The sequence below is a fragment of the Fibrella rubiginis genome (assembly GCF_017353185.1).
Classification (GTDB): domain Bacteria; phylum Bacteroidota; class Bacteroidia; order Cytophagales; family Spirosomataceae; genus Fibrella; species Fibrella rubiginis.
This window is the reverse complement of the sequence record NZ_JAFMYV010000014.1, coordinates 1-57,671: the sequence shown is the minus strand read 5'-3', so window position 1 is coordinate 57,671 and position 57,671 is coordinate 1. Positions and strand designations below refer to the sequence as shown.

The window sequence follows — 57,671 nt, the reverse complement described above, 5'->3', positions numbered from 1 at the left end:
AGTTCATCGCGCGAGTAGACGACAAGGCGTTTGATGTTCGGGTGGCGGGCAAGCACCATCTCAACGAACTTCTTGCCAAACGAGCCGGTCCCGCCGGTAATGAGGATGGATTTATTGGTTAAATCAAGCATGCTATGGTAATGTACAATGAACCGCAGCGGCGGACCGCAATGTATAATGTACAGTGATCCCTGCTAATGGCAAGTGCTCAACCTACATCAGGCGTCATTGTACATTATACATTGCGGTCCGCCGCTGCGGTTCATTGTACATTAAATTTTTATTCGTGTAAACGCATCAACGTAGCTTTTGGCACTGGCGTTCAGGACGCGGACGTTCATATACTGGGCGTAATCGCGGAGGATTTCGTAGCTATAAAAGGCTTTTGACAGCGACGCAAACTGCGCTGACATCCGCGACGTTTCCTTTTTTACAACGTCGTAGATCGGAATGTGCGTAGCATCGCCGGGTTTGTCGTAGAAATGTTCCTGCTTCATCAGCAGTTCATTAGCATCCGAAACACGGATTTCTTCATGCCACGAATGATCAGCACCGAAGAGGTAGATATCGGTAAACCGGCGCGTAATGGCAAGGTAGAGCGAGGCTGCCAGAATATTCTGCGACTGTGGCATACCCCACCCTTTTCGGAATACGAAATGTCGGAACCAGGCGTAACCGCGCACTACGGTATAGTTGTAAAAAACGGTCTTAACCTGGTGGCTTATGCCATTGGGGTGTTTCCCAGTCAGTTGCTGCACCAAATAGCACCCCCGGGCCGACTGCGGCACAAACAAGTTCATGGGCCAGGTGGTCATGTTGACTAAGCACCGGATAGTCTTCTCTACGTCTTTCCGGTCGTTATTCTGTTCGCTATAGAGGAAAAACGCCGGGTCGAGCAGGGCGTAGTTCATGGGTTGCAGCAGGGCATATTCAGGCGAAGAAGCGAAGTTATTGACGCAATAAAGCTCTGCTTCGCGGATAAAGGCCAGGTCGTTTTCCAGCGACTGTCGCAATGACGGGCCATTGCCCAAAATAGCGCAGACCGGCCGCTGTGGAGCCGGTATATCAACCGAAAAGCGCGATTTAATGAGAATTTTCAGCAAAGAAGCCAGTGTACTGATGAACGTAGTTATTTGTCCACTAACCGCATTGACAAGATTTTCTAACATGAATGGAATATAATACTGCACCGAATGCGCAGTGGTGAACCGTTGGCTCGGCAGGCGAAATTACTTCATCGCTTTGGCAGCTTCAGCAGCAATTACCTCTGCAAGCGAGAGATAAGGTCCCTTATGGTCAGCCCACCGATCACCCGATTCTGCCAGTTCAGCCGCTGTATGGTTATTCTGGATCACCCGAACTTTCCGGGGTTGGGTTTTCGATTCCTTTTTGTTCGCAGATCTGAGCATAACGATCTTGTTCTTTTCGGCTGGCTGGTCGGCAACTGAATGGTCGAATTTGGCCATTCCTAATCGAAAAAGCAACATACAGCAACCTGTTTTGGTTGCTTCGGCCTACGGCATGGTACTGCTGTTCACCCCGATTGTCTACCCGGTCCGGTAATGCACTAAAGGCAGGATCAGTAAATAGGCTCTCTAGTTCATCAATCGTATTTCCTCTTTCTGGATAGTCACTGATAATATGGCGGGTATTGCCATTGTCCCATTGAAACTGCATAGGCGTGCTGGTTTACCTATACTGCTGCTCTAACCGCCAGGTGAGCCGCGATGCTCACCTGGCTACAAAGTCAGAATTGGAAATAGATAAATTGATTCGACGTAAACACGCCGAATAGGTAGGTTAGGAAGGCGATAACTCCAAACAGGGCAAAAAACCGGGGCGTACTATGCGTGGGGATCACTAGGTAACGCCATTCTTTGACCAACAGCAACCCAATCAACGCCAGGCTAAACCACATTTCGGTGGTATTTAAGGGCGATTTGATCGGATCGAATAGCGACAACGTACCAATTTTTTTCAGAATCAATAATGCCGACCGTACGCTGGTAGCCCGGAAAAAGACCCACGTCAACATCACCAACACAAACGTTATCAGCACGTTGCCGATGCGCCATACATGGCCTGTGCTATTTACCGATGCCACATTCGTTCTTCCGTCCCTGCGGCCCCCCTTTCCTTCCCCCAACCATTTATCCCGCAAGCCTGCTGCCACCTGATACACGCCGTGCAGGCCGCCCCAGATCACATAGGTCCAGTTGGCACCGTGCCAGAGTCCGCTGGCCAGAAACACCAAAATCTGGTTGACATTACGCCGCGCTTCGCCCTTGCGGTTGCCACCCAGGGGTATGTAGAGGTAATCGCGGAACCAGGTCGAAAGCGAAATGTGCCACCGCCGCCAGAACTCCGTGATGGACCAGGCCATATAGGGCGCTCGGAAGTTTTCCATCAGGTTGAAGCCCATCACCCGCGCCGCGCCAATGGCAATGTCGGAGTAGCCCGAAAAGTCGCAGTAGATCTGGAACGTGAAAAAGAACGTGGCCACCAGTAGGCTCAGGCCGTTGTGGGCGGCGGGGTCGCCATAGGCTTGCCCTACCACCACAGCCAGCCGGTCGGCAATGACACATTTCTTAAAAAAGCCGAATGCCATGCGCATCAGGCCTGCCTTAATGTTCTCGAAATCGTAGGCAAAATGGGCATGAAACTGGTGCAATACGTTCTGCGGACGTTCGATGGGGCCGGCTACGAGTTGTGGGTAGAACATAACATAGAGCGCGTAGATGCCAAAATGCCGTTCGGCCTTCTGATTCCCCCGATACACCTCAATGGTGTAGCTCATGGCCTGGAATGTGTGGAAGGACAGACCAATGGGCAGGATGTTCATGTTGTCTTTAAAGCCAGCAATACCACTCTGCCCGAAAACAGCAATCACCTTCAAAAACAGCCGGTTAGCCAGTGATGTTACCTGCTCAGCCAGATGAGGCTGGTCTACTAATCGGAATAGTCCGGCGATGTTTTCGGTGAAAAAGCCGAGATATTTAAAGAACGCAAGAATACCGACATTAGAGAGTAATGATATGATTAACAACCACTTACGCCGTGGCCCTATTGGTGTTTTTTCTAACCAGATGCCCGCGATATAGTCGATCACGATGGTCAGAAAGAGAATGAATATGTAGGTAGGCTGAAAAACGGCGTAGAAGTAGCACGAGGCAATCAGTAACAGAGACCACCGCCCATTGCCCTTTGGCAGGCTGTAGTAGGTGAGGGTAACGGCCGTGAAGAAAAGTAAAAACTGGAGCGAATTAAACAGCATAAGTGGCGGGCAGGAACCAGGGGGCGGGCAAACTAAGCAATTGGCGCAACGCTGTTGACAGCGTAGATGACATCAACGCGTTCGACAAAATCACGGTATTGCTTGGCTGGCAAAAAGAACTGTTGCGTCCGATAATTCAGTACGATAAAAATCAGCAGCAGTGATATCAGAAAAGCTTGCGCAAGGACAATGAAGAAGGAGAAAATAAGGTAACTCGCCCAGGTTGCCACTACCAGTTGAGTGAATATGCGCAGGTATGCCACCACGCCAATACCCACAAATGAGATGCCTATAGACAGGACACTGAACAGAGCCAGACGCACGGCCGTGGTATCCATGAGTACCGAAACCGTACTAAGCCCATGCAACACCAGTGAGACAAAATTCATTTTTGACGTACCCGCCAGTCGGCTTCCTCGTTCAATGGGAATAGCGGTGTAGGGTAGCCGCGACCGGATTATACCACCTGGGTAATTGTTCCAGATTTCGGAGACATGCGCGAGTTTTCGCACAAGCTGGGCCGGAACCAGACTGAAATTACCGAAAGTAATGACCTTACCCGTGAGCAGCCGAAAAATAGCTTTATAGAACAGATAAAAGAATCGAAAAGCAGGCCCTTCATGGCGTTTGGACCGGTGCGCAAACACGATTTTATCGGGCTGTTCTACAGATGCATTAACCAGCTGAATAATATCAACGGGCAGGTCTTCACCATCACCATCCATCACCACGGTGGCGTACTGTTCTGGCTGGTCGGCCAGATAAGCAAGCCCCAACGCAATGGCTTTCTGATGCCCAACATTGCGGTACAGACGAAGAATAGACAGCGACGATCCTGATGGTTTTGGGCAGCTGAATTCATCACTGGCTGAGCAGTCGTCGATTATCAAAAAAGCAAAACGAGACAACAAAGCGGGAGGTACAGTCTGATCAAATTTTTGCAATAATAGCGTGAGTGCTTCCCAATCATTGAAAAGCGGAATGACGATATTGATAGACAACGGCAGTTTCGGCGAATGGATCGACACGGCATGCAGGTTAAACTGACGTAAAAATAGGCGATTATGCGACGCAACACAGGCTGGCACCGTTTTGCCTTGAAGAACATTCTGTATGTTCCCCTGTTATCTTTGCGCGCGTTTAATCAAACTGACGAGGGTCGTTTGATAGCCATTTTATGGAAGACAAAAAACATATAGATACCGTGTCGGCAGCTGGTTTGCTGGTAGCCCTCGGTATTATCTACGGCGACATCGGTACGTCACCGCTCTACACACTTCGGGCAATCGTTGGCCCAACAAATGTTATCAATGCTGACGTGGTGAAAGGTGCTCTTTCCTGCATCTTCTGGACCCTCACGCTACAAACAACCGTTAAATATGTAATTCTCATTCTGCGTGCAGACAACCGGGGTGAAGGCGGCATTTTTGCCCTGTATGCGCTTGTACGTCGTCACGCCCGCTGGCTTACATTGCCCGCCATCATTGGCGGTTCAGCCCTGCTTGCCGATGGCATTATCACACCACCCATTTCCGTTACGTCGGCAGTAGAAGGGCTTCGGCAACTTTACCCCATGATCACCGAATGGGAGATCATCACAATCGTGATTGCGATCCTGTCGATGCTGTTTCTGATTCAGGCGTTTGGTACCAGCGTGGTGGGTACGGCTTTTGGTCCAATCATGATCGTCTGGTTTGGCATGTTGGCTGTACTAGGCATTGGTAGTGTGGTAACAGACCCTACCATTCTGACGGCACTGAACCCCTACTATGCGTATGAATTGCTGGTAGAATATCCGGGCGGTTTCTGGTTGTTGGGCTCGGTTTTCCTTTGTACTACCGGCGCAGAGGCACTCTACTCTGACATGGGCCACTGTGGTCGGGCCAACATTCGGGTAAGCTGGGTATTTGTCAAAATTTGTCTGATCCTCAACTATTTCGGGCAAGGCGTATGGTTGCTGAAGCACGCTGGCGAGAATTTGAACGAGCGCATACCGTTCTATCAACTCATGCCATCGTGGTTTCTAACCGTCGGTATCGTCATTGCCACCTCAGCCACGGTAATTGCATCGCAGGCGTTGATTAGTGGTTCGTTTACGCTGATTAGCGAAGCCATCCGGCTCAATTTCTGGCCTAAGGTGCGGTTGCGCTACCCGTCAGTACAAAAAGGGCAAATCTATGTACCCAGCGTAAACGGCCTGCTCTGGATGGGGTGCGTAGGCATTGTGTTGTGGTTTCGCGAGTCGAGCAATATGGAAGCAGCCTATGGGTTAGCCATCACCCTGACGATGCTGATGACCACTATGCTTATGGCTTATTACCTCTACAGCAAAAAATATCAGGCCTGGGGAGTAGTGCTGTTTCTATCCGTTTACCTGGCTATTGAAGGGTCGTTTCTGGTAGCGAATATGATCAAGTTCACGCATGGCGGTTATGTGTCGTTGCTGTTGGGAGCTACCATTGCGGGCGTGATGTACATCTGGCTACAGGCATTCCAGATCAAGCTACGCCTCACCGAATACGTCCGCATCGACCACTATCTGCAGTCTTTGAAAGAGTTGAGCCGCGACATTAGTATTCCTAAATACGCGACTCATATTGTATTTATGAGCAACGCAGCGCGGCAGTCGGAGATCGAGTCGAAGATTATTTATTCCATTTTCCAGAAACGCCCCAAACGAGCAGACATCTACTGGTTCGTTCATGTCGATACCACCGACGATCCCTACACGATGGAATATAAAGTGAACACCATCGCCCCGGATGATGCCTACAAGATCACGTTTAAGCTTGGTTTCCGGGTCGAACAGCGGATCAATCTGTTTCTGCGAAAGGTGATTGAAGATATGGTGCGCAACAAAGAAGTAGACATTACAAGCCGCTATGAGTCGCTGAACCGGCAGAATGTGATTGGCGATTTCCGATTTGTAGTACTCGAGAAGTTTCTTTCGTTCGAAAACGACCTGCCTACGTTCGAGCGCATTATTATGAACGCGTACTTTTCAATCAAAAATTTTACTACGCCCGAAGACCGCTGGTTTGGCCTCGACAGCAGTTCAGTCAAAGTCGAAAAAGTACCTCTTGTTATTCGCCCCGTCGAAAACATTTCTCTTAAACGTATACCATCTTGAGTTTGCTGTTTTCAGTTACGCTGATATTGAGCAGGGTTACTTTGATAAGCAACGCAACTGAAAACGGTAAACTGAAAACTGTAAACTATGAAACTCCTGATTACCGGCGGTGCCGGATTTGTTGGTTCTGCGCTGGCTATGTCGCTCAAGCGCAACTACCCCGATTACACGATTTATGCCCTCGATAACCTGAAACGGCGTGGTTCTGAACTAAATATCACCCGTTTACGGCAGGCAGGCGTCGAATTCGTCCACGGCGATATCCGCAGTAAAGAAGATTTCGATGTCATTCCCGCCGTTGATGCTGTAATCGAGGCCTCAGCCGAGCCTTCTGTATTAGCTGGTTTAGATGGTACACCCGACTACCTCATTAATACCAACCTCTTCGGTACGGTTAATTGCCTCAACTTCGCGCTGAAGCACAAAGCCGCGTTTATCTTTCTGTCTACCAGCCGGATTTACCCCATTAAGGCACTTGAAAACCTGAACTTCAGGGAAGGAGCAACCCGCTTTGAACTGACGGATGACCAACCCGTTCCAGGCGTTTCGAGCAAAGGCATCGCTGAGAATTTCCCCCTAGACGGAGCACGGTCGCTGTATGGCACTACCAAACTGGCGTCGGAGCTGCTGATTCAGGAATACAATGAGTTCTACGGCCTGAAAACTGTTATCAACCGTTGTGGCGTGATTACCGGCCCCTGGCAGATGGGCAAGATCGATCAGGGCGTGATGGTGCTTTGGGTGGCTAAACACTATTTCGAGCAGCAATTAGCCTACATTGGCTACGGCGGTACTGGCAAGCAAACCCGCGACATGCTTCATGTAGACGACCTTTATCGGCTTATCGACTGGCAACTGCACAACCTCGACAAGGTGAACGGCGAGATCCTGAATGCGGGTGGTGGCGTAGACAGCAGCGCATCGTTGCAGGAGCTAACTAAAATTTGTCAGGAGGTAACGGGCAAAACTATTCCGATCCGTGAGGTACCCGAAAACCGCACCGCCGACATTCGCCTCTACATTACCGACAACACCAAGGTGACAGCCCTCACTGGCTGGAAACCCGAAAAAGGGATGCGCGAAATTGTGGCCGACATCCACGCCTGGCTCGACGAAAACCGCGCTGCTCTGGAGCCAATTTTGAAGTAAAAACTAACCTTTATGTTTAATAAAAAGGTCAATCCATTCCGGATTGACCTTTTTGTATAACTGATATAGTAAAGAGCAATCATGGGTTCGCACTAATGCCCGTCACTCTACCAGACTTTTTGTCAACATAGACACTCATATTATCTGGAACAAGCCAATATGATTGACGATACAGATATATGGAATCATCTCGACCATCTGGAGAATTTAGGGAAGGAGGCATAGCCAATCGCTGCCTTGGTAAGCCCATTATATGTATCACTGTTTCTTTACTCATACCAACTTGCACACGCTTTATACGCTCTTCGGGTGTCTCTGAACTACAACCCAAAACACAGAAGACGAAAACAAGTGCCAAATAAGTTTGCGTAGATATCCTTTGGTTGACCCTCATCAGTACTGCTTCTAAATTTTACCAAAAAGTGCAAAATTCAACTAATGGTAGTGTGCTAAGACTTTACCTGAAACTCTTTGTCTGGTTAGGCTGTCAAACGGCGCAATAATGGCAACAATTACTTATTTTAGGGTATTGCCATGTCGTTAATGGCTCTTCTTTTAACCGGAAAACAGGATAAAACATGAAAATAATCTCACTACTCGTTTACGAAGATGCGGTACTATCGTCAGTTTCGGGGGCTGTTGACTTGCTGACTGCTGCCAATGCTTACCTGCAACAAATGGGCGAACCCGCTGCATTCTCTATAGAATTGGTAAGTGAGAAAGAGCGAAACATTCAGCTAAATGTACCTGCGCAGTTTGTCTGCACCAAAACGCTCGATGAAGTCACAGCCACTTCACTAGTCTTGGTACCTGCCTTTTATACTAGCCCCGACGATACGCTAGCCAAAAACGGGGCCATTATTGACTGGATTAGGCGTAGGCATGCAGAAGGCATTGAGATAGCCAGCCTATGCAAAGGCAGTTATTTCTTGGCCGAAGCCGGCATTTTGTCGGGTAAAACCTGTACGTCACACTGGATGTCGCTCGACGATATGCAACGCCGTTACGCCGATGTACAAGTATTAAAAGACAGCGTCATGACCGACCATGACGGGATTTATACCAGTGGTGGTGCCCTTCTTTCGTGGAATTTAATTCTCTACATTATTGAAAAATTTTGCGGTCGTGACGTTAGCATTGGCGTCAGCCGAATGTTCAATATTGACCTGGACAGGGCTAGTCAGGCGCATTTCGTTGTTTTTCAGGGCCAACGGCAACATGACGACGGCGACATTCTAAAGGCGCAAACATTCATCGAGCAGAATTTTCACCTGCCCATTTCTGTCGAGCAGATTGCCGAGCGGAGCAATATGAGCAAACGCAATTTCATCCGGCGGTTTAAGAGTGCTACGCAAAATACACCCCTTGAGTACCTGCAACGGGTAAAAGTAGAATCGGCCAAAAAAGCGCTCGAAAGAAACACGGACGATGTAGCTTCTGTCATGTATAACGCGGGCTATAATGATACCAAGACCTTCCGTAAGGTGTTTAAACAAGTCACAGGACTGACACCTCAGGCATACAGAAAAAAATATAGTCGCGACGGTATCCCGTCGCGATAATGGACTAACAGCTTACAGCAAAAAAGGCCAACCCAGTTCTGGGTTGGCCTTTTTTACACTATCGACTGCCCTAACGGACTATCTATGTTACGTTAAACGGTTGCCCGTTTTTTGCTCTTGGCTGTAGTGAACTGCTCTTTCGATTCAGTGATCACGTCAAGCTCTTCCTGTGATCCAACAATGGTTTGCAGGTACCTGCGTGTACCCGTACCAGCCGGAATCAGGTGACCCACAATCACGTTCTCTTTCAGGCCCTCCAGATGATCCTGCTTACCCCGAATCGAGGCTTCGCTAAGCACCTTAGTGGTTTCCTGGAACGAGGCAGCCGAGATGAAGCTGTCTGTGCCGAGCGACGCCTGCGTAATACCCTGCAACACCGGCTGCGAAACCGCCGTCATAGCATCACGTACCGTTACCGTTTTCAGGTCGCGGCGTTTCAGACTTGAGTTCTCATCGCGCAGACGACGAGCCGACACGATCTGACCAGGCTTCAGGTTTTCCGAATCACCGGCCTCCATGACCACTTTGGCGTCCATCATCTTGTCGTTCTCCTGGCGGAACAACCACTTATCAACTACCTGCCCCTCCAGGAAGTTAGTGTCGCCAGAGTCGGTGATTTCAACCTTCTGCATCATCTGCCGAACAATCGACTCGATGTGCTTATCATTGATTTTCACCCCTTGCAGGCGGTACACTTCCTGAATCTCATTCACCAGGTACTCCTGAACGGCCGTCGGGCCCTTAATGGCCAGAATGTCGCTCGGTGTGATGGCCCCATCCGACAGCGGTGCACCCGCCCGAACAAAGTCATTGTCCTGTACCAGAATGAACTTGGCCAGTGGTACAAAGTATTTCTTCTTCGTACCGTCTTTCGACTCGATAAAGATTTCGCGGTTACCACGCTTGATCGTGCCATACGTAACAACGCCGTCGATTTCCGAAACGACCGCCGGGTTCGACGGGTTACGGGCTTCAAACAGTTCTGTTACCCGTGGCAGACCGCCCGTAATGTCGCGGGTCTTACCTACGTTACGTGGAATCTTCGCCAGTGGCTGACCAGCCATAATCTTTTGACCGCTCTTCACTACCAGACGAGCCCCTACAGGCAGGTTATACCCTTTTTCGGTCACATCATCCAGCAACGTTGTCGTACCATTAACAACAATCGATGGGTTCTTGGCTTTGTCACGGGTTTCAATGATCACCATCTCCTGGAAGCCCGTCTGTTCGTCGAACTCTTCCCGGTAGGTAATACCGTCTTCAATGGCATCAAATGAAACCGAACCGGTCAACTCCGATAGGATCACGGCGTTATAAGGATCCCAAACGCAAAGCTCGTCGCCCTTTTTCACCATGTCACCCTCTTTCACCCGCAGGAAGGCACCATAAGGCACGTTATTGCTGATAAAGACCAGGTTAGGATCGGTTGGCGAGACGATTTTTACTTCGCCCGAACGGCCCATAACAACCGTTTGTGCATTGCCTTCGCTGTCCTGAGAGGCCACCGTCCGCATTTCCTCGAACTGCACCACCCCATCAAACTTGGCTTTTATAGAGGCATCAACCGCAATGTTCGACGCCGTACCACCTACGTGGAAAGTACGAAGCGTTAGCTGTGTACCTGGCTCACCAATTGACTGCGAAGCAATTACGCCCACAGCCTCACCGATGTCGACCATGCGGCCCGTAGCGAGGTTACGGCCATAACATTTGGCGCATACACCCACCTTAGCTTCGCAGGTAAGTACCGAACGGATTTCCACCATTTCAATGCTGGTTTCGTCGATCTGAGCGGCAATTTCTTCCGAGATCAATTCACCGGCACCAATAATGAGCAACGGCTCACCGTTCTCATCTTTATTCAGCGGATCGTAGATATTGTGCACCGACGTACGGCCCAGAATACGCTCCGACAGTGGCTCAACAATATCTTCATTGTCTTTCAGCGCTAATGTCTGAATACCCCGCAGCGTACCACAGTCGTTTTCGCTCACGATCACATCCTGCGCTACGTCGTGCAGACGACGGGTCAGGTAACCAGCATCAGCCGTTTTCAAGGCGGTGTCGGCAAGACCTTTCCGGGCACCGTGCGTTGAGATAAAGTACTCCAACACGTCGAGACCTTCTTTGAAGTTCGACAAAATCGGGTTTTCAATAATCTCACCCACAGAGCCTTGCAGGTTCTTTTGTGGTTTGGCCATCAGACCCCGCATACCACCCAACTGACGAATCTGCTCGCGCGAACCACGTGCGCCAGAGTGCATCATCATGTAGATTGAGTTGAACCCTTGCTGGTCTGCCTCAAGCTGCTTCATTAGCGTCTCCGTTACCCGTGAGTTCACACGTGTCCAGATGTCAATCACCTGGTTGTAGCGTTCGTTCTCAGTAATGAGACCCATCAGGTAGTTATCCCAAACGCCCTGTACGTCGTTCTTTGCTTCGTCGACCAACCCCTGCTTTGCTTCAGGGATCTTCACATCACTCAGACCAATTGACAGACCACCTTTGAAGGCCTGCTGAAAACCGAGTTCTTTAATATCGTCAAGGAACGCCGCCGTTTTGGCCACACCCGCAATCTTAAAGATCAGGGCAATGATTTGTTGCAGCTTTTTCTTGGTCAACAGTTCGTTGATGAAGCCAACTTCGGCAGGCACCCGCTGATTGAACAGCAGACGACCAGCTACGGTCTCAATAATCTTCGACTCCAACTCGCCCTGCTCGTTCCGCACGTTCACGCGGCACTTAATGTTGGCGTGCTTCGAAACTTTGCCTTCATTAATGGCGATCACCACCTCCTCTGCACCATAGAAAGTCATGCCCTCACCAGCAATGGGATATTCCGGTGTTGACTTCCGACCCTTGGTCACATAGTATAGACCTAACACCATGTCCTGCGACGGTACCGTAATTGGGGCGCCGTTGGCAGGGTTCAGGATGTTGTGCGAAGCCAGCATCAATAACGACGCTTCCAGAACGGCTTCCTGGCCCAGTGGCACGTGAACGGCCATCTGGTCACCATCAAAGTCAGCGTTGAAGGCCGTCGTTACCAACGGATGTAGCTGAATCGCTTTACCTTCGATCAACTTCGGCTGGAACGCCTGAATACCCAATCGGTGCAGGGTTGGCGCCCGGTTCAGAAGTACAGGATGTCCTTTCAGCACGTTCTCCAGAATGTCCCAGATAACAGGGTCCTTCCGATCAACGATCTTCTTCGCCGACTTCACCGTTTTCACAATACCCCGCTCAATGAGCTTACGAATGATAAACGGCTTGAACAACTCAGCGGCCATGTCTTTTGGCAGACCGCATTCGTGCATTTTCAGTTCAGGACCTACCACAATAACCGAACGACCAGAGTAGTCGACACGCTTACCAAGCAGGTTTTGCCGGAAACGCCCCTGCTTGCCTTTCAGCATGTCAGACAGCGATTTCAGGGCACGGTTACCTTCCGAACGCACGGCGTTTACTTTCCGCGAGTTGTCGAAGAGCGAGTCAACGGCTTCCTGAAGCATTCGCTTCTCGTTGCGCAGAATTACTTCGGGTGCCTTGATCTCGATCAGGCGCTTCAACCGGTTATTCCGGATAATTACCCGACGATACAAATCGTTCAAATCGGACGTGGCAAAACGGCCACCATCCAGGGGCACGAGCGGACGCAGTTCGGGTGGAATAACCGGCACCATACGGATCACCATCCACTCAGGGCGGTTCTCCACACGGGTATTGGCTTCACGGAACGCTTCAACTACCTTTAACCGCTTCAGGGCCTCGGCCTTACGCTGTTGCGACGTGTCGGTGGCGGCAGCATGACGCAGGTTATACGACAGTTCGTCGAGTTGTACACGCGACAACAGCATCTCCAGCGCATCAGCCCCCATCTTGGCAATAAACTTATTGGGGTCTTTGTCGTCGAGGTGTTGATTGGTAGCCGGCAGTTTGTCGATGATATCGAGGTACTCATCTTCCGTCAGGAAATCGAGTTCATTGATGCCATCAGCGGCTTTAACACCTGCCTGAACTACCACATAGCGTTCGTAGTAAATAATTTGGTCAAGCTTCTTGGTCGACATGCCAAGCAGATAACCGATTTTATTGGGTAGGCTACGGAAGTACCAGATATGCGCAACGGGCACCACCAGTTCGATGTGACCCATACGCTCACGGCGTACCTTCTTCTCGGTTACTTCCACCCCGCAGCGATCACAGATAATGCCTTTATAGCGAATACGCTTGTATTTACCACAGTGGCACTCCCAGTCTTTCACCGGCCCGAAAATCCGTTCGCAGAACAGCCCGCCCATTTCAGGCTTGTATGTCCGGTAGTTGATAGTTTCGGGCTGGGTAACTTCGCCGTATGAACTCTCCAGAATTGACTCGGGCGATGCCAGGCTAATGATAACGCTGGAGAAATCGCTGTTGAGTTTCTTGTTCTTCTTAAAAGACATCTGTTGGAGATTATATAGTTGAAAAGTGTCCAAAGCCTAACCGCACCGGCTGACCGGTCCAATGTCTAAAGTTGCGTTACACACGGGCAACGCAACTTTAGACTTTAGGCATTGGCCATTGAACTTTACTCTAGAGTAATTTCAAGTGCCAGACCACGCAACTCGTGAACGAGTACGTTGAACGACTCAGGAATGTTTGGTTTCGGCATATTCTCGCCTTTCACAATGGCTTCGTATGCCTTGGCACGGCCCACCACGTCATCTGATTTTACGGTTAGGATTTCCTGCAGAATGTTGGCTGCACCAAAAGCTTCCAACGCCCACACCTCCATCTCGCCAAACCGCTGACCACCAAACTGCGCTTTACCACCCAGCGGCTGCTGTGTAATGAGCGAGTAGGGTCCAATTGACCGGGCGTGCATTTTATCGTCCACCAGGTGGCCAAGCTTCAGCATGTAGATGATACCTACCGTTACCTTCTGGTCGAAACGCTCACCCGACAAACCGTCGTAGAGGTACGTCCGGCCAAACTCGGGCAGACCAGCAGCCGTCAACTCATCAGATACCTGTTGCTCAGTAGCGCCGTCGAAAATCGGCGTGGCATACTTGCGACCCAGTTTCTGACCAGCCCAGGCTAATACAGTCTCGTAAATCTGGCCAAGGTTCATCCGGGAAGGTACACCCAGTGGGTTCAATACGATATCAACCGGCGTACCGTCTTCCAGGAAGGGCATATCTTCATCACGAACGATCCGGGCAACAACGCCCTTGTTACCGTGGCGACCAGCCATCTTATCACCTACTTTCAGCTTACGCTTCTTGGCGATATATACTTTAGCCAGCTTCACAATACCCGCAGGTAATTCGTCGCCCACTTCAAGCGTGAACCGTTCCCGCTTAAAGCGACCCGTAATCTCGTTGCGACGTGTGTTGTAGTTTTTCACCAACTTCACCAGCAACTGATTCGTGTGCTCGTCTTCAGTCCAGTTGTCCAGAATCAAATCCGACAGTAGGTTCACCTCTTCGGGCACCGCATAGCCACTTTCGTCGCGGTATGGGTTCTTGTCGGGAAACAAATTCTCGGTAATGTTTTTCCGCGTGAACTTGGTACCCTTGCTGAAGATTTCGTCGCCGAAACGATGCTTGACACTGTTACTAGTTTTGCCGTCCAGCAATTCCACCAGTTTGTCAATACCCCGCGTACGGAATGCATTCAGATCACGACCGTACTTCTTCATCAACGTCTTCAACTCCTCCTTGTGCTTACCGCGATCTTCTTTCGACGGGCGGGCAAACAGTTTGGTATCGATAACAACGCCTTTCAACGATGGTGGTGCTTTTTTAGAAGCATCCTTCACATCACCAGCCTTGTCGCCGAAGATGGCACGGAGCAGTTTCTCTTCCGGCGTCGGATCGCTTTCTCCTTTTGGTGTAATCTTACCAATCAGGATATCGCCTTCCTTCACCTCCGTACCTACACGCACAATACCGTTCTCGTCGAGGTTACGAACCGTCTCTTCCGATACGTTCGGGATTTCTGAGGTCAGCTCCTCTTCGCCTCGCTTCGTGTCGCGCACTTCCAGCTCGAACTCTTCGATGTGAATCGACGTGAAAATATCTTCGCGCACTACCCGCTCCGAGATCACAATGGCATCTTCGAAGTTATACCCCTGCCAGGGCATGAAGGCCACTTTCATGTTCCGACCCAGGGCCAGTTCACCCGTTTGCGTAGCATAGCCTTCGCAAAGCACATCACCTTTTTTCACCTTCTGGCCTTTCAGCACAATCGGTTTCAGGTTAATGCAGGTATCCTGGTTGGTACGGCGGAACTTGATGAGGTTGTAGGTCTTCACATCTTCATCAAACGTGACCGAGTCGGTGTCTTTGTCCAGAATGTAGCGAACCACAATCTTGGTCGAATCCACAAAGTCAATTGATCCGTCGTTTTCAGCAATTACCAGCGCACGTGAGTCAGTAGCCACCCGACCTTCCAGACCAGTACCCACAATGGGTGCTTCCGGACGCAGCAGCGGAACTGCCTGACGTTGCATGTTCGAACCCATCAGGGCACGGTTGGCATCATCGTGCTCCAGGAACGGGATCATAGACGCGGCCACCGACACAATCTGGTTCGGGGCAATGTCCATAAACGTTACACTGGCTGGCTCCGATATAGGGAAGTCACCCTCAAAGCGAGCCTTCAGTTTGTCGACTTTAAAGTTGCCTTTTGGGTCAAGGGCCGAGCTGGCCTGCGCAATGTAGTGTGTGTCTTCTTCTTCAGCCGTCAAATACATCACCGGCTTGTCGGGTACTTTACCATTTTCAACAACCCGGTAGGGCGTTTCGATAAAGCCCATGCTGTTTACTTTCGCAAACACACACAATGATGAAATCAGACCAATGTTTGGTCCCTCAGGCGTCTCAATAGTACACAACCGACCGTAGTGCGTATAGTGTACGTCACGTACCTCGAAGCCCGCCCGCTCACGCGAAAGACCACCTGGTCCGAGCGCCGACATCCGACGCTTGTGCGTCACTTCGGCCAGCGGATTCGTTTGGTCCATGAACTGCGAAAGCTGATTGGTACCGAAGAACGAGTTGATTACTGACGACAGCGTCCGGGCATTGATCAGGTCAACCGGCTTGAAATCTTCGTTGTCCCGCACGTTCATCCGCTCTTTGATCGTCCGGGCCATACGAGCCAGACCAACACCAAATTGCGCATACAACTGCTCACCCACCGTGCGGACACGACGGTTGCTCAAATGGTCAATATCATCAACAACCGCCTTCGCGTTAATCAGCCCGATCAGGTACTTTACAATCGAGACGATGTCACGGGTAGTCAGCACTTTGGTATCTGACGCCACGTCCAGACCCAGCTTTTTGTTGATCCGGTACCGGCCAACATCACCTAGGTCATAGCGTTTGTCTGAGAAAAACAGGCTCTGAATCACCTCCCGTGCCGCCTGCTCATCAGGCGCTTCGGTGTTGCGCAGTTGCCGGTAAATCTGCTCAACAGCCTCCTTCTCCGAGTTTGAACTGTCTTTCTGGAGGGTGTTGTATATAATGTTGTAATCGGCCATGTTCATATCTTCCTTGTGCAGGATGATCGACTTCTGACCTGATTCTGTAATCGTATCAATGTCGCTGGCAGCAACCACCGAGTCGCGCTCCAGGAGCACTTCATTCCGACTGATCGATACCACCTCGCCCGTATCTTCATCAACGAAGTCTTCCGTCCACGTACGCAATACCCGTGCTGCCAACCGACGACCAATAGCTTTTTTCAATGTAGCTGGCGTAGCGGCTATCTCTTCCGAAAGGCCAAACAGATCCAGAATATCTTTGTCTGAACCAAAGCCGATGGCCCGCAACAGTGTCGTTACCGGGAATTTCTTTTTCCGATCGATGTAGGCATACATGACGTTGTTCACGTCAGTAGAAAACTCAATCCAAGATCCCTTAAATGGAATAATCCGGGCTGAGTAAAGCTTTGTACCATTGGTATGTTTGCTCATCGAGAAAAACACACCAGGTGAGCGGTGCAACTGCGAAACAATGACCCGTTCGGCTCCGTTTATGACAAACGACGCCTTTCCAGTCATGTAGGGAATGTTGCCGAGGAACACTTCCTGCTCAATAGTTTCAAAGTCTTCGTTATCCTGATCATTATTGATCAGACGTAGCTTTGCTTTGAGAGGAACTGAATAAGTGAGGCCCCGGTCAATACACTCGTCGACCGAGTACTTTGGTGGATCTACTGAGTAATCGATAAACTCCAGAACGAAGTTTTCGCGTGAATCAGAGATGGGGAAGTTCTCCTGAAACACCTTGTACAGACCTTCCTGCGAACGGCTGTCTGAAGGGGTATCAAGTTGAAAGAAGTCACGGAATGACTTAAGCTGAATATCCAGGAAATCAGGATAGTCAACTACAGGCTGAATCGTCGCAAAGTTTTTGCGAGTGTTGTTGTTTTTAGCGTTTGTAGCCAAGGCTCGTCTGCGTTTAGTTGAGCGACTGATTCCTAATCAAATAGGCCCTATCCAAAAAATAACCGAACGAATAGTGAAAAGGGCGTAAAAAAGCAACACTGTCGCCAAAAAATAAGTTTTTCGGGACGACGTATATAGATAAAAAAGTCTCCAAGCAGAAAAAGACCTGACGTTTGCCAGGCCCTTCTCTGCTTGGAGTACCAGGGTAAGTGCTATTCCTTACTTAACCTCTACTTCAGCACCAGCTTCTTCCAATTGCTTGCGCAGGGCTTCAGCTTCGTCTTTAGCAACACCTTCTTTCACTGGCTTAGGAGCCGTGTCAACTAGTTCTTTTGCTTCTTTCAAGCCCAGACCAGTCAGGTCTTTCACCAGTTTCACAACTGCCAGTTTGCTGGCACCTGCAGCCTTCAGGATCACATCGAATGAAGTTTTCTCAGCAGCGGCTGGAGCAGCTTCGCCGCCGCCACCACCACCGGCCATCATCACAGGTGCCGCAGCAGCTGGCTCGATGCCATACTCATCTTTCAGGATAGCAGCCAGCTCGTTTACTTCTTTAACGGTAAGGTTGACAAGCTGCTCAGCGAATGCTTTCAAATCTGCCATTTCAGTATTGAAAATTAGTTGTTACAAGATTGATTGAAAATTGAACGTCGGGCTTAGTTTTCTTCGCGCTCCGACAGCGTTTTCAGGATACCAGCCAGTTTGCCACCGCCGCTCGTCAACGCAGATACCACGTTTTTCGCAGGTGATTGCAGCAAGCCAATGATTTCGCCGATCAGCTCGTTTTTGCTCTTCAGATTGATGAGCGTATCGAGTTGGTCTGCCCCAATAAACAGGCTGTAGTTAACCGAAGCACCCTTCAGTTTCAGCTTGTCATTGGTTCTACGGAATTCTTTGATCAACTGAGCAGCAGCTTTACCGTTCTCAGGATGAAACATCACCCCTGAAAAACCGGTCAGTACTGTATCGTCGAATGAAGAATAATCCGTATCGTTTACTGTCTCAAGAGCCTTTCTGATGAGGGTGTTCTTTACTACCACATACTCGATACCCCGCTCGAAGCACAAACGACGGAGCTGATTAGTTTCAGCAACCGACATGCCGTTGGCATCGGTGATGTAGAAGTATGGAATGGTTTGGAACTTCTGGCTCAGTTCGTCGATAATCGCGCCTTTCTCTTCCCTTGTCATAATTACAGGCCCGCAACGGTGGCTTTATCGATGTTCACACTTGGACTCATCGTGCTTGACAAATAGATCGTCTGCACGTAAGTTCCTTTAGATGAAGAAGGCTTCAGCCGAACCAGCGTAGCAATCACCTCCTGGGCGTTCTCGGCTAGTTTTTCCGGAGTGAAAGACACTTTACCAATACTGGTGTGAATAATGCCGGTCTTATCAACTTTAAAATCGATTTTACCAGCCTTCACCTCCGTCACGGCTTTGCCAACTTCTGGCGTTACTGTACCCGATTTCGGGTTTGGCATCAAACCACGGGGACCAAGCACCCGACCCAAACGACCAACTTTGGCCATTACACTGGGCATGGTAATGATCACGTCTACATCCGTCCAACCCTGTTCGATTTTCTGGATGTAATCGTCGAGGCCAACATAGTCAGCACCCGCTTCTTTTGCCTCGTTCTCTTTGTCGGGGGTGCAAAGCACCAACACCCGAACATTCTTGCCCGTACCGTGGGGTAGAGTAGCCACGCCGCGAACCATTTGGTCTGCTTTGCGAGGATCAACACCTAACCGCACGTCGATGTCTACAGAAGCGTCAAACTTGGTGTACGAAATTTCTTTCAAAACTTCGGCCGCCTGCTGCAACGAGTATACTTTCGTCGCGTCAAACTTTGACTGCGCTTCTTTTTGTTTTTTTGTCAACTTTGCCATGATTCGTTAAGATGCCTTCGGCAAGTTTACTAATTGTCCCAGGGGGCTGCGCCTGATACGGTGATACCCATGCTACGAGCCGTACCCGCAATCATCTTCATGGCTGACTCAACCGTGAAGCAATTCAAATCGGGCATTTTCGTTTCAGCAATAACACGTACCTGATCCCAGTCAACCGAACCTACTTTGTTCCGGTTTGGCTGAGCCGATCCACCTTTCAGTTTAGCAGCTTCCATTAACATGATTGGAGCAGGCGGCGTTTTGATAACAAAATCAAACGACTTATCCTTGTAGTACGTGATCAGTACCGGCAAGACCATGCCCATTTTATCCTGCGTACGGCCATTAAACTGCTTGCAGAATTCCATGATATTCAAACCCTTGGAACCCAGCGCAGGACCGATTGGAGGAGAGGGATTGGCTTGACCGCCCTTTACCTGCAACTTAACGTAGCCAGCTACTTCTTTTGCCATTGTTCGTACTTGTTTTACGACTCTTGCCTGGTATCTTACTCGGTTATGCGTGTCATACCAACACAACCGCCGATTACCTAACTAAAGTCACTTTGTGTGTCGGCCACGTCTGTAGGAAGCATCGGTGGCCAACGTGAGCACTAACGATATGTTAGTCCTCTTTATCAACTTGTGCGTAACTCAATTCAACTGGGGTACTACGCCCGAAGATTTTAACGACCACGTTCAATTTTTTGCGATCATCAAACACTTCTTCAACCGTGCCAATGAAGCCGCTAAACGGCCCGTCTACAACCTTCACTGACTCGCCCCGCAGATAACCAACCACAGGGGCAGCTGCCTCCTGGGTTTCCTCATCTACTTTACCCAAAATTCGTTTTACTTCTGCCTCGCGCAGGGGCACTGGAATTTTAGAATTGCCTGACCCCGTATTGCCCAGAAACCCAATAACACCAGGCATGTTGGTAATCAGAGCCAAAGCACGCGCATTACTTAGATCAGCAGAGATTAATATATACCCGGGAAAGAATGACTTTTCACGAACACGCTTCTTGCCATTACGCATCTCATATACCTTCTCTGATGGAATGAGCACCTGGGGGATGACCTCAGACAGTTGTTGCCGATGAATTTCGTTATCCAGGTAAGACTTCACCTTCTTTTCCTGACCCGAAACAGCCCGAATAACATACCAATTGATGCCTGTTGTCATCTGCGTAGAGCGATTTTATGCCTCACAAATCGTTTCTTAACACTAATCAGTGTTTCAAAACAATTTGTCGGGCAACGTGTTAGAATGACCGGTAGAAGAAGTTCAACGCGTTTTCAAACACGTAGTCAATCATTCCAACCAGCAAAGCAAAAATCAGCGATGCTATCAAGACCAGCGATGAACTAGCTTGTAGATCACTGAACTTTGGCCAGGTCACGTTATGCTGAACCTCTTCCCAAGAGTGTTTCAGGAAGGTAGTAACTTTCTCCATGTCTGTAAGGATTGGCACGGGTGGAGAGATTCGAACTCCCATCAACGGTTTTGGAGACCGCTATTCTACCCTTGAACTACACCCGTGTATATTCTTTAGAAACAAGCAATAGGAAACGAAAACCAAGATTCACTGAACTGAACTACCTGGGTTCTTATCTCTTCTGCCTTTTTCCTATTGTTGATCTATTTCCGATTTCGGACTGCAAAGATCCGAAAATATTGACAAAAAACAAGTGCACCCCTTTTCAGAAATGCACTTGCCTTAATAATCAGACTAATTAGTCGAGGATTTCAGTTACCTGACCAGCACCTACGGTACGACCACCTTCACGAATAGCGAAGCGAAGACCTTTCTCCATAGCAATTTTGTTGATCAGTGTCACCTCAATAGTGATGTTATCACCAGGCATGACCATTTCAACGCCAGCTGGCAATACAATCTCACCCGTTACGTCTGTGGTACGGAAATAAAACTGTGGGCGGTACTTGTTAAAGAATGGTGTGTGACGACCACCTTCTTCTTTCGACAGTACATACACCTCAGCCTTGAATTTAGCGTGTGGAGTTACCGAACCTGGCTTACAAATAACCATACCACGACGGATATCGGTTTTTTCAATACCACGGAGCAGCAAACCTACGTTGTCACCGGCTTCGCCACGGTCCAGAATTTTCCGGAACATTTCAACGCCTGTTACAACTGATTTCAGGTTTTCAGCACCCATACCCAGGATCTCAACAGGCTCACCTGAGTTGATCACGCCGCGCTCAATACGACCAGTGGCAACTGTACCACGACCAGTGATTGAGAACACGTCTTCTACCGGCATCAGGAACGGAAGGTCCGTCTGACGAGGAGGCAGGGGAATGAATGAGTCAACTGAATCCATCAGCTCTTCGATGGTAGTAACCCACTTGGCTTCGCCATTCAGGCCACCCAGAGCAGAACCCTGGATAACGGGGATATTGTCGCCGTCAAATTTGTAGAAGCTCAACAACTCACGGATTTCCATCTCAACGAGTTCGAGCAATTCTGGATCGTCTACCATATCCACCTTGTTCATAAACACAACAAGTTGGGGTACACCTACCTGGCGGGCGAGCAGGATGTGCTCACGTGTTTGGGGCATAGGACCGTCGGTGGCAGCAACTACCAGGATGGCACCGTCCATTTGGGCAGCACCTGTTACCATGTTTTTCACATAGTCGGCGTGACCTGGGCAGTCAACGTGTGCATAGTGACGGTTCTCCGTAGCGTATTCCACGTGTGAGGTGTTGATCGTGATACCACGCTCTTTTTCCTCAGGGGCATTGTCAATCGACGAGAAGTCCCGCATTGCAGCAAGGCCCTTGCCGGCGAGTACTTTCGTAATGGCTGCCGTCAGCGTCGTCTTGCCGTGGTCAACGTGACCAATCGTACCGATGTTGACGTGCGGTTTCGAGCGGTCAAAATTCTCTTTTGCCATGTCTTAAAAACGCTTTAGTTAACTATAGTTAGTGTTAGTTGATTTGCCCTTACACAAAAGGTGCCCAAACAGAGCACCTCCTAAAAAGCCACCTCAACAGAGCAACATTTGGCAGCTTAGAGCCTTCTATCGGATTTGAACCGACGACCTCTTCCTTACCAAGGAAGTGCTCTACCACTGAGCTAAGAAGGCAGGTAACGAGTAATAATCAATTAGTGGAGCGGGAGACGAGGTTCGAACTCGCGACCTATAGCTTGGAAGGCTATCGCTCTACCAACTGAGCTACTCCCGCAAAATAAGCCAGCAGTGAGGCTTAACAAACTGCAACGTTTTCATTACAAATTGTTACTGCTCCACTGCAAACTTTGGTGGGGAGTGGAGGATTCGAACCTCCGAAGGCGTACGCCAGCAGATTTACAGTCTGATCCATTTGGCCACTCTGGAAACTCCCCAAGAACACATGCAAAGAACACTTTCCGCCCCGTATCTCAGTTTGGAGTTGCAAAATTACGCTGTTTTTGTCCGTTGTCAACAGCAGAGCTAAAAAATTCTTGCCTTTTAACCAAAAGAGGCCCTTGCCAATGTAGCAAGGGCCTCTTTTGGTTAAAAGATTAGCTGATTCGCTCGTCCAGCCTTAGATGGTGATACCAAAACTAAGAGGCCTTATGGCAGGACCTCTGCCTTCTTGGAAACTGTTATTCAGGTTGTATTTAACAAAGAAATTCAGATTGGCTATACCTACATTACCCTGTAAACCGTATTGGAGGTTGTTCAGATAAAAACTGCCGTGGTCGTGAAACTTGTCACCATTGTCCTGCTTAATCTTGGTATAACTGTCGAGACGGTAACCTACAAATCCACCCAAGCCGATGTTAAAAGCCCGTTTGCGGCTGTTATTATAAATTGAAAATTGAGGAACCACGGGCAGTTCGAGGTTACAGACAGTGAGTTTGCTCTTGGTTAGATGGGTGGGGTACGTGGAGAACGTCACAGCGTCGGGGCCACGCTCAGCTTTGACATTTTCCTGAAACATGAAATTGTTCCATGCCACCTGCAAGCCATAGCGGATGCTTACTTTCAATTTGTTGTTACGTATGATGGCGGGGTTTTGTGTGAAGCTAAACGCAGCGTAACGCGACCCAAGTGGGTCAAGCTCATACGAAGCTCCGTTGTATTTTGGCGTAGTTGGGCCGCCAACCCATGTATTTAAGCCGAAGTGAAAGTCAGTACTTACCCGCCAATTGCTGCTCGACATACTTCTGTTTCTGTTTCTGCGGGACTTGTAAATGCGCCGTTCATTGCTGTAGCTATTTGTCGAATCTGATGGTTCGTTATTTTTTACGGTGACGGTCACGCTGCCGCCCGACTTCTCCACCACGATCAGGGTATCGCGGAGATAACGTTTGCCGTTTTGTTCATTGACTGCATACACCTGTCCTTCGGGTACCGAATCAAGCTTCGAGACCATATCGTTGACAATGCGGTTTAGATCATACTTGGCAATCTCTTTAAGCCGGTCTTTCGTTGGTGCATAGATAGCAACACGTGAGGCTTTTCCGAAGCGAATGATAAGTGAATCAGCAGGAGTACTCGTGGCCTTTGCCACTTGGGCACTCAGTAGACAGATGAGGATAGTCAGCGTTTTCATTACTCAAGGGTGGTTTCGTTTTTAAGACTTTCTTTCATGCCTTCAAACACGCGGCTAATACGGCTCCGCGAATCGACAGGGCGTTTTGCAGGGGTGACGCGGGCCAAGGCATCACCATTTTTCAACTGCTTTACTTTAGCCAACAAGCCTGCCAGACTTCCTGATTGTACCTGTGAGGTAGATTCCACCTGGGCAGGCTGTAGCGCCACAATTGGTGCGGCAGCTTTTGGCTCTTCAATAGTCATCACAACTACGCGTTGCTGATCTGATTGGTGGGCTGCTGTGGGGGATGTCTGTATTCCCTCAATAGGTTTTGACAAATTGGTCGACGAAGGGATAGACCCGTTTTTTGCTAATTCAACTTGAGGAACGGGTGAGACAGGAACAGGACTTATGACTTCATGGGTATTATTTCCAGGATAAGGCATACTTGACCTTATCTCATTTTTGCCAGCTTCCAGCTTTGCAGCCATAGCTATTATGGGCTTACTCTGCTCATGTGCTGCTTCGGTGACTGGTTTAGTCGTACTGATTCTGGATGGATTTGCGTGCTTTCCGGCATTAGTTACAAGTGGTGCTGATTGAGCATCATTGGCTGGCACGGCGGCTTGGCTTGCTTTTATTTGTGCTAGCGGTTGCTTTTTCGCTACAGGATCAGGCAGTAGACTATTTCGGTAATAAAACAGCGTAACCAGCAGTAAGCTTGCCACGGCGGCACCATACCACCAGATGGCAACCCGCCGTCTGGTAACGGGCAATGGGGCAGTACTCATCCGGCTCTGCAATCGGCTGAATGCGTCCGGACTGGGAGGCAGTTCGGCTTCGCGCAATTTCCGGGCAAAAAGGTCATCTATTGGCTGCTTTTCCATAGTGGCTAGCTGTCTTATATCCTGTTTCCATGTTGCGGACCTTTTGCTGAAGCAAGGCCCTGGCACGTGATAATTGTGATTTTGAGGTGCCTTCACTGATGCCAGTCAACTCGGCAATTTCGGCGTGATTATATCCCTCAATAGCGTAGAGATTAAATACGGTGCGGTAGCCGTCGGGGAGCTGCGCTACCAACCTGATCAGATCTTCGCTTTGCAGATTAGCGTCGGCCCATTCATAATCGGGTTCAACGGTGATGGTGTCAAGCGGTTGTTCCTGTCGCCAGGCTTTGTTTTTCCTTAAGTACATCAGCGATTCGGTTACCATTACCCGCCGCATCCAGCCTTCAAAACTACCGTCACCCCTGAACTGACCGATCCGGTTGTAGACGCGCATAAATCCGTCAATAAGCACTTCTTCTGCGTCGTCATGATTGCCTACATACCGCATGCAAACGGCCAGCATCCGACTCCCATACCGTTCATATACCACACGCTGTGCACGGGCCTCCTGCTGTTGCAGGGCGGCAACCAATCGGCTTTCCGTCAGATAATGTGGTATAGTGAGTGCCATTCAGCGAAGCATTTGGTATGAAGATGCGGCTACTTTGCTTCTAGGTTGCACAGCACAAAAAAAATCCTGACGTAACCGTCAGGATTTTCATAACTGTAAGGCAGCCTTCAGATCGCTGGATCGTAGGGAATACCCGCCACATAGTGCAGCCAAATAACCCGCGACAATCTAAAATTGATGGTTGAAATGACTATCACACCAATGGATACAACCAACGCATATACCCAACCCGGCGGATTGTTAAACAGGTAAAAAAGAGCGAAGCCTAATATAAGCGCCAGCCCACCTGAAAACGCATAGCTGACATACATTGCACCAATGAAATAACCCGGTTCTATCTCGAACCGTAGTCCACAGTGTGGACAGAATTCGTTCATCTCACCAAACCCAACAGGATTGTAGAGCGCCGTTTTAAATATTTTGCCCTGCCGACATCTAGGACATAGCCCCGCGGACACGGCTTGCAATTTTGAGACGTTGGCCATGTTCTTTTTTGCTGGTACGATACCACAGATAACTAACCGTAGCCACGATCAGATACGGTGCGGCCAAAAGGTACAGAATACCAAAATTTAAGTTTGAAGCAACTACACTACGGCCATTGCTGACGGTGCTTTCTACTACACCACGGCACATAGCGCATTGTGCGAAAACATCAGGGCCTGCCAACAGAAGTAGTCCTACTACTGCGGCCCAAGTCCACTTTTTCATAGCCTGTTGTGATTTATTAATGATTGTAATATGGTCTGATCATCAGATAAACGATCACGCCGGTTGTGCTGACATATAGCCAAATCGGTAAGGCCCAGCGTGTCATTTTCTTATGCAACACGAATTGCTTCGTCAGCGCGAAGTACACGGCCCTCAATACAAACCAGAGCACCACTACCGACAACGTAATGTGGGAAATAAGCAGGAAGTAGTACACTGGCCGAATCCATCCCTGACCACCAAACGACGTAGACGGATTTGAGATGTGGTACAAAACATAACCAATGAGAAAGAAGGCCCCTAGTGTAAACGCAGCCAGCATCGTAGCACGGTGAGCAGCTACGTTCTTTTGCCGAATAAAGTAATAACCAACAACGAGCAGTACGGAAGTGATAGAATTGATTACCCCGTTGATGTGGGGCAGATACGTAGTCCAACTACCCAGATCGAACTTCTGCCGGATACCAAGCATTAACGCAACAACTACCGGCACAGCAATGGAAACGATGTTGATGAATCGATTAGCATTGCGGTCACTTTTTACTAACTCGGCAGTTTCCATACGTTAAGCCTGCTTGTTATAGCCGTCAATCAATACCCTGATTTCCAACGTCAGACGTTCAATGTCTTTCTTGTCAGTACCGTCGTAGAAGCCACGGATAATACCTTCCTTGTCTACTAAAACTAACTTTTCGCTGTGGATAAAAGTTTCGTCGGGTGAGCCGTAGCTGACCCCATGATCAACTACGGGCAGGAAATACCCGTGTTGTCCTAAGTTATAAATCTGAGCTTTATCGCCGGTCAAAAAATACCATTTACCGGGCAGCGCATGCATTCGTTTAGCGTAGGCGGTCAATTCGGCGGGTTTGTCATTGATGGGATCTACGCTGAATGACAAGAACACCAGATCGTTTCGGTCTTTAAAGATATCCTGCACCCGCGAGAGGTTAGTGTTCATCTTAGGACAGATAGTGCCGCAACGGGTAAAGAAGAAATTGGCAACATGGATCTTGCCTTTTCTTAAAGCCTCTGTAGCGGGTTTGCCGTCCTGGTCGGTCAGCTTAAAGCCCGGCACTTTCCGAAACAAGGTGTCAGTTCGTTCACCAAATTGATCTGTCACCTTATGCATGACAGGTTCATTTGTAGTCGAATCGATGACTGGAATAAAGCGAGGCAGTGTGTAGTAATTGGTCGTACCAAACCGGTAGATTATGTACGACAAAGCCGGGACCATCAACACGAAGAAGAGGATCCCGGCCTTTCGAAATGAAGCCATATTTATCTGCTCATGAAAATGGAGCCACCTTCATACATTAACGCTAGTAACAACCACATAACAAAGATGACTGGCAAAAGGATAAACCATATCAGGCTTTTCACTTCGTGCTTCAGGTGCATAAACTCACCAACAATGTAGAATGCCTTGATAATGGTCATTCCCACAAAGATGGACACCCGGAGGTAGCCAGCCTTCATCGTAAAGGCAATCAGGAACTCAAACGCGGTTATTATGCACAGGATGATAAATGTGCGCCAGATTATTTTGGTATTGGCAGGTGGTGGAGCAACGTCTGTTCCGCCGTGATTATCAGTGTATGGGGTATTGGCCATGACGACAAATGAATTAAACCAGATAGAAGAAGGTAAACACAAAGACCCAGACTAGGTCAACAAAGTGCCAGTATAACCCAACCTTCTCAACCATTTCGTAGCTACCCCGACGGTCATACATGCCCGTCGACGTTCGGTAGAAGATCAGAATATTCAGCAGCACACCGGAGAAAACGTGTGTACCGTGGAAACCAGTTATAAAAAAGAACAGGTCGGCAAATGCAGGCGGGCCATACTGATTCTCGGCCAGGTTAGCACCGAAAATAGTGTGCTGTACCCATTGGCCAGCCACCAGCTCGCGAATAGTGCTACCTTCCTCCGTTCCATGAATAAAGTGTGACCATTCCCAAGCTTGGCTACTCAGGAAAGCAAACCCGCCAAGAATAGTCCAAAGCATGTATTTTTCCACATCCCGCCGGTCACGCCGGTGTCCAGCCTCAACGGCAAGTACCATTGTAACAGATGAGAAAATCAGGATGAACGTCATCAGGCCCACAAAAATCAGTGGCGCGTTGAGGCCATGCAGGAACGGAAGCGCATTAAACACATGATCAGGTACAGGCCAGTATGTGTTCGAGAAATGAAAAGGAACCCCGTTGATTTCTGGCGAATAGGCCGGATAGCTATACCGAATAAGGCCATAAGTCACCAATAAGGCAGAAAAAGTGAACGTATCTGAGATTAGGAAGAACCACATCATCAGCTTACCATAGCTGGCGTTCATCGGTTCAACGCCGCCCATCCACGCTTTCTTGTCAAATACTACTGACTCGTCAGTTGTTGCTGCTGTAGCCGCCATGCGATTTTAAACGTATTAATGGAAATAGAGTAAAAAGAAAAACAAGTAAAGCCAGAGCACGTCCAAAAAATGCCAGTAAACGGTTGCAATGTGTATCTGGTCGAGTGACTTAGCGTGTATTCGTAAACGAAACGCGGCCACCAAAGCAAAGACAAGCACAATCAGTCCGGATATAAGGTGGAACGCGTGCATACCCGTAAACACATAGATGAATGAACCGGCCGGGTTACCAACGAAATAAACGTCGTTCCTTACTAATTCAACCCATCCCTGGAACTGCATGTACAGGAATATCATTCCAAGCACAAAAGTAATGGTAATCGCTATCCTGAGCGCATTGAAATTGTCTTTTTTGGCAGCCAGATAGGCCCAGTGCATTGTAATGCTGCTGACAATCAAAACACCTGTACTGTAGGCAAACACGGATGGCATAACAAAGTCGAGCCAGTTTCCCTCTGCTCTACGCACCAGATAGGCACTGGTAAAGGAAGCAAACAGCATCAGTATGCTCACAATAAACAACCACAGTATAAACCGCTTGGGGTTTACTGAAAGTGTTTCTTCCGGCTCTTCTTCGAGCCATTTTATTTCTTCTGTTTCCTCTTTCATGTCAGACGCGATCTATAACAAACGCGATTTGAACAATCGGTAAATAGGCAAATGCTGAAAACATAAGTCGCTTAGCGGTGGCAACTGTTGGGTTTCGTACCAAGGCTATGTTGAATACTACTAAAACAACGGCCATCACAGTTGCAATGATACTAGACACAACCCCTGTATAACCCATTTCATAGGGTACTAAAGCTAGTGGTAATAGCCATATTGTAAACAATAGAATCACCCATGCCGTGCGACTAGATGGAGGTCTTTTTAGAGGTAAAAGCTTGAAACCAGCTTTCGCGTAATCATTATCCAACACCCAGGCAACAGCCCAGAAGTGGGTAAACTGCCAGACGAATTGCAAAGCGAAAAGCCACCATGCTTCACCATTGACGGTACCCGTCGCTGCAATCCAGCCAATCAGTGGAGGCAGTCCACCAGGTATTGCCCCTACATAGACTGCAATTGAACCAACGCGCTTGAGCGGCGTGTATACAAACCCATACAGCAAAAAGGAAACGAACGAAACACCTGCTGTAAGCGGGTTGAAGCTGTTCGTTTGAATAAACAGTCCAATAAACAAGGTTACAGCAACAAAGATCAGGGCTTTCTGTTTGCTTAGCCGTCCAGATGGCAAAGGACGGTCTCCTGTACGTTGCATGAGCCGGTCGAATTCTACTTCAAGCACTTGATTCACAGCATTAGCGGCGCCTGTTACTAGTAGCCCGCTGATACTAAATAACGCCATTAACCAAAGTGAGTAAGGTCGTTCTGCACCCATCATGTAGCCTAACACGCCAGAGAACGCAACCAGAAACGATAGCCTGAATTTGAGCAACTCAAAGTACGTATACCACCAGGGCCTAAGCACAGGTTTAGGGCGCTGCTCAGTAGCTACTTCCAGGGGTGTGCTCATAACGTAGGTGTGTTTGCACGTAGCATCTCGCTCGTGTCTTTATATGAATCAGGCAAAAGCCGATTCGCATAAAGCAACAGAATGACTAAAAACTGGAATCCAAGTACAGTTACCGCTAGTGTAAGGTGTACAGGCTGTGCCCAGGCTGGAATAGCGAAATAGCCCATGATTGCTCCCGTTGCTATTTCTATTAAGATGAGACCAACAACAAAGGATGCTAGTGTTGTCGCGGCCCCTTTTGCAGTATTATTTCGCAAAAACGGGAGAATCCAGGCTAGTTGACTAGCCAAAACCACCAGCGAGAAAGTTCGGTGAACATAGAATCTTATCCCGAGCTCACTCACCCACATGTATCGCTGTTGCTGACCCAACTGGCTGGCCACTTCATCAACCATTTCTCTGACCTGGGTACCGAGTAGTATCTGAAACAGTAATAGACCACTACTAATCCATATCCACCGATACACACTAGGTTTAGCCGTTGTCTGCCCGAATCGATATATGTGAGCCTGACTCCTGGTTGCTACATATAGCAAAACACCAACAATGATGATGGCCAACAGCATGTGTAGCGTAATTAGCCAACCCGATAATACACTGGACACTACTTTTGCGCCCAGCCACCCCTGAAAGCCAACTAACAGAAAAGCCAAAAAACTAAAGCCTACAATGGGGCGATCCCGCCGCCAGTAGGCTTTAATAGAAGCTGCAAAAGTTAGAAAGATGAATACGCCTATCAGGGCGCCCAATAATCTGTTCAAATACTCTGTCCAAGTCTTTGCGACGTTGAACTGGACGTCCTTATAACCCCGATGGGCGTATATCTGCTGGTAATTAGCTGGCAGCTCAGAGACATCAGTTGGGGGAACCCATTGCCCAAAACACTTAGGCCAATCTGGGCAACCCATTCCAGACCCTGTACTCCTAACTATTCCGCCTACCAAAATCAATAAGAAAACAGACAGAACAGTTAGGAGCGCCAGGCGCCTGAACGAACGCTCATTAATGAGGTTGCTTAAACTGGTCATTATAGTTTTGTGCTTCGATCGCTTTTTCCAGCGAAATCAACTCATTCTCATGCGGAAGATTTGATTCTGGCGTAGCAGAGTAAGGCACGTTCTGAGGAATAAAGTCATCTTTGGCGCCCGGCTTGCTGTAATCATAAGGCCAACGATATACAGCGGGAATCTCGCCCGGCCAGTTACCATGACCTGGTACAACTGGCGTCGTCCACTCCAGGGTGTTTGAGTGCCAAGGATTCTGTGTTGCTTTTTTGCCTTTGATCAAGCTATACACAAAGTTGTACAAGAACAGGAACTGAGCAGAGAACGTAATCACAGCCATGATGCTAATGAACGAGTTCATGTCCTGGAAGATATTCTTTGTGAAGTCATTCGACGTGAAAGCGTAATAACGACGAGGGAAACCAGCTATACCGATATAATGCATTGGAAAGAAAATGCAGTAAATACCGATAAACGTCATCCAGAAGTGAACATAGCCCATCTTCTCATTCATCATACGGCCAAACATCTTCGGGAACCAGTGGTAAACACCAGCCAACAAGCCAAACGCCGATGAAGCACCCATTACCAGGTGGAAGTGAGCGACAACGAAGTATGTGTCATGCAGTTGAATGTCAAGTGCTGAGTTACCGAGAATAAGACCTGTTACACCTCCTGAGATAAAGAATGACACCAGTCCAATCGAGAATAGCATAGCCGGCGTAAACCGGATATTACCCCGCCAAAGCGTAGTGATGTAGTTAAACGCCTTCACAGCAGAGGGCACAGCGATAATCAATGTCAGGAACATGAAAACCGATCCGAGGAAGGGGTTCATTCCTGTCACGAACATGTGGTGCGCCCATACTATAAACGCCAGGAAAGCGATACCCATCATGGATGCAATCATAGCCCGATAACCAAAGATTGGCTTACGAGAATTCGTGGCAATGATTTCTGAGGTGATTCCCAGAGCTGGCAACATAACAATGTAAACCTCAGGGTGACCCAAGAACCAAAACAGGTGTTGGAACAAAATTGGGCTACCTCCAACGTTCGGTAACGCCTCACCAGCTACATAGATCTCAGAGAGGAAGAAACTGGTACCGAAGCTACGGTCGAAAATCAGCAGCAACGCTGCCGACAAGAGCACTGGAAACGAAATCAAACCAAGGATCGCCGTTAGGAAAAATGCCCAAATTGTCAGCGGCAATTTGCTAAACGACATACCACGGGTACGTAGGTTGATAACTGTAGTGATGTAGTTAATACCACCTAGCAACTGCGACACGATAAACAGGGCCATACTGGACAACCACAATGTCATACCCATTTGCGAACCCATGTGTGCCTGTGGCAGTGCACTCAATGGCGGATACACTACCCAACCACCCGCGGCAGGACCCGTCTCAAGAAACAGAGATACGAACATGAGCATACTGGCCAAGAAGAAAAACCAGTAAGATAGCATGTTCAGGAAGCCTGATGCCATATCACGAGCACCTACCTGCAACGGAATCAAGAAGTTACTGAATGTACCACTTAGACCGGCAGTCAGCACAAAAAACACCATGATGGTGCCGTGCATTGTCACTAGAGCTAGGTAAAAGTCTGGCGAGAGTTTACCCGTCTCGTCAATCCAGTTGCCGATAAGTGGGCGCAGAAACTCCAGCTTTAATTGGGGAAAGCCTAACTGAAGCCGGAAGATAACCGAAAAAGATATACCAATGATTGCCCAAATGATACCAGAAATCAAGTACTGCTTGGCAATTGTTTTGTGATCTTCTGCGAAAACATACTTCCGCAAGAAGCTTAATTCTTCATGATGGTCATGCTCGGCGTCATGAACCGATAGAGTCGAGACAGCGCTTTCAGTTGCCATAATTAGTGTTGTTGTCTTTAGTTGGACCGTTAACGAAGAGAAGCATTTCCAGCGGTAGCAGCACCACCCGCCGAAGCTGTAGCCGTACTATCTGCTGCTGGCAAATATTTTGCAGCTTTGGCTCTCAGATTAGAAGGGATTCGTGATGCATATTCAGGATATGATGTCAACAAAGGCTTTTGCTCTGCACACCATTTTTTCCATGAATCTTCGTCTTCAACAACTAAATTCATTTTCATTGAAAAGTGTCCACGACCGCATACTTCCGTGCAAGCAATCTCGTACTTAAACGCCTGGTTGCCTGTCTCGTTGCGCATCTGCTCCGTAGTTTTCTCAGGTTTAAACCAGAAACGCGTTGGCATACCTGGTACCGCATCCATCTTCACACGCATATGCGGAATAAACACACTGTGCAACACATCACGTGCCCGGATACGAATCAGCACAGGCTTGCCAACTGGAATATGTAATTCAGTTGTATTCGTAAAATCGTCGAAGGCATTCTCATCAGAGAAGTCAATTCCAGTATCGTTGTTATTGTCAATTAGCTTGTAGTTGTAGTTGCCAAGCTTGTTGTTATCAATACCAGGGTAACGGGCAATCCAGTTAAATTGCTTCCCTATCAGTTCAACCTCCTGTGCACCAGCAGGCGCCTCCGACATGATGTCGCGCCATGCCTGCCAGCCAGTAAACACCATCAAAGCCATAACAACGGCTGGCGTAACAGTCCAATACAGTTCCAGCTTGTGGTTCTCTGGATAGTATGTTGCCCGCCTACCGTTCTTGTACTGGTACTTAAACGCAAAGTAGAACAGGAAAATATTTGTCAGAAGAGCCGACCCTGTTACAATGGCCATAGACACCCAAAACAGAGTGTCTGTACGACGACCGTGTTCAGAAGAAGCTTCTGGTAAAAAGTACTGGGTCGAGTGAACAAACGACCAGGTGGCAGCAATAACTCCCAATACAAGGAAGACCATAAACATGGCTCCGTTGAGTTTGTTGCTTGTAGTGCCATACTGCTCTTCACCCACTTCAGGGGTGCTTACACCCTTCATTACGTTGGTCAGCCGACCGAACACCATAAAGGCAAGAGCGAGAAAGACAATCGAGAGAAGTCCTACGATGTATACCATGTGATAACGTGATTTAGATAAAGTCTAAATGTCGTGGTGCAATGCTTCTTCAAGCAGCGGATGGTTCTTAGCAATCAAATTTGCTTTGGTCAACTGTGTCGATACAGACCAGATAAATGCACAAGCAAAAATCAGGATCATACCGAACTCAATAGGACCAAATCCCCCATGCTCGCCAACCGTTCCTGGCATGATGTTCGTGTAGAAATCGAAATAGTGACCAACAAGAACACCCCAGCAAGCTACCTTCAACAGAACAGTCGTGCGTTTCGCATCCCTTGTCATGAGAACGAGGAACGGAAAGACAAAGTTTAAGAATAGATTAACAAAAAATGGTGCTAGGTAGATACCCCCATAACCGCTGAAACGCTCACGGTAGTAGATGGTTTCCTCGGGCAAATTGGCGTAGTAAATCAGCATAAACTGAGCAAACCACACGTATGTCCAAAAGATGCTGAATGCAAAGATAAATTTACCCAAGTCATGCAAATGGCTTTGGTTCACAGCCTGTAGGTAACCTTGCTCTTTCAGCATTACCACTACCAGTGTCATTGTAGCCAGGCCTGCTACGTGCCAGCTGGCTAGCGTATACCAACCAAACATAGTGCTAAACCAATGCGTGTCGATAGACATGATCAAGTCCCAGGCAGCAGTCGATGAGGTCACAGCAAATATCACAAGGAATACCACGCCAAATTTCATGCTTTTGTAGTAGTATTCTGTACCGCCGTTTAGGTCTTCCTGAAGTGAATAGTTACGCAGGATGCGCCAGAGGAAGTACCAAGAGACGAAATAAAAGATCATTCTTCCTAAAAAGAACGGCGTATTCAGAAAGCCTTTCTTTCCAGCAATGATTGGGTCATACCCTTCGCCACCTTTTACATACAGCTCTGCATGTGTCCAATGAAATAAATCATGGCCAGCAATAAGGAAAGTGGCGAGCATGATAATACCCATCACGGGCAAGAATGCAGGCATCGCTTCTGGTATACGCTTGATCACTGACGACCAGCCAGCTTGCGCCAGATAGTTATACGACAGGAAAAACATGCCAGCAACAGCTATACCCGTAAAGTACACGCTGTTTACCCACACATTAGCCCAAAAGCGAGTCATCCAGGTGTAATGGCCATGCGCGCCTTCATGACCTTCGCTCAGACCATGACCTTGTACAGCTTCATGAGCGTGTTCGCCCACACCCGATGCGAGTAAGAATGATCCAATTGCAACCAAAGCGACGCCAACAACGCCTCCGATAATCAACCGCCGCTTTGCTTCGGCTGTGAATTCGTATTGTTCATCTAAAGAAGGTATCGCGTGTACTGATGCCATTACCGACAATTTTAACTGTTGAAAAAAGCCCCAATATGCTTGAACAGATTGAGGCTGTTTGACTTGATCTTTTAACCCTGTTGAAGTTTGTGAACATACAGCACAATCTTCCAGCGTTCCTCAGGGGTCATCTGTGAACCGTGTGGCCACATCCGCCCTTTACCATGTGTAATGACGTGGAAAATATGCCCGTCATTCATCGTCTTATAGTCTCCTACCGAGTAGTTGGGAACACCTTTATATTCCTTACCTACTAAGCCATCACCTTTGCCATTTTCGCCATGGCAATGGATGCAATAGCGACCGTACAGTACTTTACCTTCGTCGAGGCTGGCATCTGTTAACGCTATAGGATTCACCAGTGTGCGTTCTGCAATGGCAATGCTGTCTTTGGGGATATTGTAGATCATTAAATCCCTTGTTACGCTATCACCCTTACCAAAGCTTGTGTGATAATTTGGCCGCGCTACAGTACCACGGGCTGGGTCACGCATATTCAATCCATAAGGATTGATAGTATTTGCTCTTACCTGCCTATATGGTTCATAACCAACAGCATCATACATCTGGGGTGCATATTGCGTCCCAGTGTCATTGTGGCTATCTCCACATGAGCTTACCAGCAACGTACCGAAAGCACTTATCGCTAAAAGAGCTATGTGATTAAACTTCATGATCTTTTCTTAAAACTGCTTAACGTTTACTTCAGCGGCGCCTGACTGCTTCAAAATAGACTCGATTGCTGTTTCCTGCAGTGAGTTCTTTTCCAGATCAATGGCCATAGCAAACTTATTGTCGGTAGTCCGCAGGTCAAACATCAACGGCTTAACCGTAGGACCCATGTTGTTTGAGATGATAAACGTTGCCACCATTCCTAAAGCGGTGAACAACACTGTTAGCTCGAACGTAATCGGGATGTAAATCGGAAATGAAAACGAGTCTTTACCACCCACAACCATTGGCCAGTCAAACTTTTCGGTGTATGACATCAGCAATAATGCAGTAATACACCCTGTTAACCCGAACATGAAGGCAGCAATACCCAGGCGTGAACGAGGGTGACCCAATGCTACGTCCAACCCGTGAATTGGAAACGGCGTGTACACCTCATGAATCCGAACGCCAGATTCCCGAACTTCCCGTACCGCTTTAAGCACTACATCGTCGTCATCGAAAATGCCGACCAAAAACTTACTATTTACTGGCGTTGCCATATAGTCTAAAAATTAATCGACGTTTTTGTTGAACGTTGGGTTTGTCACGCGCTCTCCTTTAGCCACACCAGACACCGATTGTGGCAGCTTTTCTGATGATGACTTGATGATGGCTTTCACTTCAGCCATATTGACTACAGGCAGGAACTTGGCAAATAGCAGGAAGAGCGTGAAAAATAAACCAAACGAGAAAATGTAGTCGCTGATGTCGAACAGAGTTGGGTGGAACATAGCCCAACTCGATGGCAGGTAATCGCGGTGTAGCGATGTTACAATAATTACAAACCGCTCAAACCACATACCGATGTTCACAACCACAGACAGCACAAACGTCCAAACAACAGAAGTACGGATTGTCTTTGACCAGAATAGCTGTGGCGAGATAACGTTGCACGTCATCATAGCCCAGTAAGCCCACCAGTACGGACCTGATGCCCGGTTGATGAATGCGTAGCTTTCAAACTCGCTGCCTGAATACCAGGCAATGAAGAACTCGGTGATGTAAGCCACACCCACAATTGAACCTGTGAGGGTGATGATCTTATTCATCGACTCGATGTGTTCAGTTGTAATGTAATCTTCTAATTTGAACACGACCCGGATGATCAGCATCAGGTTTTGCACCATCGCGAAGCCAGAGAAAATAGCACCAGCTACAAAATATGGAGGGAAGATGGTAGTATGCCAACCCGGAATTACCGACGTGGCAAAGTCCATACTTACGATAGTGTGCACCGAAAGCACCAATGGCGTAGAGATACCAGCCAGAATCAGGCTCATGTACTCATAACGAGCCCAGGTTTTGGCTGATCCATTCCATCCGAGCGATAACGCCCCGTAAATGTATCGGCTCACTTTGCTACGGGCACGGTCACGGATCGTAGCCAAATCAGGCACAAGACCCATGTACCAGAACACAAGTGATACCGTGAAATAAGTGCTGATAGCAAACACGTCCCATACCAGTGGCGATTTGAAGTTCACCCATAATGAGCCGAAGGTATTTGGTAGTGGCAGCGCCCAATAAGCCATCCACGGACGGCCCATGTGCATGAAGATGAACATGGCCGCGCATACTACCGCGAAAATGGTCATTGCTTCTGCAGCCCGGTTAACTGAGGTCCGCCATTTTTGACGGAACAGCAACAGAATAGCTGAGATGAGTGTGCCAGCGTGACCGATACCTACCCACCATACGAAGTTGGTAATATCCCAGGCCCAACCAACCGTTTTGTTCAGCCCCCAAACGCCGAGACCTTCCCACCATGTGTAGAAGACACAGGCAGAGCCATAAACCAGTACCAAAGCAGAGATCGTAAAAGCAATCGTCCACTCACGAGTGGGCTTGCCTTCTACCTGCCTGCAGACGTCCTCAGTAACGTCGGCATATGTCTTACCGCCAGATACCAGCGGTGTACGTACGGCTGAAGTGATATGCATTTTATTGTCTTTTAATCAGTTAGTACGTTGATGCTTACGAAACTGTTTCCTGAGTGCTTTCCTGCTTAGGCCCTTCGTCTTTGTTACGAATCTTTGTCAGGTAAGCGATTTGTGGCCGAACGTTAATTTCTTCCAGCACGTGGAAGGCTCGCTCGTTTAGCTCTGTACTCAATACCTTCGAGATTGTGCTCTCCGGGTTGTTCATATCACCAAAAATGATAGCGTCTGTTGGGCAAGCCTGGGCACAAGCCGATTGAATTTCGTCTGGCAAAGGACGACGACGTTCTTTCTTAGCTGTCAACTTGCCTTCCTGAATACGCTGTACGCAAAACGAACACTTTTCAATCACACCACGCGACCGAACCGTAACGTCAGGGTTGATGACCATTTTACCCAGATCATTATTGAACTGGTAATCAAACTTGTCTTCATCATGGTACTTGAACCAGTTGAAACGACGCACTTTGTAGGGGCAGTTGTTGGCGCAGTAACGTGTACCAATACACCTGTTGTACGTCATCTGGTTTAGCCCTTCCGTGCTATGCGTCGTTGCCAAAACAGGGCAAACTGTTTCACAGGGAGCGTTGCTGCAGTGCTGGCATAGCATAGGCTGGAACGTCACCTCTGGATTAGCAGAAGCTACTTCCAGCGCTTTATATCCAGCAATGGCACCCATTTTTTCTGGTTCGGCGTCGCTGCTGTAATAACGGTCAATCCGCATCCAGTGCATTTCGCGCCGGGCAAGCACTTCTTCACGGCCAACAGTAGGTGTATTATTTTCTGATATACAACCCACTACACAGGCGCCACAACCAATACACGAGTTAAGGTCAATGACCATACCCCACGAGTGGTTAGGTTTACCATAGCCGTGCCAGAGTGTAATGTCGGTGGCGTGCACCGGACCTTTTGATGTTTCTACTTCTGGTTCATAGCGACCTTCGCGGGGGTTCTTCTGATAACGAGCCAGTATACCCTCCTGAAGCACTGCCTTGCGGCCCATTACCGTTTCGTGCGTCTGCGTCTGAGCAATTTCATGCCGACCACTACGCTTGGCTACGGTTGCGTTGACCGCGCTCATCGATACAAAGCCACCAGCCAGACTAGCCAACGGGTAAACGTTTTGACCAACTCCGTCAGAGCAACGTCCCGACTTTGTGCGGCCATAGCCAATCGCGACAGCTACCGTCTGATCCGCCTGACCTGGTTGAATTAAGACGGGTAACTCAACTGTTTTACCAGCTACGTCGATACTCACCATCTCGCTTTGCTCAACGCCCAAATCAGCCGCGGTCTTTTGCGAAACGGCAGCGTAGTTATCCCAGCAAGCTTTAGAGACTGGATCTGGAAACTCCTGTAACCAGGGGTTATTAGCCTGCGAGCCTGTGCCAATGCCTACTTTCTCATATAAAGCCACTTCCATACCGGTAGTTGGCTTATACCGCTGAGCAATAGCATTTCCAGCAGTTGCTACGTCACCAGCAAAGCTAGCGGCAACGGGAGCTGGCATTGCTGTAGGTTCAAAGACACCATCATGGAGAGCCTTGATCCAAAAAGCGTCAAAACTGGCGAAACCGGTTGCCTTTGGAAACTGGTTCGCTTTCCACTGACGCTTCACATACTCTTGGTAATCATTCGGCAAACCAGCCCACGTCAGTAAACTTGTCTGCATTTGACGAGTCTTGAAAATATGGGTAATCGCTGGTTGTGTCAGACTATAATGGCCAGTTACAGGCTCTGCATCATTCCAACACTCCAAGAAGTGAGGAGTTGGGGTGATGTACTTTGTTAATGAACCTGTTTCGTCTGCGCGATCGCCAAAGTAGATAGACAGAGGCACTTTAGCCAATGCCTGAGCTATCTCAGCACCACGTGGATGGTCATAAACCGGGTTAGCAGCAAAGAACATGACGCCTTGCACCTGACCCGCTTTCAGCTCATTCACAAAAGCGTTCATTTGCTGGTCGTTCCCTTGACGGGTATTGACTGCCACGGCCAGATTAATTGTTGACGTATAGCTACCCAACAAGTTGTTAAGCGCATTAACGACTACCTGAACGTTTGGGTCGTTTGAGCCGGCTACGACCAGTGATCGGCCACGTGAGGCAATCAAGTCAGCGGCAGCTTTGTCCAGATACTGTATTGTTACGGCTGGTGCGCTGATAGGCGCAGCACCCAACTTGGCAGCTACCTTATTATACAGGCTGGCAACAACCAATCCCTCCTGCGAAGGTTTGTATGTTCCACGGTAGTCTGCGTTCGAGCCAGTCATCGACAGAATTGTCTCAAACTGATAATGACGCGACATTTGTTTATTGCCTCCTCCTACAGCACCAATCTTACGCGTCTTGGCGTAATCTTTCATGTAGTTTAATGGCGCAATCCAGGTACCGAGGAAATCGGCGCCGATACTGACAATGGTTTTTGCCTTGCTGAAATCGTAGCTAGGCACAACCGGACGACCAAACGAAAGCTGATTGGCCTGCATTATACCTGACACCGAATTTGCATCATACATAATGTGCCTTACAGTAGGGTACTTCGCGGCAAAGTCAGCAATAACTGCTTTGGTTGATGGGCTGATAATGGTTGACGTTACCAGCCGGATCGCACCACCTTTAGCTGCAATTGCAGCCAATTGGTTTGTAATCTCTTTATCGGCAGTTTCCCACGTAATATCATTGCCACCACGCTTAGCGCCTTTCAGCTTGTCGATGTCATACAACGATAATACAGCAGCTTGCACACGAGCTGTTGTTCCACCCTTTGTTACACTAGATAATGGGTTACCTTCAATCTTGATAGGGCGACCTTCTCGTGTTTCTACCAAAATGCTGGCGTATTCACCTCCGTCTGTATACGTCGATGCGTAATAATCTGAGATAGACGGAAATGTACCCTCCGGTTTGTTAAGATACGGAATGGCTTTATGTACAGGCGTTTCGCAGGCGGCCAATGACACAGCAGCCATACCGAAACCAATCGTTTTCAAAAAATCACGGCGGGGAGCGTTTGAACCGTCGAAAATGCTTTGCAGGTCGTTGGCCGACGGCTCAACAAACTCTGACTGTGCATGCTTCACGTAGGTTGCGTCGTTGCGCAGTTCCTCAACACCCTTCCAGTACCGCTTGGTTACTTGTTCCATATAGCAATTGTTCCAACCAGAAAATCACTGTGGTTGGGCTGAGAGATTAATAGTGGCATTTCGAACACTCAAGACCGCCAATATTGGCCACCTTTAGCGGTTCTTTCGACTCTTTGCGGTGCAGAGCAACAAGCTTATCGTAGTAGGCATTGTCTTTAGAATTAACCTCCGTTTTGCGGTGGCAATCAATACACCAGCCCATGGTCAGAGATGACCGCTGCTCAACTACTTCCATCTTCTGGATCTCACCATGACAGCTTTGGCATTGAACGTTACCCACATTTACGTGCTGAGCGTGGTTGAAGTAAGCCAGATCTGGCAAGTTGTGCACCCGAATCCATTCAATAGGCTGATTGTTCTCAATGGCCGCGTATATCTTCTGAATCTCGGGAGACTCTTTCTTGATCACACCGTGGCAGTTCATACAGATGTTGGCTGCCGGAATCGTGGCTGATTTGCCCTTGTTCACACCCGTGTGGCAATAATTACAGTCAATCTTATACTGACCGGCGTGTAATTTGTGCGAGTAAGCAATCGGCTGCTTCGGGGCGTAACCTTGCTGAATACCAATTGAATACAAGCCATCAATCGACATCTTGGTTGCAACAAACAGGAAGAGCCAAATAGCCACCGAACGAACTGTTGAGTTGTTAACCGTATTGGTCAGACCCTGACGTAAACGCTGTACCAGCGGGGTTGTCGTTACTGTCTGATCAATGCCAACGGCCTGCGGACTAACAGCCTTAGACAGAATGTTTACGATAACAAACAACACGCCTAAGACGAGGAGCATGACAACGAGTAGGGCAACCAGTACCAGCGTGAACAACTCAGAAGGTCCTGACGAAGCAGAAGGTGTGCTATCGCCGTTTGTTTGTGCGCCTGGGGTGGTCTTATTATCGCCTCCTGTAGCAGCTGCCTTCGGCCCGGCATTTTCCGAATCGATGTAATCCAGAATGCCATCGATGTCCTTATCCGTCAGATTCGGAAAAGAAGACATCTGCGTTTTGTTGAACTGATTGTAGATCTTAACGGCGTATTGGTCGCCAGAGGCGATGACCGTCGACGAATTACGGATCCACTTGTGAAGCCATTCGGCTCCAGGGGTCCGTTGACGAACTCCTTTTAGACCTGGTCCTACCAAGGCTACTTCATTAGTGTTGTGACACTGCTGGCAGTTATTAGTAAAGAGTTCTTTTCCCTTTGCTATGTCACCTCCACCTCCGGCGGCGGGTGCTGCTGCGGCCACTGCTGGCCCGCCCCCACCTTGTGCTGCCGACGAGTCCTGCGCATTAGCTTGACCTCCGTTGACTAACAGAGTCGTCGCCAGAGCAAATGCTCCGCAAAACCTACCTAAACGGCTCATAACGAATGATTTATGATCTTTATTTACTTGCATGATGTGCCTCCGTAAAGCATTGGCCCACAAAAGTAAGCCACGATTGCCACAATACAAAAGCCGCTTCAAAGCTATTTTAAAGGGGTTTTTGTTTTGGCTATAGCCTACTTGGGTAGTAAACAATATCGACTTGTAATAGGCTAAAAAGTTCCCGGAATTTTATCTAAAAAAAGAGCCGCCATCGCAAAACAGACGATGACGGCTTCTGAAAACAGGGAGGTTCCGAGCGGATTCGAACCGCTGTAGCAGCTTTTGCAGAGCTGAGCCTAGCCACTCGGCCACGGAACCTTTCGTTAACAGGACAAAGGTAGTCCATTACCCCTTAACGACAAAAGCGTTTCCCAACTTTATGCCGGGAAACGCTCCTATCAAATTCGCTTATATGTAAGCTTCAGCAACTTAATTGCGGCCTTCCATCTGCTCTTTCAACGCGGCCAGCGCATCGAGATCACCAAGGGTAGCACCACGCTGATCACCCTGTGCGGCCGGAGCAGCAGGAGCTTTGTCAGTTTTAGCTGCTTTTGGCTTTGCTTCTTTGTTGGCCGATGCAGGCTCGCTTCTCTCCTGCCAGGTACGAGTGTGCGACAGCATAATCCGCTTGTCTTCTTTTGAGAACTCAGTTACGCGGAAGTCAAGTGATTCGCCCACTTCGGCAAACGTGCCGTCTTCCTTAGCCAGGTTCCGCAGAGTACAGAAGCCCTCGATACCGTAAGGTAGTTCCAGCGTGGCCATCTTGTCGTTTTTCGACAAGACAGTGCAACGGTGAACAGAACCAACGGTAAAGGTATCTTCAAACGTATCCCATGGATTTTCCTCAAGCTGCTTGTGGCCTAAAGCCAAACGACGGTTGTCAACGTCCAGCTCAAGCACAACCACGTCGAGGTTTTCACCTGCTTTGGTGAAGTCTGATGGGTGCTTGATCTTCTTGGTCCATGACAAATCTGACACGTGTACCAGACCGTCGATGCCCTCTTCCAGTTCAAGGAACAGACCAAAGTTGGTCAGGTTACGTACAATACCCGTATGGCGACTACCTACCGCATATTTAGTGGTCAGGTCTGGGCGCGTCCAGGGGTCAGCCGAGAGTTGCTTAATGCCCAATGACATTTTCCGGTCCTGACGGTCGAGTGTCAACACCACTGCTTCCACTTCGTCGCCCACTTTCAAAAATTCCTGTGGATTACGCAGGTGCTGCGACCATGACATTTCCGATACGTGGATCAGACCTTCTACACCCGGCATGATTTCGAGGAAAGCACCGTAATCGGCAACGTTCACAATGCGGCCTTTCACACGTGAGCCAACCTGAATGTCTTCGGTGAGAGCATCCCAAGGGTGAGCCTGAAGTTGCTTCATGCCCAGCGAAATACGCTTCTTCTCTTCGTCGAAATCCAACACCACCACGTTTACACGCTGATCGAGGTTGAGCACTTCTGACGGGTGGCTGATACGGCCCCACGAGATATCGGTAATGTGCAACAGACCATCTACACCACCCAGGTCGATGAATACACCGAAATTGGTCATGTTTTTGATCACGCCTTCCAGCACCTGCCCTTTTTCGAGGTTGTTCAGGATCTGCGCGCGTTGTGCCTCCAGATCTTTTTCGATCAGGACTTTGTGCGAAACTACTACGTTGTCATTGGCGTAGTTGATTTTCACCACTTTCACTTCCATCTTCTTGCCCACATAGATGTCGAAGTCACGGATAGGCTTCACATCAATTTGCGAACCGGGCAGGAAGGCTTCGACACCATAGATGTCAACGATCAGACCACCTTTGGTACGACGCTTCACGAATCCGTCAATGACCAGATCGTCGTCGAGGGCTTTCTGGATATTTTTCCAGGCAGTAATTACTTTGGCTTTCTTGCGCGACAGCACCAGTTGCCCGTTGGGGTCTTCCTGATTTTCAACGTACACGTCGACCTGATCGCCAACTTTCAGGTCAGGCAGATCCCGGAATTCGGATGAGGGCACCAGGCCGTCCGATTTAAAGCCGATGTTAAGCAGGATTTCGCGGTCTGTAATCCCTACAACCGTTCCTAACACAACATCCTTCTCATTTACTTCGGTCAGTGTACCATCGTACATCTGCTCCATGCTCTCCCGCTCTGCGGCGGAATAGCCGCTACCGAACCCTTTGTTGTCTGCCCGATCCCAATCAAATTCGGGCAAGTTTGCAGTCTGCTGCGATTTGCTCATAAAATAGTTTTACCTGACCCACTCATACATCCACCTGCCGGGTCATGACAAATAGACTTTAGGTTAAAAATGAATAGGCTTTTAGTAACTATGCCGGTCACTGAAGGCCTCCTTTACAAAAAGGACTGCAAAGATAGCAATTGTGTGGCAAAAAAAAGCCCGGCACTTGGGCCGGGGCGGGAGGTTAATCGTAGATTCGTTCTCGTTTGGTGGTCAGAAACGGCATCCAGCTATCATCGAGTACACCAGAAAATTCTCGAAGGAATACGATAAACGAAGGCTTAAATGGTTTGTGCCGCATTTTCATGTTTGCCTCTTCCGGAGTGAAATCTCCTTTACGCGAATTGCAGCGTTTGCAGGCGGTGAGCAGGTTATCCCAGTTTGTTTTGCCGCCACGCGATTTAGGCATTACGTGATCGAGGGTGAGATCATCAGTCGTGCCGCAATACTGACAATGGTGTCCATCTCGTTTGAAGACATTCTGCCGGGTAAGCATGACGCCTTTGTAAGGCAAATGAACGTAGCGATGTAGCCGGATAACAGTTGGCATTGGGTACTCTTTGTCGATTGTCCGAAGGGCGAGTGCTTCGGCTTCGGCCACCAGTTCTGCTTTGCTCAGGTAAACCAGCAAAAATGCTTTAGGAACAGAACAGATGCTCAGTGCACTGTAATCTTGATTTAAGACTAATACTTTCCTGCCCATATAGTGGTTGTAGGTCCTCTGTTTCGTAGCAATTTACTCACTTTTCAACATTTCCACAAGCCAGCCAAACGCGCTTGAAAGTCAACCTTGTCAGGCGGCTTTAGTCCTCGTATTGACCGCGTTGCATAGACCGCGTTGCATCCCGTTCCTTAATGCTGTCGCGTTTGTCATACAGTTTCTTACCCTTAGCCAGTGCGATGTCGATCTTGGCAAATCCACGCGGGTTAGTGTACAGGCGGATAGGCACAATGGTGAGGCCCTGATCTTTCAGATTCTCTGTTAACCGGCGTAGTTCGCGCTTTGTTAACAACAGCTTTCGATCACGTAGCGGGTCATGGTTGTTGTAGGTGCCCTCTGTATACGTAGATATACTCATTTGCCGGATGTACAGTTCCGAACCTAGAAATAAGCAGTAGGCATCCTGCAGATTCACTTTTCCCTGACGAATCGATTTTATTTCCGTGCCGGTCAGCACCAGACCGGCGGTGAACGTGTCTACGAACGCGTATTCAAAAGAGGCCCGCCGATTACGAATATCGACTTGCTTAACAATAGAGGCTGAAGCCATTTTCAAAAGTACATTAAGGGTAATAACTGCCTACCGAGGTGCTCGGTCGTACGAGCGAGATAGGCTGTATAAACAAAAACCCCAGCCGGAGGGCCAGGGTTCTGGAAGTTAATCAATAAACAGACTATTCGATTGGAGAGTCGCCTAACTGGCCAACGTTTCATAAACAAACTTGCGCTTGTTTATGGCATTGAAGCCACAGCCTCAGGACCCAATACGGCATTGACCAGTCAGAGCGATGTTGACGACGAAAGTTGAGTGGTTAACTCATCTAACATCGTGAGGCACCAAATAATGGGCAAAAACAGTGCCTAACCGTGCTAGTAAGGGCGGGTGCGCAGTAAAATCATCAAAAAAATAACCTTCCGGTGAGCAATGAAGACTTTTAGTTACTGCTTAATTCAATAAGCTCACTACCGCAAATAGTGTGCCAACAGAAAAAGCCAGCTTATCTATAGGCTGGCTTCTTCTCGAATGGCTTTGGCACGATTATTTCTTGGTAGCAGCCTGTTTCTCTTTGTAGGCTTTGTTCAAACCATCAATGACACGTTTAGTGACATCATTGCCGCCATCAGCATAGAGGATACTACCGCCTTTCTGATAGCCCAGCACAAACTCGTATTTATTCTGCGCATTTGCTTTCTTGAGGTAATCGAAGATTTGGTTGTAGAGCGCCTCTTCTTCTTTGGCTTTCTCAACTGCCAGTCCCTGAGCAGCACGTTCGCGGTAAGCCATCAGGTCCTGCTGTTTCTTTTGCAACGACGCCTCCGTGGCGCGGCCCTGTTCCATTGTCATGGTTTGAGCACGCTGTTGAAAAAACGCGGCTTCGTTCTGCAGTGACCGGGCACGGTTTTGCAGATCGTTTTGCAACTGGAACTCCTTACTCTCCAATACCTTCCGGGTGTCTTTGAAATACTCATAATTCGTCACTAACGAATCGACATTTACATACACCACTTTGCGGCCTTCAATCACGGTTGGGGCAGCTTTGGTAGGCTCGGCGGGGGTAGCACTCTTAAAATGGAGGTAGTACAATACGGCAACGGCGACGGCCAGGACGGCGTTGATCGCCAGGGATGCATTCTTCACGAGAAACTTGGTTATTGATTGATTTTGTAACAAAGCTACGACTTTACGGTTACGGTCGGCATCAGAGCCTGCCGGGTGAAGTAGCCCGCCAGACCCGCCAAGCCGGCCACCAGGCCACCTACCAGCGGTGTGATGACCAGTAGAAAGATTGGATTGGCGGGCAACTTCAGCACTTCACTGATGCGGCTGGTAAGTATACCATTGGTTTGACTATGCTGCAGTATCGCATAACCAAACCAGACCAGCGCAACACCCACGAAACTGTATAGAAACGCCCGGCCACTACCCTGCGGACGACCAAAGCAAAATGCAAAAGCCACGAGGGCAATACTCCACCAGGGCAACACCAGTTGAGCCACCGCGCTAAGCAGGGCGATTAATAAAATCGAGATCATAGGGTTAGTTTAATTTCCACCGTACGTAGGTACCAGGTGCCTGCGGTGAGGTAAGATACTGTAGCTTAGTAAGTTGCCCTTTTCGCCAGGTTTCCAGCATATTTAGGTAATAATGGCTACCCGGATTACCCGACTGTCCGCCAGGCAGGGCAGCGTAGCCTGTAGGCATTGGCCCCAGCTCAACCACCAGACGCCACGAAGGACCGGTACGGCTGGTAATGGCATTGACTACAGTGGCCCCTCCCCCAACCTGCACATTAAGCGCACTAAGCGCATCGAGGCGGGCCAGGTGGCTGATTTTAGTAGCCTTGGTAGTGGCCCATTGCCAGCCTGCTCCTTGTGGTCCATGGCGCTTAGTGAGCGTGTCGACGGTGGCGCGGAAACTCTGGGTTACAATGTCGGCAACGGTTTCTTTAACGGGGGTACGTACATCGTCGAACCAGCGGGCATTGGGGTTTTCTTCGAGCAGGCGAATGGTGCGATCAGCGCTGGGTTTGCGTAGGGGCAACGAGTCAGAATCGGGTAACTCATCGCCCCACAAAGCCTCCATAAACCGCTTTTCCCATTCCACAAAAATGGTTGGACCAAGTTCGGCAGTCGTTTGGTTATAGGTCCACTGTTGCAGTGTGTTCAGTGCCTGTTTCTGCGCCGCCGACAGGTTACCCGACTGCAAGTGGCTAAGCAATTTCGGCAGCAGTTCGGCAGCCCGTATGTTATAGGTGTCGAACTGCAAGTTCCGAATGCTGTCAACGGTGGCGCGTTGCATGGCCGTGAGCCGCTGATTGATGCGTGAACCGCGCTCATGAGGGGCGAACTGCCAGTTCAGGTAATAAGGATACGTAGGGTCGGTAGACGATTGGTTGGCTGAACTGACAAAGCCACGCGGTGGGTTTTTGACATGTGGATTTTGGTCGGCGGGGATGTATGCCCGCCAGTCGTCGTTGGGGTCGGTACCGTCGAGCAGAAACTTACCCTGCTGCTTCTTTTTCAACGGAAAACGGCCATTGGGCGCAATAGCGATGTCTTTATTAACGTCGGCGAAGACAAAGTTCTGCGCCGGAGCACCGTAGTACGTGAGGGCTTCGCGGTAATCGGCGTGATTTTTGGCCCGGTTTAGCAGGTAAAAGCACTTTAGTTCGTTGGCCGGGTCATGCGCCACCCACCGCACGGCGTAACCCACGGGAAAGTTCTTGGCGAATGACTTCTGCCCCGGCTCATACATTACCGGTCCGTGGTGGGTATACAGCACGGTATCGACCAGATCGGGCCTGCCCTTGATCTTGACCACCTCAACGCGCCGGGTTACGGGCTTCCACTTGTTATCGTGCCAGTATTCGCGGCGGGTATTGTCTTTGAACTTGATCTTGTAGAAATCGAGCACGTCGGACCCCACGTTGGTTTCGCCCCAGGCAATGTGCTGGTTAAATCCGCCAATGACCCCCGGCGATCCGGGCATCGACGCGCCCATGACGTTGAGCGTGGGGGTGTGCAACTGAATCAGGTACCAGATAGAGGGTAGGCTAAGATTCAGGTGCGGGTCGTTGGCCAGAATAGGATAGCCTGTGGCCGATTTGGTAGCGGCCACAGCCCAGTTATTCGACCCGATGGCCGGGTCATGACGGGGCCAGTTTAAGGCGAAGCCGTTCTTGCCCGGCACCGGGTTCGACGGTGATTTCAGGTAATAAACGGGCAAGAAATCCCATTTCGTACCCGGCGGAATAATTGGGTCTTCGTGCTTTGGGTAGTTGGGAAACAGGTCATTGGTTACTTCGGGACCGTACTTTGCCAGAATATTGGTCATCGCTACGTCGTCGGCACCCAGGGCCAGCACACCCGACATATACTTCAGGAAGTAGGCGCACTTAATAGGTGTCCAGGGCTCAGGCGCGTAGCCTAACAACTTGTACTCCAGCGGATATTGCGCGGGCTTGAGCTGATTTATGTAGGCGTTGATCCCCGCCGAATACGCTTCGAGCGTTTCACGGATGGCCGGATCGTCCATCATGAGCTTAACCGACTGTTCGGCAGCGAAGCCCATACCGAGGCGACGGTTGTAGCGATCCAGTTCGGTGGCACGGTCACCTACGATTTCAGCAACCCGGCCAGCAGCGGCGTGGGTCTGAAATTCCATTTGCCAGAGCCGGTCGCGAGCCGTGAGGTAGCCCTGTGCAAAGTAGGCGTCGTGGTCATTTTGGGCGAAAACGTGGGGAATATGCAGGCTGTCGAACAGCACCTCGACGGGCTGTTTGGTGCCACCAATGGTCAGACTCTGCGCCTGAAGCTGATCGGGTTTTTCGGCATTTTGCCAGAACCCCGTAAAGGGGCTAATAAACGAACCAAGGGCAGGCACAACACCCCAACTTCGATTGAGGGCGTAGACAAGGGCAACCGCAATGACGGTAGACAGCAATGCTTTAAGTAGGCGCATGAAGCAGACGTTTAGGAAGCCCCGAAATTGCGCAAAACTTACAACAGTTTGCTGTTTTCAGTTTGCTGTCTTCTGTTGGCTGCCGCAAGCATACGTTCGCGGCAGCCAACAGAAGACAGCAAACTCCCTTTTATGCTGTTTGCACCCGGCCCGCACGGCGCGACGATTTACTTGGCTTCGGGTTCGCAGCGCGATGAAGGGCGGCCAGAAACATACCGCTAACCCGCCCCTGCCAGTCGTGGAAGCGGATTTGGGTGATGGGGTTGTAGGTGGGCAGGTAGTGCATAAACCCGCTCAGATCGAACGATTCGGCGGCGAGGCCAGCTCCGGCGCGCTGACCATCCTGTGCATTGCAGGCTTGTTCGTAATGGTTGGGCTGTGGCATCATCAGCACGGGTTTGCCCAGATACATCGCCTCACAGACCGATTCAAACCCAGCCGTAGTCACCATTGCCGAGCAACGGGCCATATCAGACAGGTAGCGTTGCCCATCCAGCTTACATTCCGTAAAGGTTTCATCAACAGCTTGTTCCGTTTCGGTTGCACCGGCATGGTAGTAACGGAGGGGCTGATCGGGATGCTGTTTGTGTACCGCTAACACCTGCGAACGAAGGCCCGGCTGTGTGGTATAGGCTAAAAAATATGGTTCTCTCGTGGCTACCAGTTTGCTGATCTCCTGCCGAAGCAAGGGCGGCACTACCCGCAAGCGTTGCTCTGGAGCGTCGGCTTGTTGATCAAACGAGAGACCAAGCAATTCTGACGAGCCAATGCCGTTGAGACGTACCAGAGCCAGAAAACTCCATTTATCGAGCCGCTTTTTGGCCGGAAAGGGAAAATCGGGGTGCAGCGCCATAAACTGATGCGCTACACTGACCACCGGGGCCGAAGGGTCATAGAACGCGTAGGTCAATCCGCAGAGTAGTTCGAAGAAGTTGACCACTACGTCGGGCCGATGCGCTTCGATGGCCTCGTGCAACTGCTGCATACTCCGCCGGAACGTACCCAGCTTACCCAATGCCTGCCGTACGGTAGCTCCCACGTTGAGCCGGTTGGTTTTCGGGCAGTAGACCATCGCGGGCGTGGTCAGCGTGGTGTGCGGTGCGGGAAATTGTTCGGCGAAAAACGCCGGAATAGGCCGACCGGGGGCCAAACCCACCATGGCCATAACCACCTCATGACCAGCGTTCTGTACAATCTGCGCCAGCGAAATTGCCTGCGTCAGATGACCGCGTCCTTCACCCTGAATGACAAATAAGAACCGCATAACCTATTTCGTTGACGTAAGCAAGTCAGTCATAATCGTTTGCGAGATGGTCTGCCCAGCGGGTATCGTTACCTCTTCTTCAGACACATCCAATTCATTATCAGGCGTTTCCGAAGCCATGACGTCTGAATAATAAAGCAAATGCCATTGCCCTTTGTGGTCTTCTACCAGCGCACTCATAGACTCCACCCAGTCGCCGGAGTTCATGTAGGTGATGCCATTGATGTCTCGGATAGCCGGTTGGTGAATATGGCCGCAGATGATGCCATCGCAGCCGCGGGCGCGGGCCAGCTCGGTCAGTTTTTCTTCAAAATCAGAGATGTAGCTGACGGCCGTTTTGATTCGTTGCTTCACCACCTGCGATAGTGAATAATAGCTTAGCCCACGCCAGGCGCGGTATTGGTTATAACCTTTATTAACCCACAATAAAAATGTGTAGCCTACGTCGCCAAGATGGGCCAGCCACTTCATGTGCGATGTGATGGAATCAAACACATCACCGTGGGTGACGTAGAAGGTCTTTTTGTCGGATTTGAGCAGGTAATCGCGCTGAATTCGAAAGTTCTTGCCTACCTGCAGGGGTAATACCTGATCGAGAAAGTCATCGTGATTACCGCGCAGGTAAATCACTTTGGTATCGTGGTGAACGATTTGCTTTAAAACGACCTTAAAAAAGGCGGTGTGCTTTTTTTTCCAGACGCCCTGCTGCCGCAATTGCCAGCCGTCGATGATGTCACCATTCAGGATGAGCTTCTGGCAGGAGTGGTATTTGAGAAAATCGGTAGCCTCTTTGGCCCGCGAACCCGCCGTACCTAAGTGCAGGTCTGAAAGTATGATGGTTCTGAACAGCGTTGCCTGTTTCATAACCCAAAGGTGCAGTCTACGTATGACGTAAGTTTTATGCACTGATTACCAAATCAAGACGATACAATCATCAATATTGCCTACTTATTAATTGTTTGTGTGCTTGTTGGTTTGTCTGTTGCTGATTGCCTACCACACTCACAGAGAAACAGACAGACACACGAACACACAAACAACTCTTCCCAGTATGGAGAACCCTGTAATGATTTTTGGCGCCGGCAGCTTAGGGCTGACTGCCTTGGATATCTTTCAACGTAATGAGGTAGTCGTCTACGGTTTTCTGGACGATGAAAAAGCATTTCACGGCCAGGAGTTTGGCGATGTAAGTGTATTAGGAGAAACCGACGATGACGGATTTCTGAAGATCATTGGCCCTAAAACAGAAGCCTTTATCGCCATCGGCGACGGACGGGTACGGAAGCAGTTGGTAAAGCTGCTGAATGAACGGCGCAAAACGCAGCCCGTCAATGCTATTCATGACACAGCCGTAGTGTCTAAACTAGCTACAATCGGCCATGGCAACCTGATTGCCGCCCGTGCCGTCATTAACCCGATGGTCACAGTCGGGCAACATTGCCTGATTCTGACCGGGGCTGTCATTGACACCCGCGCTGCCCTTGGCGACTTTGTGCAGGTGGGTCCGGGGGCTATTGTAAACAGTGGCGTTACAATTGACGAGAGTGCCTATATCGGCGCAGGAGCCGTGTTAGTGGCGGGGATTACCGTTGGTAAAGGTGCCCGCATTGGGGCCGGTTCAGTCGTTGTTGAGAATGTGGCCGCAGGCAGTACGGTCTTCGGCAACCCGGCGAAGGGAATTTAATTGAGTTCAATGTTTAACGTCCCATGTCTAATGTTGGCTGACGCGAGAGCATCACGCTTGCGCCAGCCAACATTAGACATGGGACGTTAAACATTGAACTCGCTTTTACACTGCGTAAACCTCCTCGTTTTGCAGGAAATCCTGGTACGTGTGTTCCAGACCCTGACGAAGTTCGATGCTGTGTTTCCAGCCCATTCCGTGCAGTTTCGACACGTCCATCAGCTTGCGAGGGGTGCCGTCGGGTTTATCGGTATTCCAGACAAGGTCGCCCTGGAAGCCAACGACGTCTTTCACCAACTCGGCCAGTTCTTTAATCGTGACGTCTTCGCCGGTGCCTACGTTCACGAACTGCTCGCCGTCGTAGTTATTCATCAGGAAAATACAGGCCTCGGCCAGGTCATCGGCGTGCAGAAACTCGCGCATGGGTGAGCCGGTGCCCCAAATCTCCACCGTAGGCTGGTTGTTGATTTTCGCCTCGTGAAACTTGCGGATTAGCGCAGGCAACACGTGCGAACCCTGCAGGTTGTAGTTATCGTTGGGGCCGTAAAGGTTGGTAGGCATTACCGAAATGTAATTATCACCGTATTGGCTCCGGTAGGCCTCACACAGCTTGATACCGGCGATTTTGGCAATAGCATAAGGCTCGTTGGTTGGCTCCAGAAAACCGCTGAGCAGGTATTCTTCCTTCAACGGCTGCGGGGCCATTTTGGGGTAAATGCACGACGACCCTAGGAAAAGCAATTTCTTTACCCCGTTCTGGTGAGCGCTATGGATGATGTTGGCTTCGATAACCAGATTTTCGTACAGAAATTCGGCACGGTAGATGTTGTTGGCCAAGATACCGCCTACTTTGGCAGCCGCCAGAAATACGTAATCGGGCTTCTCTTCGGCGAAGAAATCGGCCACGGCCGCCTGGTTACGCAGATCAAGCTCTGACGATGTGCGGGCCACGATGTTGGTGTAGCCGATGGTTTTCAAATGGCGAACCAGCGCGGAACCGACCATTCCCCGGTGTCCGGCAACATAAATTTTAGCGTCTTTTTCCACTGTGTTGACAGGAACAGCCGCCACCCTATTGGGCCAGGCGTTCGTTTGTATACTTTTCAGACTTTACAAGCGTTGCAAAACTAACAAAGTTCGTCCGTCTGTTTGTCCCGCCTAATCATTGGTTGGCAGGACGTTCCATCTTTTACATACCTATGCGTTCGCTGTTGATTATAAGTTTTTTGATTTCCACCAGCCTCCAGGCGTTGGCGCAGACGGCCCCCTCTGCCCTTACCACAGCGGCAGGCCCTCCCGTAGCCATTCCGAAGAAGCAGAAAGGTAGTTTCCTGAAAAAGGTGGCTGAACAGGCTGGCATTCCTTCGGCCATTGCCAGCAATCCACTCTCTACCACGTCCTACGGCCTCCCCGGCAGCCTGCCCAGGCCCGACTCACTAAAGGGTATGATGAGCGATATGCTGGGTTCAAGCATTCCTGATCTGGGCCTGAAAATCAAATCATTTGTTAAGAAAAGCGACAAGCGTGGAAGGAAAAAGGAGTCTAAAACAGACTACGAAGGCTTACCCATGATTCGGCAGTTTACCAAAATCGGCAGCGGCGACCGGGCCATCGTGGAGGAGTTTCACGTGCTGAAAAACTGGCAGGACCCCAGCCCGTATGTACGTGAGGTATGGTCATACAGTGCCAAAGAGGGTCGGATTAAGCCTATGCCGAAGGATATGTCGGGTGTTTACCTGTTGCATGGCCCTTACAAGCGCTACCAAAATGGTGAACTGATGGAAGAGGGCTACTATTACGCCGGTACGCGTGATGGTCGCTGGGAAAAGTATGATGCCAAATTTATGTTGATCGACAAAACGCGTTACCATCGTGGTTTCCCCGCCGACTCGCGCATTGTGTATTACGATTCCACGCACACCAAGATCAAGGAAGTGTATCCCTACACCTACGGTAAGCTAACGGGCACTTATGTGGCGTTTCACCCTAACGGCCAGATTGCCGAGGAGGGAAAGTATGACAATGGTGTGAAAATTGGCCGCTGGACAGAATGGTATCCCAACACCACCCGCCGGTTTCGCAAGCGCGTGACCCAATATGCTACTGACCGCTGGGACGAAGCTGCCGAGCCTATCATCCTCTCTGAATGGGACGAGCGGGGCAAACAAACCTTCGACCGCCCAAAGGAGAAAGCAGACGTAGCCGAAGAAGAGGAAAGTCAGTAAAGTTTATTGGTCGAACAGGCCCACTGGGCCTTCAATGGCTCAACCTTTCTTATTTGAACAACCCAATTGGGTCAGGCTGTTTGGCGAGTAGCTCGTGGACGTAGTCCAGGTCAACCGATGTGATGCTTGTGGTATACGCCTTGTGAAGATACAGCCAGGCATCGCCGTATTTAGCCTCCAGGTAATTGGCCAATGACAGTTTCATGTAGGCCGTGGCGTGGTCGGGGCGAAGGAAAATGGCCCTGGCAAGGTGCTCACGGGCATTGACCATACTGGCTGTGTCCTGTTTGGCCTGATACTGCTCCAATTCAACAGTGGCGAGGTCGGTTAGCAGCACAGCATTGGTGTCGGCCAGACTCGCACCGCGCTGGAGCATCTTGATAGCCGTACCGAGTTGATTACGCTGGTAGCTCACTACCCCCAACCCCCAGAAAGCATCGGCGTTTTTATCGTCGAGCAGGTTAGCCAGGTTGAAGCGATAGGCAGCCGTATCTAGCTGAGCCTCGGCAATGTACTCCCAACCGCGGGCCGCAAAAAACTGACTGGCTTCGTGGCGACTGGTGAAGTTCTGGTCACAGTCGTTTAGAAAACGAATTTCGTCTTCAATCTGTAAAGGTGACTTCGACCGTTCGCCGAAGAGGGGCAGAATTTTGACATCAATAACCCGCTCTACTACTGCGTTTGTGACTACGTCGGCCGTTTTAGCCGTTTCCTTCGGTGCAGTAACAGTTTTGGCATTAGCTGCTGCCTTGGCTGCCCGCGACGCCGACACCATAACCGGTGTTTGTGCCTGCCCAACTGCCAGTACCGGCAACAGCAACAGCCCCCACATCAGTTGGTGAGGTGTTAATAGCGTGCGTGTGGTAACGTAGCGAGAAAGGTGGCCGTTGATATGCATGATTACCGTAAAAACGATAGGGGCAACCAAGTTAGTACATCATCGGCAATTACCGCTTGCTCGATCCCCGCTTGCCCGTGTTTTTGGGGCCTGCTCCTGAGCGGTTTACGGGCTTCCGCCCTGTATTGGCAGGCTTCTTTTTTAATCCGCTGGCCGCTGCCGCCGCCTGACCTGCCCGACTATGACGTGCTGCCCCGCCAAGACGTTCCTGTTGCGCACGTGCCGCCGCTTTTGGGTCCTTCTTTTCGTGGAAAGCCCCTTTGAATGTTGGGTCTTCTTTGCGCCGCTGTTCGTCTATCTCACGCAGCATATCCTGCTGCTCTTCTTTCGGCGTCTCAACCTGCTCAACCTCCCTTGGAATTGGCAGTCGATTAATCTTCTGACGGATGATACCTTCGATCTTACCAACGTGATACGCCTCGGCAATGGTGACGAACGTGATGGCTTCGCCCGCATGGTTGGCCCGACCCGTGCGGCCAATGCGGTGAACGTAGTCTTCGTAGATAATAGGTACGTCGAAATTAATCACGTGCGACACCTCGGCTACGTCGATACCGCGCGCGGCCACATCCGTAGCAACCAACACCCGAATGTTGCCTTCCTTAAACGCCTCCATCGAGTTGATGCGCGTATTCTGCCCTTTGTTGGCGTGGATGACCCGGATGTTTCTGTCGTCTACCACCTTACGGGCCAAAAACTTATAAATGTTCTCAGCGGTCTGTTTCGTACGGGTAAACACAATTACGCGCTGGGCGTCTTCCCGCGTGACGAGGTAGGCCAGCAGGTTGATCTTAGTGCGGAAATTGGGTACCTCATAAATTACCTGATCCACCATTTCGGCGGTCATGTTCTGCGGTGTTACCTCGATGCGGATGGGGGCCTCCAGAAACTCCGCCGAGAACCGTTCTACTTTGTCGGGGAAAGTGGCCGAGAAGAGCAGGTTTTGCCGCTTGCGGGGAATAACCTCCAGAATGGCCCGAATTTGGGGCATAAAGCCCATGTCGAGCATTTTATCGGCCTCATCCAAAATCATAGTCTTGAGGTCCTTCGTCACGATCTCGCCCGCCCGGTAGAGGTCATTGAACCGACCCGGCGTAGCCACAATGATGTCGACGCCCGCCTGTAATTTCTCTATCTGCGCCTTCGGGCCAAGCCCGCCGTATACGGCTACGTGCCGGATGTCGGTATAGGTGGCAAACTGTGCGATGGCTTTATCAATCTGCATGGCCAGTTCACGGGTGGGGGCCAGGATCAGGGCGCGGGGGTTGGTACCCTGCGCGTATTTTACTTTCATCAGCAACGGCAACACATACGCCGCCGTTTTGCCAGTACCCGTCTGCGCAATACCCAGCACATCGTGGTTGCCGAGCACCACCGGGATGGCTTTTTCCTGAATGGGTGTCGGTTCAGTGTACCCCGCCTCGGCTACCGCGTTGAGCAACTGCCGGTTCAGCGCAAAGGCTTCAAAGGATTTTTCTTCCATACCGCAAAGGTAGGGGTAAAGAAAAGGAGTCTGGAAAGTTGATAGTCGTAAGTCGGCTGACGCGTCATGCTTCGCGCTTGGT

At 49.5% G+C, this 57,671-nt stretch carries 51 protein-coding genes and 5 tRNA genes (1 of these 56 running past the window's edge); 5 read left to right on the top strand and 51 right to left on the bottom strand.

The features are described 5' to 3' along the window. The 6 genes from pseB to J2I47_RS22815 all read right to left on the bottom strand — a co-directional run. Window positions 1-131 carry the 5' end (the start) of a UDP-N-acetylglucosamine 4,6-dehydratase (inverting) gene (gene pseB / locus J2I47_RS22840; protein ID WP_207366933.1) on the bottom strand. The gene continues 886 nt to the left of window position 1, outside the view, so only the first 131 of its 1,017 coding nucleotides appear in the window; its start codon is at window positions 129-131; the stop codon falls past the left edge of the window. 141 nt (window positions 132-272) lie between these two features. Then, window positions 273-1,169 (bottom strand): hypothetical protein, encoded by an 897-nt coding sequence (locus J2I47_RS22835; RefSeq protein ID WP_207366932.1) that lies wholly within the window; start codon window positions 1,167-1,169, stop codon window positions 273-275. A 60-nt stretch (window positions 1,170-1,229) separates the two neighbouring features. Further along, window positions 1,230-1,409, bottom strand: coding sequence for a hypothetical protein (locus J2I47_RS22830; RefSeq protein ID WP_207366931.1), 180 nt, complete (start codon window positions 1,407-1,409; stop codon window positions 1,230-1,232). Further along, the gene (locus J2I47_RS22825) at window positions 1,342-1,677 is read right to left on the bottom strand and encodes a BrnT family toxin (RefSeq protein ID WP_207366930.1); all 336 of its coding nucleotides are present in this window, start codon (window positions 1,675-1,677) and stop codon (window positions 1,342-1,344) included. The genes J2I47_RS22830 and J2I47_RS22825 overlap by 68 nt, the downstream gene beginning before the upstream one ends. A 70-nt stretch (window positions 1,678-1,747) precedes the next feature. Next, complete coding sequence (locus J2I47_RS22820) at window positions 1,748-3,274, bottom strand: MBOAT family O-acyltransferase (protein WP_207366929.1); 1,527 nt, start codon at window positions 3,272-3,274, stop codon at window positions 1,748-1,750. A 32-nt stretch (window positions 3,275-3,306) separates the two neighbouring features. Continuing rightward, window positions 3,307-4,302 carry a glycosyltransferase gene (locus tag J2I47_RS22815; protein ID WP_310587716.1) on the bottom strand — a complete coding sequence of 332 codons (996 nt, stop codon included), beginning with the start codon at window positions 4,300-4,302 and terminating at the stop codon, window positions 3,307-3,309. Between the two features lie 149 nt (window positions 4,303-4,451). Here J2I47_RS22815 and J2I47_RS22810 point away from each other — a divergent pair, with 149 nt between their 5' ends. From J2I47_RS22810 to J2I47_RS22800, 3 genes are all read left to right on the top strand, one after another. Further along, on the top strand, window positions 4,452-6,404 hold the full coding sequence (locus J2I47_RS22810; protein WP_207366928.1) for a KUP/HAK/KT family potassium transporter: 1,953 nt from the start codon (window positions 4,452-4,454) through the stop codon (window positions 6,402-6,404). Between the two features lie 87 nt (window positions 6,405-6,491). Beyond that, window positions 6,492-7,553 carry an NAD-dependent epimerase/dehydratase family protein gene (locus tag J2I47_RS22805; RefSeq protein ID WP_207366927.1) on the top strand — a complete coding sequence of 354 codons (1,062 nt, stop codon included), beginning with the start codon at window positions 6,492-6,494 and terminating at the stop codon, window positions 7,551-7,553. 578 nt (window positions 7,554-8,131) lie between these two features. Further along, window positions 8,132-9,115 carry a GlxA family transcriptional regulator gene (locus J2I47_RS22800; RefSeq protein WP_207366926.1) on the top strand — a complete coding sequence of 328 codons (984 nt, stop codon included), beginning with the start codon at window positions 8,132-8,134 and terminating at the stop codon, window positions 9,113-9,115. Window positions 9,116-9,207: 92 nt separating this feature from the next. On the opposite strand, the gene rpoC is transcribed toward J2I47_RS22800, so the two are convergent. The 42 genes from rpoC to J2I47_RS22595 all read right to left on the bottom strand — a co-directional run bounded on the left by rpoC (window position 9,208) and on the right by J2I47_RS22595 (window position 52,163). Next, a complete protein-coding gene (rpoC, locus tag J2I47_RS22795; RefSeq protein ID WP_207366925.1) occupies window positions 9,208-13,560 on the bottom strand; it encodes a DNA-directed RNA polymerase subunit beta' in 4,353 nt (1,450 codons plus the stop codon). 125 nt (window positions 13,561-13,685) lie between these two features. Further along, window positions 13,686-17,555: a DNA-directed RNA polymerase subunit beta gene (rpoB, locus tag J2I47_RS22790; protein WP_207366924.1), complete on the bottom strand. Its 3,870-nt coding sequence runs from the start codon at window positions 17,553-17,555 to the stop codon at window positions 13,686-13,688. A gap of 219 nt (window positions 17,556-17,774) precedes the next feature. Continuing rightward, window positions 17,775-18,158 (bottom strand): 50S ribosomal protein L7/L12, encoded by a 384-nt coding sequence (rplL, locus tag J2I47_RS22785; RefSeq protein WP_207366923.1) that lies wholly within the window; start codon window positions 18,156-18,158, stop codon window positions 17,775-17,777. A 53-nt stretch (window positions 18,159-18,211) separates the two neighbouring features. Next, entirely contained in the window at window positions 18,212-18,745 is a 534-nt protein-coding gene (rplJ, locus tag J2I47_RS22780; protein WP_207366922.1) for a 50S ribosomal protein L10, read from the bottom strand. 2 nt (window positions 18,746-18,747) lie between these two features. Then, window positions 18,748-19,446, bottom strand: coding sequence for a 50S ribosomal protein L1 (gene rplA / locus J2I47_RS22775; RefSeq protein WP_207366921.1), 699 nt, complete (start codon window positions 19,444-19,446; stop codon window positions 18,748-18,750). 29 nt (window positions 19,447-19,475) lie between these two features. Continuing rightward, window positions 19,476-19,919, bottom strand: coding sequence for a 50S ribosomal protein L11 (gene rplK / locus J2I47_RS22770; RefSeq protein ID WP_207366920.1), 444 nt, complete (start codon window positions 19,917-19,919; stop codon window positions 19,476-19,478). A gap of 151 nt (window positions 19,920-20,070) precedes the next feature. Then, entirely contained in the window at window positions 20,071-20,631 is a 561-nt protein-coding gene (nusG, locus tag J2I47_RS22765) for a transcription termination/antitermination protein NusG (RefSeq protein ID WP_207366919.1), read from the bottom strand. 79 nt (window positions 20,632-20,710) lie between these two features. Beyond that, on the bottom strand, window positions 20,711-20,902 hold the full coding sequence (gene secE, locus J2I47_RS22760) for a preprotein translocase subunit SecE (RefSeq protein WP_207366918.1): 192 nt from the start codon (window positions 20,900-20,902) through the stop codon (window positions 20,711-20,713). 12 nt (window positions 20,903-20,914) lie between these two features. Further along, window positions 20,915-20,988, bottom strand: a tRNA-Trp gene (locus J2I47_RS22755). 194 nt (window positions 20,989-21,182) lie between these two features. After that, window positions 21,183-22,370 carry an elongation factor Tu gene (tuf, locus tag J2I47_RS22750; RefSeq protein WP_207366917.1) on the bottom strand — a complete coding sequence of 396 codons (1,188 nt, stop codon included), beginning with the start codon at window positions 22,368-22,370 and terminating at the stop codon, window positions 21,183-21,185. Window positions 22,371-22,490: 120 nt separating this feature from the next. Next, window positions 22,491-22,562 (bottom strand) — tRNA-Thr (locus J2I47_RS22745). A gap of 24 nt (window positions 22,563-22,586) precedes the next feature. Then, window positions 22,587-22,662: transfer RNA gene (locus J2I47_RS22740), tRNA-Gly, on the bottom strand. A 74-nt stretch (window positions 22,663-22,736) separates the two neighbouring features. Then, a tRNA-Tyr gene (locus tag J2I47_RS22735) sits at window positions 22,737-22,822 on the bottom strand. A 182-nt stretch (window positions 22,823-23,004) separates the two neighbouring features. Next, entirely contained in the window at window positions 23,005-24,018 is a 1,014-nt protein-coding gene (locus tag J2I47_RS22730; protein ID WP_207366916.1) for an outer membrane beta-barrel protein, read from the bottom strand. Continuing rightward, entirely contained in the window at window positions 24,018-24,887 is an 870-nt protein-coding gene (locus J2I47_RS22725) for a hypothetical protein (protein ID WP_207366915.1), read from the bottom strand. Before J2I47_RS22725 ends, J2I47_RS22730 begins: the two co-directional genes overlap by 1 nt. After that, window positions 24,865-25,458 (bottom strand): RNA polymerase sigma factor, encoded by a 594-nt coding sequence (locus J2I47_RS22720; RefSeq protein WP_207366914.1) that lies wholly within the window; start codon window positions 25,456-25,458, stop codon window positions 24,865-24,867. Before J2I47_RS22720 ends, J2I47_RS22725 begins: the two co-directional genes overlap by 23 nt. A 107-nt stretch (window positions 25,459-25,565) precedes the next feature. Further along, complete coding sequence (locus J2I47_RS22715; protein WP_207366913.1) at window positions 25,566-25,943, bottom strand: DUF983 domain-containing protein; 378 nt, start codon at window positions 25,941-25,943, stop codon at window positions 25,566-25,568. After that, window positions 25,894-26,169 carry a CAMCR motif-containing small membrane protein gene (locus tag J2I47_RS27090; protein WP_229374890.1) on the bottom strand — a complete coding sequence of 92 codons (276 nt, stop codon included), beginning with the start codon at window positions 26,167-26,169 and terminating at the stop codon, window positions 25,894-25,896. The genes J2I47_RS22715 and J2I47_RS27090 overlap by 50 nt, the downstream gene beginning before the upstream one ends. A gap of 16 nt (window positions 26,170-26,185) precedes the next feature. Next, window positions 26,186-26,731 carry a DUF420 domain-containing protein gene (locus J2I47_RS22710; protein WP_207366912.1) on the bottom strand — a complete coding sequence of 182 codons (546 nt, stop codon included), beginning with the start codon at window positions 26,729-26,731 and terminating at the stop codon, window positions 26,186-26,188. A 3-nt stretch (window positions 26,732-26,734) separates the two neighbouring features. Further along, window positions 26,735-27,445 carry an SCO family protein gene (locus J2I47_RS22705; RefSeq protein ID WP_207366911.1) on the bottom strand — a complete coding sequence of 237 codons (711 nt, stop codon included), beginning with the start codon at window positions 27,443-27,445 and terminating at the stop codon, window positions 26,735-26,737. A gap of 2 nt (window positions 27,446-27,447) precedes the next feature. Further along, window positions 27,448-27,780 (bottom strand): cytochrome C oxidase subunit IV family protein, encoded by a 333-nt coding sequence (locus J2I47_RS22700; RefSeq protein ID WP_207366910.1) that lies wholly within the window; start codon window positions 27,778-27,780, stop codon window positions 27,448-27,450. Between the two features lie 13 nt (window positions 27,781-27,793). Next, window positions 27,794-28,579: a cytochrome c oxidase subunit 3 gene (locus J2I47_RS22695; RefSeq protein ID WP_207366909.1), complete on the bottom strand. Its 786-nt coding sequence runs from the start codon at window positions 28,577-28,579 to the stop codon at window positions 27,794-27,796. A 15-nt stretch (window positions 28,580-28,594) separates the two neighbouring features. Next, window positions 28,595-29,188 carry a cytochrome c oxidase subunit 3 gene (locus J2I47_RS22690; RefSeq protein ID WP_207366908.1) on the bottom strand — a complete coding sequence of 198 codons (594 nt, stop codon included), beginning with the start codon at window positions 29,186-29,188 and terminating at the stop codon, window positions 28,595-28,597. A 1-nt stretch (window position 29,189) separates the two neighbouring features. After that, entirely contained in the window at window positions 29,190-30,095 is a 906-nt protein-coding gene (cyoE, locus tag J2I47_RS22685) for a heme o synthase (protein WP_207366907.1), read from the bottom strand. After that, on the bottom strand, window positions 30,092-31,123 hold the full coding sequence (locus J2I47_RS22680) for a COX15/CtaA family protein (RefSeq protein ID WP_207366906.1): 1,032 nt from the start codon (window positions 31,121-31,123) through the stop codon (window positions 30,092-30,094). The genes cyoE and J2I47_RS22680 overlap by 4 nt, the downstream gene beginning before the upstream one ends. After that, the gene (locus J2I47_RS22675; protein WP_207366905.1) at window positions 31,098-32,981 is read right to left on the bottom strand and encodes a cytochrome c oxidase subunit I; all 1,884 of its coding nucleotides are present in this window, start codon (window positions 32,979-32,981) and stop codon (window positions 31,098-31,100) included. The genes J2I47_RS22680 and J2I47_RS22675 overlap by 26 nt, the downstream gene beginning before the upstream one ends. Window positions 32,982-33,010: 29 nt before the next feature. After that, window positions 33,011-34,117 (bottom strand): cytochrome c oxidase subunit II, encoded by a 1,107-nt coding sequence (locus J2I47_RS22670; RefSeq protein ID WP_207366904.1) that lies wholly within the window; start codon window positions 34,115-34,117, stop codon window positions 33,011-33,013. Window positions 34,118-34,141: 24 nt separating this feature from the next. After that, on the bottom strand, window positions 34,142-35,449 hold the full coding sequence (locus tag J2I47_RS22665; protein ID WP_207366903.1) for a quinol:cytochrome C oxidoreductase: 1,308 nt from the start codon (window positions 35,447-35,449) through the stop codon (window positions 34,142-34,144). A 71-nt stretch (window positions 35,450-35,520) separates the two neighbouring features. Continuing rightward, a complete protein-coding gene (locus J2I47_RS22660; protein ID WP_207366902.1) occupies window positions 35,521-36,123 on the bottom strand; it encodes a c-type cytochrome in 603 nt (200 codons plus the stop codon). A gap of 9 nt (window positions 36,124-36,132) precedes the next feature. Beyond that, window positions 36,133-36,663, bottom strand: coding sequence for a DUF3341 domain-containing protein (locus J2I47_RS22655; RefSeq protein WP_207366901.1), 531 nt, complete (start codon window positions 36,661-36,663; stop codon window positions 36,133-36,135). A gap of 12 nt (window positions 36,664-36,675) precedes the next feature. Further along, the gene (gene nrfD, locus J2I47_RS22650; RefSeq protein WP_207366900.1) at window positions 36,676-38,103 is read right to left on the bottom strand and encodes an NrfD/PsrC family molybdoenzyme membrane anchor subunit; all 1,428 of its coding nucleotides are present in this window, start codon (window positions 38,101-38,103) and stop codon (window positions 36,676-36,678) included. 34 nt (window positions 38,104-38,137) lie between these two features. Continuing rightward, on the bottom strand, window positions 38,138-41,248 hold the full coding sequence (locus J2I47_RS22645) for a TAT-variant-translocated molybdopterin oxidoreductase (protein WP_207366899.1): 3,111 nt from the start codon (window positions 41,246-41,248) through the stop codon (window positions 38,138-38,140). Window positions 41,249-41,294: 46 nt separating this feature from the next. Next, window positions 41,295-42,647, bottom strand: a complete 1,353-nt coding sequence (locus J2I47_RS22640) for a c-type cytochrome (RefSeq protein ID WP_229374889.1) — start codon at window positions 42,645-42,647, stop codon at window positions 41,295-41,297. Between the two features lie 217 nt (window positions 42,648-42,864). Next, a tRNA-Cys gene (locus J2I47_RS22635) sits at window positions 42,865-42,935 on the bottom strand. Between the two features lie 111 nt (window positions 42,936-43,046). Continuing rightward, window positions 43,047-44,852 (bottom strand): 30S ribosomal protein S1, encoded by a 1,806-nt coding sequence (rpsA, locus tag J2I47_RS22630; protein ID WP_207366898.1) that lies wholly within the window; start codon window positions 44,850-44,852, stop codon window positions 43,047-43,049. Window positions 44,853-45,036: 184 nt separating this feature from the next. Then, window positions 45,037-45,555, bottom strand: a complete 519-nt coding sequence (locus tag J2I47_RS22625; RefSeq protein ID WP_207366897.1) for an HNH endonuclease — start codon at window positions 45,553-45,555, stop codon at window positions 45,037-45,039. A 100-nt stretch (window positions 45,556-45,655) separates the two neighbouring features. After that, entirely contained in the window at window positions 45,656-46,123 is a 468-nt protein-coding gene (gene smpB / locus J2I47_RS22620) for an SsrA-binding protein SmpB (protein WP_207366896.1), read from the bottom strand. Window positions 46,124-46,612: 489 nt separating this feature from the next. Continuing rightward, a complete protein-coding gene (locus tag J2I47_RS22615; protein ID WP_207366895.1) occupies window positions 46,613-47,212 on the bottom strand; it encodes an OmpH/Skp family outer membrane protein in 600 nt (199 codons plus the stop codon). Window positions 47,213-47,247: 35 nt separating this feature from the next. Continuing rightward, entirely contained in the window at window positions 47,248-47,607 is a 360-nt protein-coding gene (locus J2I47_RS22610; RefSeq protein ID WP_207366894.1) for a hypothetical protein, read from the bottom strand. Between the two features lie 4 nt (window positions 47,608-47,611). After that, window positions 47,612-50,035, bottom strand: a complete 2,424-nt coding sequence (locus tag J2I47_RS22605; RefSeq protein ID WP_207366893.1) for a penicillin acylase family protein — start codon at window positions 50,033-50,035, stop codon at window positions 47,612-47,614. Between the two features lie 130 nt (window positions 50,036-50,165). Next, window positions 50,166-51,299 carry a glycosyltransferase family protein gene (locus J2I47_RS22600; RefSeq protein ID WP_207366892.1) on the bottom strand — a complete coding sequence of 378 codons (1,134 nt, stop codon included), beginning with the start codon at window positions 51,297-51,299 and terminating at the stop codon, window positions 50,166-50,168. 3 nt (window positions 51,300-51,302) lie between these two features. Beyond that, the gene (locus J2I47_RS22595) at window positions 51,303-52,163 is read right to left on the bottom strand and encodes a UDP-2,3-diacylglucosamine diphosphatase (protein ID WP_207366891.1); all 861 of its coding nucleotides are present in this window, start codon (window positions 52,161-52,163) and stop codon (window positions 51,303-51,305) included. 187 nt (window positions 52,164-52,350) lie between these two features. Here J2I47_RS22595 and J2I47_RS22590 point away from each other — a divergent pair, with 187 nt between their 5' ends. Then, complete coding sequence (locus J2I47_RS22590; RefSeq protein ID WP_207366890.1) at window positions 52,351-52,983, top strand: acetyltransferase; 633 nt, start codon at window positions 52,351-52,353, stop codon at window positions 52,981-52,983. A gap of 105 nt (window positions 52,984-53,088) precedes the next feature. Here the strand turns inward: J2I47_RS22590 and fcl are convergent, their stop codons facing one another. Next, a complete protein-coding gene (gene fcl, locus J2I47_RS22585) occupies window positions 53,089-54,030 on the bottom strand; it encodes a GDP-L-fucose synthase (protein WP_207366889.1) in 942 nt (313 codons plus the stop codon). Window positions 54,031-54,182: 152 nt separating this feature from the next. On the opposite strand from fcl, the gene J2I47_RS22580 reads away from it, so the two are divergent. Then, a complete protein-coding gene (locus J2I47_RS22580) occupies window positions 54,183-55,208 on the top strand; it encodes a toxin-antitoxin system YwqK family antitoxin (protein WP_229374887.1) in 1,026 nt (341 codons plus the stop codon). A 49-nt stretch (window positions 55,209-55,257) separates the two neighbouring features. On the opposite strand, the gene J2I47_RS22575 is transcribed toward J2I47_RS22580, so the two are convergent. Next, the gene (locus J2I47_RS22575; protein WP_229374886.1) at window positions 55,258-56,106 is read right to left on the bottom strand and encodes a tetratricopeptide repeat protein; all 849 of its coding nucleotides are present in this window, start codon (window positions 56,104-56,106) and stop codon (window positions 55,258-55,260) included. A gap of 49 nt (window positions 56,107-56,155) precedes the next feature. Continuing rightward, a complete protein-coding gene (locus J2I47_RS22570) occupies window positions 56,156-57,589 on the bottom strand; it encodes a DEAD/DEAH box helicase (protein WP_207366888.1) in 1,434 nt (477 codons plus the stop codon). Between the last annotated feature and the right edge of the window lie 82 nt (window positions 57,590-57,671).

Excerpts from the sequence above, each read along its gene's own strand:
- J2I47_RS22590 (WP_207366890.1), top strand. The coding sequence starts at position 52,351 with ATGGAGAACCCTGTAATGATTTTTGGCGCCGGCAGCTTAGGGCTGACT.
- rplJ (WP_207366922.1), bottom strand. The coding sequence starts at position 18,745 with ATGACAAGGGAAGAGAAAGGCGCGATTATCGACGAACTGAGCCAGAAG.
- J2I47_RS22600 (WP_207366892.1), bottom strand. The coding sequence starts at position 51,299 with ATGCGGTTCTTATTTGTCATTCAGGGTGAAGGACGCGGTCATCTGACG.
- J2I47_RS22725 (WP_207366915.1), bottom strand. The coding sequence starts at position 24,887 with ATGGAAAAGCAGCCAATAGATGACCTTTTTGCCCGGAAATTGCGCGAA.
- nusG (WP_207366919.1), bottom strand. The coding sequence starts at position 20,631 with ATGACAACAGGCATCAATTGGTATGTTATTCGGGCTGTTTCGGGTCAG.
- J2I47_RS22730 (WP_207366916.1), bottom strand. The coding sequence starts at position 24,018 with ATGAAAACGCTGACTATCCTCATCTGTCTACTGAGTGCCCAAGTGGCA.
- J2I47_RS22570 (WP_207366888.1), bottom strand. The coding sequence starts at position 57,589 with ATGGAAGAAAAATCCTTTGAAGCCTTTGCGCTGAACCGGCAGTTGCTC.
- J2I47_RS22835 (WP_207366932.1), bottom strand. The coding sequence starts at position 1,169 with ATGTTAGAAAATCTTGTCAATGCGGTTAGTGGACAAATAACTACGTTC.
- tuf (WP_207366917.1), bottom strand. The coding sequence starts at position 22,370 with ATGGCAAAAGAGAATTTTGACCGCTCGAAACCGCACGTCAACATCGGT.
- nrfD (WP_207366900.1), bottom strand. The coding sequence starts at position 38,103 with ATGCATATCACTTCAGCCGTACGTACACCGCTGGTATCTGGCGGTAAG.
- J2I47_RS22800 (WP_207366926.1), top strand. The coding sequence starts at position 8,132 with ATGAAAATAATCTCACTACTCGTTTACGAAGATGCGGTACTATCGTCA.
- J2I47_RS22710 (WP_207366912.1), bottom strand. The coding sequence starts at position 26,731 with ATGGAAACTGCCGAGTTAGTAAAAAGTGACCGCAATGCTAATCGATTC.
- J2I47_RS22580 (WP_229374887.1), top strand. The coding sequence starts at position 54,183 with ATGCGTTCGCTGTTGATTATAAGTTTTTTGATTTCCACCAGCCTCCAG.
- rplK (WP_207366920.1), bottom strand. The coding sequence starts at position 19,919 with ATGGCAAAAGAAGTAGCTGGCTACGTTAAGTTGCAGGTAAAGGGCGGT.
- J2I47_RS22830 (WP_207366931.1), bottom strand. The coding sequence starts at position 1,409 with ATGCTCAGATCTGCGAACAAAAAGGAATCGAAAACCCAACCCCGGAAA.
- J2I47_RS22810 (WP_207366928.1), top strand. The coding sequence starts at position 4,452 with ATGGAAGACAAAAAACATATAGATACCGTGTCGGCAGCTGGTTTGCTG.
- J2I47_RS22670 (WP_207366904.1), bottom strand. The coding sequence starts at position 34,117 with ATGGTATACATCGTAGGACTTCTCTCGATTGTCTTTCTCGCTCTTGCC.
- J2I47_RS22660 (WP_207366902.1), bottom strand. The coding sequence starts at position 36,123 with ATGAAGTTTAATCACATAGCTCTTTTAGCGATAAGTGCTTTCGGTACG.
- J2I47_RS22720 (WP_207366914.1), bottom strand. The coding sequence starts at position 25,458 with ATGGCACTCACTATACCACATTATCTGACGGAAAGCCGATTGGTTGCC.
- J2I47_RS22665 (WP_207366903.1), bottom strand. The coding sequence starts at position 35,449 with ATGGCATCAGTACACGCGATACCTTCTTTAGATGAACAATACGAATTC.
- rplA (WP_207366921.1), bottom strand. The coding sequence starts at position 19,446 with ATGGCAAAGTTGACAAAAAAACAAAAAGAAGCGCAGTCAAAGTTTGAC.
- J2I47_RS22690 (WP_207366908.1), bottom strand. The coding sequence starts at position 29,188 with ATGAAAGAGGAAACAGAAGAAATAAAATGGCTCGAAGAAGAGCCGGAA.
- J2I47_RS22645 (WP_207366899.1), bottom strand. The coding sequence starts at position 41,248 with ATGGAACAAGTAACCAAGCGGTACTGGAAGGGTGTTGAGGAACTGCGC.
- J2I47_RS22700 (WP_207366910.1), bottom strand. The coding sequence starts at position 27,780 with ATGGCCAATACCCCATACACTGATAATCACGGCGGAACAGACGTTGCT.
- J2I47_RS22675 (WP_207366905.1), bottom strand. The coding sequence starts at position 32,981 with ATGGCAACTGAAAGCGCTGTCTCGACTCTATCGGTTCATGACGCCGAG.
- J2I47_RS22805 (WP_207366927.1), top strand. The coding sequence starts at position 6,492 with ATGAAACTCCTGATTACCGGCGGTGCCGGATTTGTTGGTTCTGCGCTG.
- J2I47_RS22680 (WP_207366906.1), bottom strand. The coding sequence starts at position 31,123 with ATGACCAGTTTAAGCAACCTCATTAATGAGCGTTCGTTCAGGCGCCTG.
- cyoE (WP_207366907.1), bottom strand. The coding sequence starts at position 30,095 with ATGAGCACACCCCTGGAAGTAGCTACTGAGCAGCGCCCTAAACCTGTG.
- J2I47_RS22640 (WP_229374889.1), bottom strand. The coding sequence starts at position 42,647 with ATGCAAGTAAATAAAGATCATAAATCATTCGTTATGAGCCGTTTAGGT.
- rplL (WP_207366923.1), bottom strand. The coding sequence starts at position 18,158 with ATGGCAGATTTGAAAGCATTCGCTGAGCAGCTTGTCAACCTTACCGTT.
- smpB (WP_207366896.1), bottom strand. The coding sequence starts at position 46,123 with ATGGCTTCAGCCTCTATTGTTAAGCAAGTCGATATTCGTAATCGGCGG.
- J2I47_RS22625 (WP_207366897.1), bottom strand. The coding sequence starts at position 45,555 with ATGGGCAGGAAAGTATTAGTCTTAAATCAAGATTACAGTGCACTGAGC.
- J2I47_RS22695 (WP_207366909.1), bottom strand. The coding sequence starts at position 28,579 with ATGGCGGCTACAGCAGCAACAACTGACGAGTCAGTAGTATTTGACAAG.
- rpoC (WP_207366925.1), bottom strand. The coding sequence starts at position 13,560 with ATGTCTTTTAAGAAGAACAAGAAACTCAACAGCGATTTCTCCAGCGTT.
- J2I47_RS22825 (WP_207366930.1), bottom strand. The coding sequence starts at position 1,677 with ATGCAGTTTCAATGGGACAATGGCAATACCCGCCATATTATCAGTGAC.
- J2I47_RS22655 (WP_207366901.1), bottom strand. The coding sequence starts at position 36,663 with ATGGCAACGCCAGTAAATAGTAAGTTTTTGGTCGGCATTTTCGATGAC.
- J2I47_RS22610 (WP_207366894.1), bottom strand. The coding sequence starts at position 47,607 with ATGATCTCGATTTTATTAATCGCCCTGCTTAGCGCGGTGGCTCAACTG.
- J2I47_RS22575 (WP_229374886.1), bottom strand. The coding sequence starts at position 56,106 with ATGCATATCAACGGCCACCTTTCTCGCTACGTTACCACACGCACGCTA.
- J2I47_RS22605 (WP_207366893.1), bottom strand. The coding sequence starts at position 50,035 with ATGCGCCTACTTAAAGCATTGCTGTCTACCGTCATTGCGGTTGCCCTT.
- rpsA (WP_207366898.1), bottom strand. The coding sequence starts at position 44,852 with ATGAGCAAATCGCAGCAGACTGCAAACTTGCCCGAATTTGATTGGGAT.
- J2I47_RS22820 (WP_207366929.1), bottom strand. The coding sequence starts at position 3,274 with ATGCTGTTTAATTCGCTCCAGTTTTTACTTTTCTTCACGGCCGTTACC.
- J2I47_RS22705 (WP_207366911.1), bottom strand. The coding sequence starts at position 27,445 with ATGGCTTCATTTCGAAAGGCCGGGATCCTCTTCTTCGTGTTGATGGTC.
- J2I47_RS27090 (WP_229374890.1), bottom strand. The coding sequence starts at position 26,169 with ATGAAAAAGTGGACTTGGGCCGCAGTAGTAGGACTACTTCTGTTGGCA.
- secE (WP_207366918.1), bottom strand. The coding sequence starts at position 20,902 with ATGGAGAAAGTTACTACCTTCCTGAAACACTCTTGGGAAGAGGTTCAG.
- J2I47_RS22715 (WP_207366913.1), bottom strand. The coding sequence starts at position 25,943 with ATGGCCAACGTCTCAAAATTGCAAGCCGTGTCCGCGGGGCTATGTCCT.
- J2I47_RS22595 (WP_207366891.1), bottom strand. The coding sequence starts at position 52,163 with ATGAAACAGGCAACGCTGTTCAGAACCATCATACTTTCAGACCTGCAC.